We start from the raw sequence: 57027 nt of genomic DNA, 5'->3' as shown, positions 1-57027 counted from the left end.
TGGTCTATTGGCTGTTCTACATCGCCGTACTCGGTTTCTGGGGCGCGCTGGAACCGTGGAGCTGGTGAGCCAAGCTCATTGAAGTTTGATTTTTTCTGATCGATGGTTGGGACCTGGTTCTAAAAAGGTGCGGTCGTGGACGATCAGGCGTTCGACAAACCCAAATTGACGGCGGACGAGCTCAAGGCGCGCAAGGCCGCTCGCCGGGCCAAGAAGGCCGAACGCCGCGCTAAGCAGCGTGAACTCAATCCTCTACGCGCCGAGAAGATGCATAAGGCACGCATCGAAGCCGGCTTGGCGCGCAACGACAATGACAACCTGCCGGCCCTGAATATCGGCTGCTCCGGCTGGTTTTATTGGGACTGGAAGAGCAAGTTCTACCCCAGCCAGATGCCGACCAGCGACTGGTTTGCCTATTATCGCAGCCAGTTCAACACGGTCGAATTGAATGCGCCGTTTTATGCTTGGCCAACCGTCAATACCGTCAAAACTTGGCTGAAGCAGATCGAGGACACGGACTTCGTCTATACCGTCAAGGCGTCCGAACTAATCACCCATGTCCGCCAGTTCGACGACGTCAAAGGCCTGATCGAGGACTTCGGCTATATCGCTGATGCGCTTGGGCCGCATATGGGCTGTTTCCTGTTTCAATTACCGCCGAGCTATCACTACTCGCCCGAGCGCCTGGACAGCATCGTGTCTCAACTCCAACCCGGCCGGCGCAATGTCGTCGAACTGCGCCACGCCAGTTGGTGGAACGACGAGGTCTATGCCGCATTCCGTGCCCACAACATCATCTTTTGTGCCTGTAGCGGACCGGGCCTGCCAGACGACCTTGTCCGGACGGCGGACGAGATCTATGTCCGCTTTCATGGTGTCGATAAATGGTACCTTTACGACTATAGTGACGCAGAATTGCAGGCCTGGGCCGACAAGATCAAGGCCAGCGGCGCGAAGCGTGTTTGGATCTATTTCAACAACGATTACAACATCAACGCCATCAAGAATGCGCGGACTCTGACGTCGATGCTGACCGCTTAAGCGCATAGACCCGGATATGGATTTGCTCGCGGTTGCCGGGGTGGCGTTCGACCAATAGGCGGGCCACCTGGCTATCATCGTGGAAAACAAAGCCCTTGATGGCGTCGAGCAGGGCCTTGGCCAGATTGTCGAGGTCCATCCATGGCGGATCGCCAATATGTTCCATGCGGATTTCGACGGCATAATCGCCCCAGGCCGGGCGGCTGCCCTTCCATTCCTTGCGGAAGAACTCATAGACCAGGGGCTTGTAATAGCGCCCCTGAGTGGTCAGGCCGTCGATATAGATTTCGATACCTTCTGACGTCTCGCGCGCCTTGACCTTGCCGCTCTGGATCCAGTCGGTCACGGCACAATCCGGTAGGGCACGTCGACGTCGCAAACGGAAAAATCGGCGCCCCTGGCGGCGCGCGCCTGATCGATCAAGGCGGCAAACTCAGGTCCTTGCGTGTCCAACACCTCGATATGCGGCGGGTTCGGCATGTCGGCTAAGACCTGGACCTTGACCAGAGCGTCGGGGTGCTCCGGCGGCTCGCCGACCGCCAAGCTGTGCAGCACCTCAGGCCCGGAAATCACGCGCCCGGCCGGAGTATAGTTGCGGTCGAGACCCGGATAGGCGGCGAGCATGAAATAGATCTCGCTATTGGCCGAGTCGCGCGCTTCGTCGCGTCCCATGGCGAAGACGCCAGCGCATTGGGTCGCCCAGGCATAGAGGGTATGATCGTCGCGCGGCGGCCGGGCTGTCTCGCTAACCGAGACATAGGGCATGGCGCCGATAAAGCCTTCCGACAGCCCGGCAGGTCGGGCGGCGATCTTACGTGGCAGATCGATCGGCAGGCGGAAGGTGAATTCGGGGTCGAGATTGGGCAGTTCGGTCTTACCGCCGTCGTGATTGCCGGGATCGCCGGCCTGGGCGACGAAGCCCGCAATCACGCGGTGAAACAGCAGACCGTCATAGGTGCCGCGGCGCGCCAGCAGCTTGATACGCTCAACGGCCTTCGGCGCCATTTCCGGATGCAGTTCGACGAAGATCCGGCCCTTGGAGGTATCGACGACCAGGGTGTTGTCAGGGTCAGCTGGTTTCCAGTCATGGTAGGTTAGCGCGGTGTTCGGCTGTGCCGCGGCTGACGTCGCGGCCAGCACGGCCATCATCAAACTGGAAGCCAGGAAATGCTTCACGAGGTCAGCACATCGAGACGCGCCAAACCGCGCACGCCGGGCACGGCACGCCAGTCGGGTGCGGCATCACTGGCCTTGCGCAGATTAGGGAAGCGCGCGAATAGCCGGCCGATCGCCATCTGGCCTTCGATACGAGCCAACGGCGCACCGATGCAGATATGGGCGCCGGCGCCGAAGGCCAGGTGCGGATTGGGGCGACGGCGGACGTCGAAAAGATGCGGATCGTTGATGCGCTTGTCGTCGCGATTGGCCGCCAGCAGGCTGACCACCAGGGCGTCGCCCTTGTGATACGGACAACCACCCGAGACGCCGTCCTGCTTGGCGAAGCGCGCCGAGAAGGAGATCGGCGGCTCGTAACGCAGGATTTCCTCGACGGCGCCGCCGATCAGGCTCGGGTCCTCCGCGATCGCCTGACGGGCCTCGTCATGGGTCAATAGCAGGTGGATGCCGTTGCCGATCAGATCGGCCGTGGTCAAATGACCGGCAACCAGCAGGGCAAACAGGTTGAAGAGAATTTCGTTGTCGTCGATGGCTGCACCCTTGGCGCGCGCCGCCAGCAGGTCGCTGACCAGGTCGTCCTTCGGCTCGGCCCGGCGTTCGTCCATCAGGGCCTTGAAGTGGCTGAGGATGCCGCGGCGGCCATCCAGGGCCAGCTTTTCCTGCTCCGCCGACTTGGTCGGATCGAAGGCCAATTGGCCCGACTCGGTCCAGGTCTTCAGTAGGTCGAACATCTCGGGTGGCGAGCCGAGGATCCTTCCCAGGACGCGAATCGGGATTTGCGCCGCATAGTCGTTGACGGCATCGAAACTGCCTTTGGCCGCCATGGCCTCCAGCCGTTCGTCAATGATCTGGGAAACCAGGCCTTGCGCGCCGGCAGCACGCTTCAGAAAGGCTTCGGCGACGATGCTGCGCACCCGCGCATGGTCGGGATCGTCAAGCGTCAGCATGGAATCGTGGCGGCCGAATTCAGCGGCCATGGCGGCATTGAGCCGGCGGACATTGGCGATGACCGGGTTTTCAGGCGCTGCGTCGTCGAAATTGCGCGACAGGCTGCGATCCATCAGGGCCTCGCGGCCAACAAAATATCCGGTGAGCAGCATCGCCGGGATCATGCCGTCGTGTTCGACCGGACGCTCCGCCCTCTGAGGATCGAAAATGGCATGCGGATCGGCCCGCAGGGCGGGGTTCAGTTCGGAATATTCGAACAGCAGAAGACGGGGAACATGAACCTTTTCAGCGGTCTGTGTTTGCGTCTCGATCGGCATCAAATGATACTCCTCACGGCGCCGTCCGCGCCTTTATGACGACACTGTTACAAAATCACGTTCGCGGGCGCAACATAAACCTATGCCCGGTCAACGAAGCTGTCGATCACTTTCTTCTCGCCGGAGGTTTCAAAGTCAACGATCAGCTTGTTGCCGTCGACGTTGGTAATCATGCCATAGCCAAACTTGACGTGAAAAACGCGTTCGCCGAGAACGAAATTCTTGCTGGCCGGCTTGGCTGCGATCGGAATGCGATGTGGCGTCGGCCGGGGGGCCAGGCGGCTCATATCTACCCCGCCGACTTCGTCGTCTTTGCGTTTCGTATAGTTGGGTTGATAGCCGGCACGGTCCCAGCGCGATTCCTGGCTTTGCCAGCCGGGCGCATTGTAACCGGTCTGCGACGTCGCCTCGACATTCTCGATCGGCATTTCGTCGACGAAACGCGACGGGATCTGATTGGTCCAGCGGCCATAGACCTGGCGGTTGGCGACGAAACTGACCTTCGCCTCTTCGCGAGCGCGCGTCAGGCCGACATAGGCCAGGCGGCGTTCTTCCTCCAAGGCGCGCAGGCCGTTTTCGTCCATCGAGCGTTGCGACGGGAAGATGCCCTCCTCCCAGCCCGGCAGGTAAACCACGGGAAATTCCAGCCCCTTCGCGGCGTGCAGGGTCATCAGACGCACGCTGTTGGAACCGTTGTCGCGCTCCAGATCCATGACGAGAGAGACGTGTTCCAAGAAGGCTTCGAGATTGTCGAAGGCCGCCATCGAGTCGCCGAGTTCCTTCAGGTTATCGAGGCGCGTCTGGCCGGACGTCTTGTCGGCGCGCTGCATGTCGTAATAGCCGGTATCGGTCAGGACGGTATCAAGCAGGAGCTCGGCGCGAACCTCGGTGGCTAGGTGCGTCCAGCGGTCGAAGTCGCGCAAAAAGGCGATGAGCGGTGTCCGCGTGCGCGCCGGCAATTCGTCGGAATCGACCAAGTCGCGCACGGCGGTCATGACGCTGACCCCGGCGAGGCGCGCCTGCTGCAACAGCTTCTGCACCGAGGCGTCGCCGATGCCGCGCTTGGGGACGTTGATGATTCGCTCGAAGGCCAGGTCGTCGTCGGGCGACTGAATCAACCGCATATAGGCGATGGCGTCGCGGATTTCAGCGCGTTCGAAGAAGCGCGGACCGCCGACAACGATATACGGGATCTGCAGCATGACGAAGCGCTCTTCGAAGGCGCGCATCTGGAAGGAGGCCCGAACGAGGATGGCGATGTCGGCATATTTGCGCCCGGATTTCTTGAAGCGCTCGATATCCTCGGCGACGAACTGGGCTTCGGCGGCGCCGTCCCAGATACCTTGGACCTGAACCTTGTTGCCGCCGACCTGGTCGGTGAACAAAGTCTTGCCCAGACGCGCCGTGTTGGCCTTAATCAGGCCGGACGCCGCACCGAGGATATGCTGGGTCGAGCGGTAATTACGTTCCAGGCGGACGATCTTGGCGCCGGGATAGTCGCGCTCGAATTTGAGGATATTGTCGACCTCAGCGCCGCGCCAACCATAGATCGACTGGTCGTCATCGCCGACGCAGCACAGGTTGCGTGTGGCATTGGTCAGCAGGCGCAGCCATAGATACTGGGCGATATTGGTATCCTGATATTCGTCGACCAGGATATATTTGAAGCGCTGGTGATAGCGCTCGAGGATATCCGCGTGCTTGGTCAATATATCGAGATTGTGCAACAGCAGGTCGCCGAAATCGCAGGCATTGAGGATGCGCAGCCGGTCCTGGTACATCTGATAGAGCTTCTGGCCCTTATTGCCGCCGAACTCCGCCCCCTCACCCTTGACTTTTTCGGGCGTCAGGCCCTTGTTCTTCCACTGATCGATCTGCCAGGCGAAGCTCTTCGGCGTATAGCGCTTCTGGTCGATGTTTTCCTGTTCGAAAATACCCTTGAGCAAACGCACCTGATCGTCGTCGTCGAGAATGGTGAAGCTTGATTTCAACCCGACTAAATCGGCATGGCGGCGCAGTATCTGAGCGGCGATCGAGTGGAAGGTGCCGAGATTCTGCAAACCTTCGGCCGACGGCCCGATCAGCCGCTCGGTGCGTTCGCGCATTTCGCGCGCCGCCTTGTTGGTGAAGGTTACGCAGAGGATTTCCCACGGCCGGGCCAAACCCTGGCTGAGGATATGGGCGATACGGGTGGTCAATACGCGCGTCTTGCCTGTGCCGGCGCCGGCGAGGACCAGGACGGGGCCTTCGGTGGCGCGCACGGCGGCTTCCTGCTCGGCGTTCAGTCCCTCGAAAAAGGACGATTTAGCGCCGGCATTGACGCTGGCTTTTTGCGATGTGGTAAGAACAGGTTCCATGATTGTTCTCACTTAATCATAGTTGCCGGCTTCGCCAAGTTAGAATTATGCGATCGCATGAAAATGCTCAGACGCAGGCATCCTGTTGTCGCGTACCCTGGGCACGGATAAGCCCGCCCTGTCCGTCGAAAGCCACCCAGATGATATAGGTGTAGTTGCAAGGAAATTTGCTGACCACGCGGCTGTAAGGCGTGGCGCCGCGGGTGTCAGCGTGCTGATTGCGCTCCGTTGCAGCTGCGGCCGGAAGATAGCCGTTACGACGCAATTCCGCGTCGGTTTCGCTCGCGCTCATGCCGGCAGGCAAAAGAGCAGGAGACAAGTTTACCACCTCCCCGACTCGTTGGCCGTGGTCGATCTCAAGCGTCAGCTTGTCGAGCCATTGTCCGGTTGCAGGATAATTGGCCGCCGCTTCCGACGACGTAACCAAGGGCTTGCAACCGATCAGGCACAGCTCCAACATCACAGCCGTTAAGGCACACAGGCGACGCACAGACTTCCCTCCCCAGCCCGTTTGGGCTTTGGACAATAGAGCAGGAATTGACGCCGCCGCATCCTTCCATGATCTCCGAATTAAAATAAATCGGCACCATAGGTTGTGAGATCAGGCGCTAATCAATCCTTCTTGCGTTTTGTCCCCGACGCCTTGCCTTGCACATAGGCAAGCGACGACAGACGGCAAAAGGACGCCAGCAGGCTTTCACCACGCTTGGAATCGAGTTCCGCGATCAGGGCCGCGAGACTGATTCGACGGTCCTTGGACATCACTTCCAGGACCGCCCAGAACTCGGGTTCGAGCGCGACGGACGTAGCGTGTCCGGCAAGGTTAACAGATCTTTTTTTCAGGCCAGGCATTTATTTTCCTCCGGTTTCATGAAGGGGAGTCGCCGCAGTGTACGATGGTTTAGATTTTTTCTTATACGCAACCGAGGTAAGTGTACTCATGACAACCACTGGTATTATTTGACCTTAACATCACGGTGCAACTTAATCTGTGGTCTTTTATTGTTTTCCGTCAACTCTTTTTATTGAGGTCTTCGGATTTTAACAGATGACCATCGACTTTTTCGACTTCCCGCATACGCCTCTGCTTTTCGAGCCCGCGCGTCTTGGTTGAGATACCATAAACGACCCGATTTTCCACCGCCTGTAAATTTTTGCGTTGTTTTGTTTTGGCTTTTCGCGCCTTGTTGAGATTGATAATATCGGCCATGGACACGCTTCCCCGAACTTTACGCTACGATATCCTTGTAAACGCTCTCATAGTCGAGCCTGTTTCCAGATAACGGGCGTTACTGATTGCTCAGCACTGTGATCACAAATACAAGTAAAGAGCATTGCATTTACCGCCGGTCGACTATTGTCGGACGATTTCGCAAAAGCAAAAAAACCATGCAATTAGACGACCCGCAGTTACATATAAGTATATGCCTGTTATGCCCCCATGTCCATAGTACCTTACGGGAACGGCTTACCCCGGCGCGATAACGCTTGATCGCCTGAGGGGGATGCCAGGAGTGGCGGCCGTCGCCGCCGCGAAATAAATCAAATTTAACATGAACACGGAGCATCTGACCCTATAATGGCGGGATCGTTCATTGCTTGAAAGCCGTCCTTCATGACTCTTCTGCTCAACATCCTGTGGTTCATCTTCGGCGGTTTCGTTTCGGGCTGCCTGTGGCTTTTCGGGGGTGCGGTCCTGGCCTGCACGATCGTCGGCCTGCCGTGGGCCTTTGCCGCCTGGCGCATCGCCGGTTTCGTCTTCTGGCCGTTCGGCAAACAGATCGTCGACCGCGAGGGATATACAGGTGAAGGCGACATGGGCACGGGCTGCATGGGCTTCATCCTCAATGTCATCTGGTTCCTATTCGCCGGCTGGTATATTGCACTCAGCCACGTCCTGGCGGCCATTTTCGAAGCCGTCACCATTATCGGCATCCCCTTCGCCTACAAGGACATCCAACTGGCGCAACTGGCCCTGGCGCCGATCGGCAAGATGGTTGTCGACAAGCCGTAGTTTTTCGGGGAATAGTTGCATTCCAAACGCCTGCCTTTGGCAAGCGCAATTGCGCACTGCGCACGTTTGCGCGAGCCAAGCGGCGACTGAGCTAAAGGCAACACCCGGAGACACACTATGACGATCGGCAGACGCGACATATTGATTGGGGCCGGCGGCATTATGGCCGGCAGCCTGGCCGGTCATGTCGCTGCCCAGACCCCGCCGCCGGAAGCCATGGTGCCGGCGGACAAGCAACTGAAGATCCAGGGCTGGCCGGCGCCCGCCACGACTATCGACCTGTGGCCCGGCGTGGCGCCCGGCCTACTCAATCCGGACCTTAAGGAAGTGGTCATCGAGACCAGTACCGATCCCCAGGTTCATGTCCGCCACGTCAACGGCATCAGCCGGCCGCGTCTCAGCGTCTTCCCGGCCGCCAATCCCAATGGCTCCGCCATGATCGTCATCCCGGGGGGCGGCTATGTCGACAACTGGTTCGACCACGAAGGCTATGAGATTGCCGGCTTCCTCAATGCTCAGGGCATCAGCGCTTTCGTACTGTTCTATCGCCTGCCGAAGGAGGGTTGGGCGAAGGCCGCCGACGCCCCCGTCAGCGACGCCCAACGCGCCATGCGCCTGGTTCGTTCGCAGGCGGCGAAATACGGCATCGACCCTGAGCGGGTCGGCGTACTGGGCTTCAGCGCCGGCGGGCACCTGACGGCCAGCCTGGCGACCCGGTATGACGCCAAGGTTTATGACGCCGTCGACGACGCCGACAGTTTGAGCGCCCGTCCCTTCCTGGCGGCGCCGATCTATCCGGTCATCTCGACCGACCCGACAATCGCCCATATGGGCTCGCGCGACGCACTGCTGGGCCTCACCCCGACGCCGGAGCAGTTGGCGACCTATTCGCCGGACAAGATGGTGACCAAGGCTACGCCGCCCTGCTTCCTGACCCACGCCGAGGACGACGGGACGGTGCCGGTCGAAAACACCCTCGTGTTCCGCGCCGCCTTAAAAGCCGCTGGCGTGACGGTGGAGACTCACCTGTTTCCGGAAGGCGGCCATGGTTTCGGCCTGCGCCATGTCATTGGTCAACCGGCCCATGCCTGGGGCGACTTATTCCTGGCCTTCGCCAAGGCGCGGGGTTTGTACGCGTAGGTCTCACCGTATACTTATTCAGGGATACGACTCTCCAAATCGTGCAGGCATATATTAAAAAAAAAGCCGGGGCGCTGCCGGCAAACGTACAGCGCCACGGTTACATCTGGTTCATGAACCCCTTTTAATTTGATTTCGCAGCCGCCATGCCGCATTTTGTCGGTAATGAGTAGGAGCTATTATGCGTAATCCCCTTCCCTTAGCCGCCTTGGGCCTCGTCAGTGCGCTCGCCATCACCCTGGCGACAGACGCCTCAGCCCAGATGCGCCTTTTGTCGGACGGCCCCCAAGTCGAGCTGCGTGACATGGTTGCGCGGGTCGTCGTCACCCCCGAAAACCGCAGCGACGTCGATATCCGCGTCCGCTACGGCAAGGCGAAAGTGCCGACCCTGATGGTGTCGCACCGCGGCAATGTCACGATCCTGAACGGCCACCTCAATTCACCGGTCAGTTCGTCGCTGTTTAACTTCCGCATCAATATCAACGACCAGTCCAGCGAATCGCAAAGCGGTACCGTCTTCATCGCCGGCATGGGCAAGGTCAGTATCGCCGACCTACCCCTGGTCTATATCCGGGTACCGAACAATGCCGTGGTCAAGGATAGTTCCGACAGCTACGGCCACATCAATCCCAGCCAGAGCCTCGACCTGATCATGAATGGTGGCGGCGATTGGTCGGTCGATCCGGTCAATGGCCCACTCAATGTCATCAATAGCGGCTCGGGCAATCTCCATGTCACCTCGGCCGGCGACGCCATCGTCGACAATATGGGCTCGGGCGATATCGACTTGAATGCCGTGCGCAGCCTCAAAGTATCGCTGACCGGCTCGGGCAGTTTCGTCTCCAACCAAAGCACCAATACCGAATTGCAAAACCAGGGCTCGGGCGACGTCGTCCTCGGCCATGTCGGCAATATCAAGGTCCAGCTCAACGGCTCCGGCGACCTGTCGATGAACAGCATCAACGGCATGCTGATGCTGTCGAACTACGGTTCCAGCGATGTCCATATCGGTCAGATCGGCGGTCCGGTTACGCTCGACCTGTCCGGCTCCGGCGATGTCGATATCGACCGCGGACAGGCCAATGCCTTTACGCTCTCCGGCTCGGGCTCGGGCGACGTCGATTTCGGCGGGATCGCCGGCACCGTCAAGATCGACAGCAACGGCTCCGGCGATGTCAGCATCCTGAAGGCCACTGGCGCCGTCGTGACCAAGGTCAACGGCTCGGGCGAGATGCATATCGGGCATTAAGCCTACGCTATAGTCTACTTCCACAAATCGCCCGTCCTTGACCAAGGATGGGCGATTTCCGTTTAAGGGCCTTGCCGGCCATCTACGGCAGTTGCGGCGCCGAGCTCCAACATCCGCATCTCTAGGCGTGGGCGTAGCGCAAGGAGGCATCCACAGATCAGCCAGATAAGAACAGATATTCATGCCAAATTTTGGCACCGCAGGCTTTCCTCAGGCGCGTAGCGCCATCTGTACTTATCTGGCTGATCTGTGGATGCCTCCTTGCCTACGGCGTCACAAGTGCCTTTGCCGACCCTTATCCAGACGTCTGAGGCGGCCTTCCTGGCCTTATGCTGATACCAGCGGTCATGCTTTATGACCGTTGGTATGAGTCCTTCTTTGCCTGCGACAGCCTGCCGCATGCACTTCGTCCGAAAAACTGCCGCCTCATTCGTAAAATTTCTCAACAATCAACCATGGACGCACGACTCATATTGCGTCGCAGCAATTTCCATCAACGTTACCGTTTTGTAATTTTAACTCATTGAATCTATTCAATTATTACATCTGATTCATGACACGAGTTTAATTTGAAATCCGTCGATGGGAGGCGCATATGGTGTCTACCGAAACCAAATAAAGGAGATTTACACCATGTCTACCACCGTTGCTTCCGCTTCCGCCCTGGCTGCCTTCACCCTGTTCATGATCGTTGCCCTCGTCAATGTCGGCGCCAACGCGACCCCCGCCTCCGAGCAAGTCGCCGTCGCCGCCCAAACAGCCCAGATCAACGGCTAAGCCCTGATCTGGCGTCCCCTCTATCAGTACCCAGTAATAAGGCGCGGGATGATCCCCGCGCCTATTTCTTTGCCCGCACCGCGGTGTCATGACACCACTAAACATTACCCAATATTTCATTACAATATATTGATTTTGCTCAATTATTAAATCGACTTCATGACATGACCTTAATTTGAAATTCACCATGGAGAAGCGCATAAAGGGTCCATCGACAACCACCCACACGGAGCTTTTCACATGTCCACCCCGATCGTCACCGTTTCCGCCCTCGCCGCCGTCACCCTGTTCATGATCGTGTCCCTGCTCACGGTCAACACGTCCAACAGCACCCCGGAACTGGCGGTTGCCGCGCAAACCACCACCGTTAACAGCTAAGCCCTCAATTCAAGGAGATCCCATCATGAAAGCTCAAATCGCCAGCGCCTCCGGCCTGTTCATCCTCACCCTGTTTATGGCCGTGTCCCTGTGCACAGCTGGTATGGCCCCGGCCGATGCCACGACCTTGCCAACGACCGCCCCCGCCGCTCAGACCGCCAACTGAGGCGGTTCCACCATGAAAAGAGTATGAGGCGCGGGCGCTCCCCGCGCCTGTTTTTTTGCCTGATTTTAAGCCAGACCGCGCCAGGCGAGACCGCCGGGAAGGTCACAGGCGGCATAGTCGACCTGAAGAACACGGCGCCTGCCCTGAATGCGGGAACGCTCCGAAGTATGCAGGATCAGAGTCGCATAGGCCCAGACATCTCCCGCTCGGGCAAGGCAGGTCAGAGCTTCACATCTATTCGCCACCTTTGCCGCTTGATCCGCCGGCACAAGACCCAGCCTGTGCGAGCCGACCGCCACCTTCAAAGGCGCATTACCCTCACCACAATCATCCAGATGCAGGCGCAAGGTCACCATGCGCTCCAGGATCGCCACAGGCGGTTCGACATGCACGATGCCGTCCTTGGTCGACCACGGGCCGAAGCCGTCGGTCTCACGGCGCTCCCGGACGGCAATGGTGCGATCCTGATGCCAGGCGACGGTCCAGTTGATTTCAGACGTCTTGTCGAAGATAACGGCGCGCACGGGCACGGCGGCCTGCCCCAATAGCGAACATGAAAGCCGATTTAGGGGTTCGAGAAACGGTTGGACGCCGGTCGTCAGTCGCTTGCCCGGTCTCCCAGATACAAAGGGCTGCAGATATTCGCACAGGCACGCTCCGTCTTCTGCCGTCATAACCGAGGGGAAATGCGTAGCCCCATTTGCCGCAAATGCTATGCCACTCATGAGCCTTTGATCAGCGGCGTCGTCTGAGCCACCCGATCGATCTCTTCTTCAATCTCGTGAACCGTATGGGGCATACCCACTACTTCGCCAGCATAATCCTCAACACATTTTTTCGCCGTACCCTCTATGACACAAACCTGTTTCCAGATTTGATCCGTCCAATTCGCTTGATATTTGTCGTTCAAGGACCAGAATCTACGGGCTTTCATGAACTCCATGAGGCCGGCGACATCGGCCGGCGCGATCGAGTACTGTTTCGTTCCAAGGGTAGCCGTCTCACCATGACCGTCGAATATGGCGGTACCGTCGCCATGGATTTCAATCCGGTAGCTGGGTGCATGGCCGAAGATATCGCCACCGCGATCAAGCGTAATAACGGCCGTTTCAGCAGGATGTCCGGCGTTGACATCGGGAAGTGGCGCCGGCGTGTGGGCACAGGCGACGAGAGCAAAAAGTCCCGGAGTCAGCGCAAAATTTTTCATCACCCTTGCCTCTCTGCGAATATTATCATCCCGGATGGACCATGTTTTCCGGGCGGACGAACTGGTCGAACTCTTCATTGGTAAGATACCCGCCGCCCACGGCTTCTTCGCGCAGGGTAGTGCCGTTCTTGTGGGCGGTCTTGGCGATCTTGGCACAGATATCGTAGCCCAGGCGGCCGTTCAGCGCCGTCACCAGCATCAGCGAGTTTTCCACGCCGCGCTTGATATTGTCGAGGCGCGGTTCGATACCGACGACGCAATTGTCGGTAAAGGAGACCGCGGCGTCGGCGATCAGGCGCACGCTTTGCAGGAAATTGTAGGCCATGACCGGGTTATAGACGTTAAGCTCGAAATGGCCTTGCGATCCGGCAAAGGTCAGGGCGGCATTGTTTCCGAAGACCTGGATGCAGACCTGGGTCATGGCTTCGCACTGGGTCGGGTTGACCTTTCCCGGCATGATCGACGAACCCGGCTCGTTTTCCGGCAGGGCCAGTTCGCCCAGGCCCGAGCGCGGGCCGGAGCCCAAGAGGCGGATGTCGTTGGCGATCTTGAACAATGAAGCCGCCACCGTATTGATGGCGCCGTGGCTGAAGACCATGGCGTCATGGGCCGCCAGGGCTTCGAACTTGTTCGGCGCCGTGGTGAAGCCCATGCCAGTGATCGAGGCGATCTTGGCGGCCACACCCTCGGCGAAACCGATCGGCGCGTTAAGGCCGGTGCCAACAGCGGTGCCGCCCTGGGCCAATTGCATCAGCTTGGGCAGGGTCTGCTGGATGCGCTCGATGCCGTTGGTCAGTTGCTGGGTGTAACCGCCGAATTCCTGGCCCAAGGTCAGGGGCGTTGCGTCCTGGGTATGGGTGCGTCCGATCTTGATGATGTCTTTCCAGGCTTCGGCCTTGTCGTTCAGGGCGTTGCGCAGGACCTGCAGGGCCGGCAGCAGGCGATGGACGATCTCCTCGGCGCAGGCGACATGCATGGCGGTTGGATAGGTGTCGTTCGACGATTGTGACATGTTGACGTGGTCATTGGGGTGGACGGGCTTCTTACTGCCCATCACGCCGCCCAGCATTTCGATGGCGCGGTTGGAAATGACTTCGTTGGCGTTCATGTTGGATTGGGTGCCGGAACCGGTTTGCCAGACAACCAGCGGGAAGTGCTCGTCAAGCTTGCCTTCCATGACTTCGTTGGCGGCGGCGATGATGGCATTGCCGATGGCGGGATCGAGCTTACCCAGCGCCATATTGGTTTCGGCGGCGGCGCGTTTGACGATACCCAGAGCGCGCACGATCGGCAGGGGCTGCTTTTCCCAGCCGATCTTGAAGTTGCCTAAACTGCGCTGCGCCTGGGCGCCCCAATATTTGGCATTGTCGACTTCGATCGGGCCAAAGGTGTCGGTTTCTGTGCGGAAGGTCGTCATGATCTTGGGCTCCGTAGGGTGCGGCGGCGTCGGTTCGCGGGTATCGGCGGCGGGGCTTGTTGTTTCAGGAAAGGCGGCACCCTGGGAGAAGGTAGCAAGGGGCGACCGCTTCTTTTTCGATCCCGACAGCCAGTCGAACAGGCCCATGTCGCTTTACTCCAGATGACGCTGAGATGCCGCTTTCGATAGGATCACGGGGGCCAAAGCGCAATGGATTTATGCTGAAAAAGCGTATTTTGCGTGTTAGCATCGCCTATACGGAAAGCCGGGCCGGCCAATGAGCCCGGGAATGGGGAAGCACTGGGCACTACTACCAGGCACAAATACTGGGCACAAAAATATCGGGGACGGGCATGATCGATCATTATCTTATTCTTTGGCCTATGCTGGCCATGGCGGCACTGACCTTTGCCGTGCTGTCTCTGGTGCCGATGTTTCGCGTCGGCGATGCCCGCGCTGGCCGCGTGGCGCCCAACGATTTCAAGATGGGCGAGTCCGATAAGGTGCCGGAAGCAACGCGGCTGTATAACCGCAACTACATGAATTTGCTCGAATTGCCGGTGCTGTTCTATGTCGTATGCAGCATCCTCTACATGACCGACAGCCTGCGAACCGAAGAGCTGTGGCTGGCCTGGGGCTTTGTCGTCTTCCGCGCCCTGCACAGCCTGGTGCATCTGACCTCTAACGCGGTATTGCTCAGACTATCGATGTTTTCCCTGGCGGCCTTCAGCCTGATGGCGATGTGGATCCTGACCTTCTGGCATATCGCAGTGAAGACATAAGAAAAGCCCGCCGGACTGGCCAGCGGGCTCTTTAATCGCATCAAAGCGATCGGCTTACTTCGCGCCGAACAGACGCGCCCAGAAGCCGGGCTTCTTCTTGGTGGCTTGCTGCGCCCTTCCGGTGAATTCGTGCGCCTTGTCAGCGACGTCGCTGGAGAAGTCGTCGGCCTTCTTGCCTAGGTCTTCCATGACCGGCTTGGCGGCGGCAACGGCCTCGTCGAGTTTTTCCTTGGCCACTTCCATGGCGGCTTCGGCGCGTTCTCCGGCTTCCTTGAGCGCAGGTTCGGCGGCAGCCTTCATATCGGCGATGGTATCGACGGCCTTGTCCTTGGCGTCGTTGAACGCGACCGAGGCGCTTTCGAGCACGGCCTCGACCTTGGCGGCGGCCTTCTTGACGGCCGGTTTGGCGGCGGCTTTTGCTTTCGTCGGAGCTGCCTTGACGGCGGCAGCGGCCTTGGCAGGCGCCGCTTTCACAGCGACAGCAGCCTTGGCCGGCGCCTTCTTGGCCGCCTTGGCGGTTTCCAGGACAGCCGGCTTGACGTCATTGACCAGGGTCTCGGCCTTTTTGGCAGCGGCCTTTACTGGCGCGGCCACTTTAGCGGCGGCAGCTTTCGGGGCAGCAGCAGCGGCTTTCGGCGCCGACTTAGCGGCAGGCGCCTTGGCTGTGCTCTTGGGCGCCGCCTTGGGCGCTTCGACGCCGGTTTTGGCGGGCGCGGCCTTGCGTGCCAGAGTCTTTTTGACGCCGGCATCGGCCGGGATGTCGCCAGCTCCAGATTTCGTGTCGCCTGAATTTGATTTTGTGGTAGCTCTCGCCATCTTCTGTCCCTAAAGGCCTAAGTCGCCACGACTCGCACCGTGAAAACGTAAAGCTAACCGACTTCGTCGCCTTAATCAATCATACCGCAAAGCAGCATGACCTATAATCCGCAACAAATCATAGCCCGTGGCCCGCGCAAGGTCGCCGAGACCGCCGCCGAAGCGATCGACAACGACGAAATGCTCGAAGGCACGACCTATTCCATCCTGGAAGAGGACGAGGACCACGATGTCTGGCGCATCGACGCCTTCCCGACCATGGAAGATGAAGATCAGCGAATTCAACAGGTTCTGAGCGATTTTCCGGCCTTGAACGTCACGGCTGAACAACTGGCCGACGCCGACTGGCTGGCCATGGCGCTGTCGGGCCTGCCGCCGGTGCGCGCCGGACGATTCTTCGTGTACGGCATTCACGATCGCGGCAAGAAACCTCCGAACGCGGTCAATTTGCGCATCGAAGCCGGCGCGGCCTTCGGCACCGGTCACCACGGAACGACGGTCGGCTGTTTGATCGCCTATAACGACCTGCTGAAAAAGCGCGGCTTCGATCACGTGCTCGATGTCGGCGCCGGCACCGGCGTGCTGGCCATCGCCGCTTCGAAGACCGGTACGGCGGTCGCCGTCGGCACCGATATCGACCCGATCTCGGTGCGCATTTCCAACGAAAACGCTAAGCTCAACAAGTCGAGGGCGCGCTTCATCTATGCCAACGGCCTCAACCATCGTCTGGTGCGCGGCGATGCGCCCTACGACCTGGTTTTCGCCAACATCCTGGCGCGGCCGCTGGTGGGGCTGTCCATGTCGATCCGCGGCGCCTTGAAGCACCAAGGCCTGGTCATCCTGTCGGGCCTGTTGCGCACCCAGGAACGCTTCGTCAAGGCCGCCTATCTCAGTCACGGCTTCCGCGTTGTCCGCCGCATTCATCGCGACGCCTGGTGCACCCTGGTCATGCAGCGCGTGTGATCACGCCTTGTTGAGGACCCTTGAGCCGGCGCGACGATTGTCATAGTCTCGCCCCAGCAATGGAGGGCCGCCCATGGCCAACTGGACCCAACCGCGACGCCTGATCAATGTCGCGGACTATTATGACGAGCTGTTCGGGCACTACGGTGTTTACGAACTCGGTTTTAAGCGCGGCGATTTTTTCATCCCGAAATATGTCGGCCGCGCCCGCGCCGGCTCCAGCTGCCTCTATGGCCGCCTGAGCAGCTATATCAACGAGGGGCGCTGCCACAATATTCACCTGCGCGGCAAGATCGGCATGGAACGGCACAGCGTCTACTTCCATATTTCGCGCGTCGGCAATCCGGCCTTTACCGAAGCCTATCTCCTATACACCCACGAAATCGGCCGGCATGGCGGTCTCTACGAATGGAACCGGCGTTACGAATATGCTGCGCTCCGCGAAGCCGGCTACAGCTTTCATGGTGAGGACGGCCGCTGATACCGTGGCACGGCGCCCACAGGTCCGTTGCAATTGATGACAACATCTTGCAATGGTATGATAATTGCGCATAATTTGCCCAACCATAAAAATGTTGGGAGTTTATCATGCGTCTTTTTCCTGCCTTTACAGCGGCTTGCCTGCTGGCCTTGTCTCCGCTGGCGGCCCTTGCCCAGACGCCGCCGACGCCATTCGTCGTCTATGACGACGGCATGCAGAACGATTGGCAGAACTGGAGCTGGGCCAAGGTCGAACTTCAGGTCGATGCCGGCGGCGTCAAGCCTATCCGCTTCCAAGGCGATCCCTGGCAGGCCCTGGCGTTTCATCACGCCGCGTTTTCGACGGCCGGCTATACTAAACTGACCTTTTATATCAATGGCGGCGTCGACGGCGGACAGTCGCTGGCGATCAAAATCCTGGCCGACGGCAAGCCGATCGACTCCACCTATGTCATCCAGGCCAAGGCCAAAACCTGGGCCGTAGTCCAGGTACCGCTGAAGGACGTCGGCGGCGACAACAAGACGATCGACGGTATCTGGCTCCAGGGCCAGGCGGACGCTTTCAAGCCGGTCTATGTCGACAAGATTCAGTTGGAATAGCCACCGACCGGGGTCTATAAGTTCGGGCACCACCGACCTGTGAGGCCCGCCATGACTGCTGATTCCGCACCCTTCCAGCACTTCGACGTCACCACCCAGCCGTCCCAGGGCGTGACGAATGTGGCGGCTGTGCGGGCCCAGATGAAGGTGCTCGGCCTCGACGGCTTTATCGTACCGCACGAGGACGAGCATCAGAACGAATACCTGCCCGACGCCAATGAACGCCTGGCCTGGGTCTCCGGCTTTACCGGCTCGGCCGGCGCCGCCATCATCTTCATGGACCGTGCCATCCTCTATGCCGACGGACGCTATACCTTGCAATCGCGCGAACAGACCGATCCGTCGGTGTTCGAGGTCAAGGATTTTCACGGCACATCCCTGGCTGACGAAATCCTGGCCGCCGCTCCGGGCCTGGTCATCGGTTACGACGCCCGGCTGATCAGCCCGGACAGCCTGGGCCGCCTCAGCAGCGCCGCGCAATCGGCCGGTATCACACTGCAATCCCTGTCGCCCAATCCGCTCGATGTCGCCTGGGGCCGTGCCCGTCCGGCCCAACCCTGCGCGTCGATCGTGCCCCAGCCTCTGGACTATGCCGGTGTGGCGTCGGGCGACAAGCGCGCCCAGATCGCCCGCAATATGAAGGCCAACGGCCTCTCCGCCGCTCTGATCACCGCACCGTCCTCGCTCGCCTGGCTGTTCAATATCCGCGGCGGTGATGTCATCCGCTCGCCCCTGCCGCTCGGTCAGGCCGTGGTCCGCGACGACGGCTCGGCGGAACTGTTTATCGATCCGGCCAAGGTCAGCGACGGCCTCCTGGAATGGCTCGGTAATACGGTCAGCGTGCGCAAACCCGACGAGGTGCTCGACAGCCTGGCGGGTCTGGCCGGCAAGAGCGTCATGATCGATGCCAGCTCGTCGTCGGCCTACTGGCTGGAGAGCCTGCGGGAGGCCGGCGCCAAACCATTCATGGCAGATGATCCCTGCCTGCTGCCCAAGGCGTGCAAGAACCCGGTGGAAATCGCCGGCACGAAAGCCGCCCATATCCGCGATGGCGCCATCCTGACGCAATTCCTTCATTGGGTCGCCACAGAAGCGCAGAATACCCTGCCGACCGAGATCGAAGTGGCGCAGAAACTCGAATCCCTGCGCGCCGCCAATGCCGGCCTGAAGGATCTGAGCTTCGACACGATTTCCGGCTTCGGACCGCACGGCGCCCTGCCCCATTACAAAGTCAATGTCGCCAGCGACCTGCGTATCGCCAAGGGCAACCTGCTGTTGGTCGACTCAGGTGGGCAATATAAGGACGGTACGACCGATGTGACGCGGACCATGGCGATCGGCAAACCGACCGCCGAACACCGCCGCATGTTCACCCTGGTGCTCAAGGGTCACATCGCCCTGGCGACAGTGAAATTCCCCGCCGGCACCACCGGCACCCACCTCGATATCCTGGCGCGGCAATTCCTGTGGGCCGAGGGCTTCGATTACGACCACGGCACCGGTCACGGCGTCGGCGTCTATCTCGGCGTCCACGAAGGCCCGCAGCGCATCGCCAAGGCGCTCAATCGCTACGCCCTGCAAACGGGCATGATCGTGTCGAACGAGCCAGGCTTTTACAAAGAAAACGACTTCGGCATCCGTATTGAGAACCTGCAATATGTCACGGAGGCGGTCATCCCCGAAGGCGGCGAACGCGCCATGCACGGTTTCGAGAATTTGACCTGGGCGCCGATCGATCGCCAACTGATCGAGGTCGCCATGCTGTCGCCGCAGGAGCGCGCCTATATGGACGCCTATCACGCCAAATGTGTCGAGCTGCTGTCACCGCTGGTACCGGCCGAGGTCAAATCGTGGCTGGTCGAGGTCTGCAAGCCGTTGTGACCTCACCTTGTTTGGGACGTCTCCTGGTCTGAAGCATGCGTTGTCCGCGACGACAATACCAAAATCGTCGCCGGCAGGAACAGCAGCAGCAACGGCACCGCCGCGATCAGACCGAAGATGATGGCCGTCGCTAAGGGCTGCTGAAGACCGGCACCACGACTCAAACCGACGGCCAGGGGACACAGGGTCAGGATAGCGATCAGAGCCGACATCAGGATCGGCCGTAGTCGCTTCTGACCGGCCTCCTGCAAGGTAGCCGCCGTGATCGGAGCGTCAGGCTCGATTTCGGCCAGATAGAAGATGGCCAGTTCCGTTACCATGCCGACCACCATGGTGAGCCCCATCAAGGCCGAGATATCGAGTTCGATCCCCGTCACCCATAGCCCGCATAAGACGGCGACGACCGACGACAGGACCGTCACCAGGGTGGCGATCGTCCAGCTGATGCGCTCGAACAGGACCGTCAACAGCAAGGCGCTGAGTAGCAAGGCGGCGGTGAACACCATGGCAAGATCGGCGAAACTCTTTTGCTGTTCGGCATAGAGTCCGCCATAATCGACGCGCACCGAAGCCGGCAGATGCAACGCTGCCACTGCCGCGCGGACCGCCTGCATGCCGGAGCCGAGATCGCGGCCTTCCAGACGGGCGGTGACGGCGACGAAGGGCGCAAGGTCTTCGCGCGTCAACTGGGTCTGGCCGGCGACGATCGACACGGTGGCAATCTGGCCGACGCGCAAGGCGTGGCCATCGGGCGCCGTCAGCGGCAGGTTAGTCAACATATCGGCGCGCAGGCGCAATTCCTGCGGGCCGCGCACGCGCACGGCGATCAGCTGTTCGCCAAGCCGCATCTGGGTCGCCTGGGTGCCGCCGATCAGGCTTTCCAGTTGCGACGATACAGCCTCCGGATCCAGTCCCTGCTGGGCGGCCAGGCCGGGATCGACCTGGATGCGGATGGTGTCGCCAGCGACGCGCTGGCCGTCGACCACCTCGACGACGCCCTGAATCTTGCCGATAGCGTCGCCGACCTTGACGGCCGAGGCGCTAAGCTCCGCCGGATCATAACCGAACAGCTTGACCTCGATCGGTTGCGGCACAGCGGTCAAATCGCCGATTAGGTCCTCCATCAACTGCGCCGTCTCGATGTCTAGACCCGGCACCTGGGCTGCGACCTTCTGGCGGATCTCGGCCATCACGTCTTCGATATTGCGCCGCGAGCCCGACTTCAGGCGGATGAAATAGTCGCCTTCGTCGGCCTCGGTCAGGCCGCCGCCCAGTTGTGCGCCGGTGCGGCGGGAATAGCTGGCGACCTCGGGCGTGGCGGTGATGATGGTCTCCACCTGGCGCAGCAGGCGATCGGTGTCGCTGAGCGCCGCGCCGGGTTGGGCGGTATAGTCGAGGATGAAACCGCCCTCGTCCATCTTCGGCATAAAGCCCGACGGCACGTGGGTCCAGGCCAGTGCGCCCAGGACGATACAGATGAGAACCAAGCCGGCGCTGAACCAGGCCGGGCGTTTGAACACCGGCCCGACGGCGCGATTATAGACGCGCACCAGTCCGCCCATGAAACCATTAGCCCTTTCCGCGGCATGGGCGTCCTTGTCACGCAGCCAGTTCGCCGCCAGTAACGGGATGACGAAACGGGCATAGAGCAGCGACACGACCAGCGCCGCAACCATGGTGACGGCCAGGGCCTTGAAGAAGCCACCGGTGACGCCGCTGATAAAGGCCAGCGGCAAGAAGACGATGATGGTGGCGGCGGTCGAACCCAGTAACGGCCGGCCCATTTCTGCGGCTGCGGCCAGCAGGCCCTTGCGGTCTTTCCCGGTCCCTTCCTGCATGCGGCGCATCATGTGCTCCAGCATGACCACGGCATCGTCGACCACGAGACCGACGGCAGCTGCCATGCCGCCCAGGGTCATCATATTGAACGACATATGTAGGGCGAACAGGGCCAGGCAGGTGGCGGCCAAGACCGCCGGCAGCATCAGGCCAGTGATGATCATCAATCGCGCCGAGCGCAGGAAGAGGAATAGCACAACCCCTGCCAGCAGCGCCCCCAGCAGGATCGCATCACGCACCGAAGCCGCGGCGCCCGTCACCAGTTCCGACTGATCGTAGAAGGGCGTGACGACGACGCTGGGCGGCAGGCCAGCCTGTTTCAAGCGCTCGTCGACCGCCTTGACGATCTTGACCGTGTCGCCGGTCGGCGACTGGTGGATATTGATCAGGACGGCGTCCATGCCGTTGGAGGTGATGCGGGTATGGTTGGGTTCCGCACCCGGATGGATCGAGGCGACCTGGCCCAGGGTCACGATGCCGGCGGCGTCCATGCCGCTCTTGATCGGCGCGTTGGCGAGATCGGCGGCCGAACCCAGGCGGTTTTCGGCGAGCACCAGATAAAGGCGGTGGCGATCTTCTATGCGCCCGAGCCCCGTCACTTGATTGGCCTTGCCCAAGGCCGCCGTAACATCGGTGATGCCGATCCCCAAGGCTTGCAGCTTGGCCGGGTCGATATCGACCTCGATCTCGCGTGCTGCTCCGCCCAGCACCTCGACCCCGGCGACTTCCGGAACACCGGTCAGGGCGGGCCGCACCTTTAGCTCGGCAATCTGGCGCAGGGCTTCTTGGTCGAGCGTTTTCGAGGTCAGGGCGATACCGAGCACGGGAAAGACCGTCGGGTCGGACCGGTTGACCTCGAAGGTCGTGCCGGCGGGCAGTTCGGACACTAAGGTGGCCAGGGCCGCCTGGGTCGCCAGCTTGGCCGACACCATGTCCTCGCCCCAACCGAAGCTGAGCGCGACTTCGGCTGAGCCGCGGCTGGTGGTCGAACGGATGCGCGTGACATTGGGCACGGCGCGCAAAGCGATCTCGACCGGGCGGGTGATTTCGGCCGCCATCTGGTCGGCATCGCGGTCGCCGGCATCGATGGCGACGGTGACGCGCGGATAGTCGATATGCGGGAACAGTCCGACCGGCAGATTGAGCGCGGCGATGATGCCGCCGATTGCCAACAGGACGACCGCGAACCAGATGGCTGGCGCCAGGCGTTGTAGGCGGGTCTTCATTTCAGGCGCACCTTCATGCCGTCGTCGAGCGCCGTACCGCCCTGGACGACGACCTGATCGCCGGCGCCAAGGCCCTTGGTGATGGCGATGCGGTCGCCACTCTGCGCGCCCGTTTCGACGTCGACGCGATGGGCAATGTCGGCCTTGACGACAAAGACATAGGGTTGCCCGCCGTCATCCAACAGGGCGGCATAGGGCACGGTCAGGGCGTCCGATGTGGAGGCGACGTTCAGATCGCCGCGCAGGGCGACGCCGCTGCCCAAACCGGTGCCGGCCGGCAGAGCGACAATGACTGGCGCCAGTCGCGTGGTCGGATCGACGACCGGGCTGACCGAGATAACGTGGGCGTCGAAGGTCGTTCCATTGGCGGTGACATGGATCAGGGTGGCCGGCTTGATAACACCTGTCAGGCTTGGGTCGACGCCGAAACGGGCGCGCAGATTCCCGGTCGAGGACAGGGTGGCGATACCGGTCCCGCCGGCGACGACATCGCCGGGATTTTGCGTCACGGCGACGATATAGCCGGCCTGCGGCGCCTTCAGGGTCAGGGCGTCGGCGCGCTGTTTTGCGGCGGCAATACCGGCATCGGCGGCGCGGGCCGCGGCGGCGGCGGTTTCGACATCGGCGTCGCTGACCAGATTGTCGCCGCGCAAGCGCTGGGCACGGGCATAGGCGGCATCGGCGGTGGCGGCATCCGTCGACGCCTTGACCGTATCCTGCTTGGTGGCCGAACTGGGCAGCAGACGGACGACCACCTGGCCGGGCGCCACCGCCGTGCCGACGGGCGCCTCAATCGTACCGACCACAGCCTCAGTCGGCGCGGACAGGGTGACCGTTCCGCCGGCGCCGCTGTCGGTCACGCCATAGACCGACACGGTCTGGTCGACGCCGCCATTTTCCGCAGTGGCCACGGTAACAAGGGCAACGGGATCGGCTTCGGCCTCCTCCGCCGGCTTCGAACAGGCGCCAAGCAGGATCAGCGTCGCCAGGGCGCAAATGGGCAGCAATCTCATAGCCAAAGTCCTTGTGGCGTGCCTGTCAGCAACTCCAGGCAGATGGTGAGTTCGGCAATATCCTGCTCGGCCTGGCCGATCTGAGCCTGTTTGTCGCGCAGGGTCTGGGCGGCGGCTTCGGCCGTGGCCGGTGACAGGTCGCCGCGTGCCGCGGCCCTGGCTGTGGCGTCGGCAAAGGCCTGGACCGCCGGCAGGTCGGCCAGCAGGCGGTCGCGTTGTGCACGCACCACCGCGATGTCATCGACGGCCGCGGTGATCTCCGCGCGCGTCTGGAACAGGCGGGCATCATATTCGCTTTTCAGCGCATCGCGCGTGGCGCGTTCGACGGCCATGCCGCCTTGATTACGATTCCACAGCGGCAAGGTAAAATCGATCGCCGGCCCCAGGGTGACATTGTCCGACGTATCGCGATTGCCGTTGATCGTCAGGTTGAGCGCCGGAAACTGATCCATGACCGCCTGACGGTTGGCGGCCTCGGAGGCCACATAACCTTCGCGCAGGGCGGCCAGGTCGCTGCGGCGGGTGAGCGCCAGATCGACCAACTGCGCGGCCGGCGGCGCCACCTCGGGCAAGGCTGTGTCGGCCAGGGTGAGGATTGTTTCCGGCGGCAGGCCCAAAAGCCGGTTGAGTTCCAGCCGCGCCGCCACCAGGTTGCGTTGTGTCGTGTTGTACTTGTCGCTGGCGTCCGACGCCCCGGCGCGCGCCGTCTGGAGCTGATCGCCGGCAATGTCGCCGCGGCCGGCGGCGCGCTGGGTCCGGGCAAGCAGGTCGCCCTGGGCGTCGCGGCTGGCGGCGTCGATCATAAGCTGCTTTTGCAGGGCCGGGATGCGCACGGCCTGCAGGCGCGCCTGGCCAGCTGTCTGCCATTCCGACCAGGCGAGATCCAGCCGCACCTGGCGCGCTTCGGACTGGGCCTTGACGCGGGCGGTGCCGCGGGTGCGCAACGCATAGAGATCAAGCCCCAGACCGGCGGCCAGATTGGCCAGGGTGTCCGGTCCGGACAGCAAGGAATCGCGCTCGATGCTGAAGGTCGGATCGGGCAGCAGGCCGGCGGCAAAGGCCTGGGCATCGGCGACCTTGGCGCGTTGGCGCAACGCTTTCAGATCGGGATTAACGATGACGGCGATGGTGGCGATGGCGTTGCCGTCGAGCGGTTGCGACAGGTCGATGGTGGCTGGCGTCAGCCACGGCCGCGCCGCTCCAGCCTGCAATTCCGCCGGCGTGACCGCAGATGGCGCACTGCCCAGCGGCTGAGGCGCATAGGTCGCGCAGCCGCCGAGGGCCAGCACGACGATCAATACAGGAAAAATGCGCGCCGCCGTACCGTTCATCCTATTTGCCGACCACCAGAACGGCGAAGGTGTCGGGTATGATGGCCGGGCGGTTGGTCGCGGGATCGATCGGTCCCAGATCGGCCGTCGGCAGGTAGATTACGCCCGTGTCGGGATCGAGTGCCGCCGTGCGGGCGCCGGCTTTGGTGGTGATGGTGTCGACGACGTGGGGGGCGCCGTCGAAACTGATCACAGTCAGGGTGCCGTCGCCGCAGGGGATATAGCCCAGCTTGGCCTTGTCGTCATAGAGCGCGCCATCGGAATGATCGCCGGTCGGCAGCAGGGCGACTTCGGCGCCAGTTAGAGCGTCGGTGACACGGGCCTTACCGTCGCAGGCAGACAGGATGAGGTGCTGGTCGTTGATCAGGGCCAGGCCGGATGGTCCCTCGCAATCTGGCATGGCGTAGGTTGCCTTGACGGCCATGGCACGGGTGTCGATGACGACGATGGCGTTCTTGTCTTCCAGATGTGTATAGAGCAGGCCGTTGCCGTCGGCGGCACCGCTTTCGGGCGCGCCGGCCACCGCGATCTTGGCCGCCAGGGTGCGCTTTTGCGGATCCAACACGTCGATCTCGGCCCCTTCATTGTCGAGGACGAAAACCTGGCCGGTGGCCGGATCGAAAATGGCGCCGTCAGGCTTGCTGGCGGTGGAGATGTCGCCCAAGTCCGCGCCGGTCAGGGCGTCGATAAAGCTGGCCGTATTGGTCCTGCCCTGGGTGAGCAGCAAGGTCCGGCCGCCGTCCAATGGCAGGGCGATATGGGCGCCGTTGGCATCGGTCAGATGCTGCGTCACCGTTCCGGTTGTCAGGTCGACGGCGGCGATGCTGGCACCATGCGTGACATAAAGACGATGCAGGACGGGATCGACATTGTCGTAATCCCAACCGCCGGTGCCACCGATCTTGATGGTGTTGACGACCTTCAGCCCGGTCTCACCAGCCATGGCCGGGGCACAGGCCAGCAGGGCAAGAAGGGATGCGGCGGCGAAATATTTCATCGGACGGACTCCTGATTGTCTGGCAGCCGTCATAAAGGGCCAAACTGAAACGAAACTGAAATCGCCCGGGCGCGGCGATTTTTATCCGCTGAAACGCACCGTTACCCCGAGTCCCCGATTATCCTCAGGTGTAAATAGCGTGACCTCGCCGCCCAGAAGCTCGCCCAGAGATCGCACGATGGACAGACCCAGGCCGCTTCCGCTTTCGGTCCGTCCTTTCAGCCGGTAGAAGCGGGCGAAGACCTTGTCGCGCTCGGCCTCAGGGATACCGGGGCCATGGTCGCGTACCGTCAGGGTGACCGCGCCGTCTTTCGCCGGGACCGTGACCTCGACGGCAGTGTCCGGCGGCGAATATTTGATGGCATTGTCGAGGATATTGCCGATCAAAATAGCCAGCAGCGCACGATTGGAGGCAATGACTGCGCTCTCGTCTCCATCCAGAGACAAGTCGATGCCTTTCCCTTGAGCCTTGGGATAGGCGTCGCGGATGGCCTCGCCGGCGGCCTGATAGAGATTGACCGGCGTCAGCTCGACCGCGGTATGGCTGACCCGTGCCAGGGTCAGAAGCTGGTCGAGCAGGCGCGACACGCGTTGCGCTCCCTTGCTCATCTCATCCAGCATGGGATCGCGTTCCCGCGCCGTCTTGGCGTTGCGGATGACCTCGGCCTGCAGGCCCAGCGCCGCCAGGGGCGTACGCAATTCATGGGCGGCATTGTCGGTGAACAGGCGTTCCTGGGCTAATGAGCGCTCGAGCTTGGTGAGCAACTGATCGATGGCTTCGGCGACCGGGGCGATCTCGGCTGGCGTGGCCTCACTACCGACGCGCGACAGATCATAGGGTGAGCGGGCATGCACGGCGGTAGCGAAATGGCGCAGGTCGCGCAATCCCCAGCGGATACCCAGCCAGATGGCCAGCAGAACCAACGGCAAGGCGACGATCAGCGGCAAGATAACGCCCATGACGATACGCCGACTGATGACGCGCCGTGCTGTTAGCCTTTCGCCGACCTCGACGACGATACCGTCCTTGGGCACGATAAAGGTAAAGACCCGCCACGACCGACCCTCGGTGCGCACGGTCTTGAAGCCGGACACGGTGCCGGGCCCCGGCGCCTTCGGGCCGTTGTCGGATTGCATGACCAGATGGCCGTTACGCCAGACCTGAAAACTGCGCCAGCGGCCATAATCTTCCAACGCGTCCTGGTCGGCCGGCGACAAATGACTGTCCTTGCCCGTGATGCTGAGATCCTTCAGATCGTCGTCATTGCGCGTCAGCACCCACAGCTGTTGCGCCGAGGTGATGATCTGCGAGTCATAGACCTCGGATATCTCATCCTGTGAGGTGAAATAGGTGATGACCCCGGCCAGGACGACGACCAGGACGAAGGGAATGCCAATACCGAGCAGGAGTTGACGGGTAAGCGAGGGCCGTCTCATGGAGCGTTCACCACATAGCCGACGCCACGGATGGTCGTGATCAGGTCGCGGCCGATTTTCTTGCGCAGCGTATAGATGGCGGCCTCGATCGTATTACTTTCGACGTCGCCGTCCCAGCTATAGACCTGTTCCTCGATTTCGCTGCGGCTAAAGATTCGGCCGGTACGTTCCATCAGCAAGGCTAGTATCTGGTATTCTCGCGCCGTCAGCTTGATCCACATCCCGGCTTTCTTGACCGAACGCGCGGCCGTATCGAGTTCGATATCGCCATGTGTGACGAGAGCCTGCGAGCGGCCTTGGCTGCGCCGGCAGACGGCGCGCAGCCGAGCCAGCAGCTCGCCAAGCGCGAAGGGCTTGACGATATAGTCGTCGCCGCCGAGGTCGAGCCCTTCGATGCGCGCGTCCAGACCGTCGCGCGCCGTCATGATGATCACCGGCAGATCGGCCTCGGTGCGCAAGGCCTTCAGCACATCGAGACCCGACATGCCCGGCAGGTTGATGTCGAGAATGACGGCGGTATAGCTATTGGCCCTCAGGGCGTCCTGGGCCGTTTCGCCGTCGCGCAGCCAGTCGGGCGTGTAGCCGACCTGGGCCAGCCCGGTCCTCAGGGCCTGGCCCAGCAAGTCATCGTCTTCAACCAGGAGAATTCGCATCAGAGCCGCCACGCCGCGAGGATGACATCGGCCTTTAAAGGTCCAATCTGAAGGCAAACTGAATTGACGGCCGAAAGTCCGTCACAGGTCATCCTTCCACCAGGGCCAGCCATTCGTCCTCGGTCATCACCGTGATGCCAAGTTCGGTCGCCGTCTTCAGCTTGGAGCCGGCGCCCGGGCCGGCAACGACGATGTCGGTCTTTTTCGACACCGAGCCCGACACCTTGGCGCCCAACCGTTCGGCCTGGGCCTTGGCTTCGTCGCGTGTCAGCTTTTCCAGCGCGCCAGTAAAGACGATGGTCTTGCCCGACACGCTCGATTCTGACGCCACGGCCTCGGCATCCAGCACATGCACCTGTTCCAGCAGGCGCTCATAGAGGCCGCGCTGATACGGGTGGGCGAAATAGCTGATGACTGAGGCGGCAATGACCGGACCGACCTGATTGAGGTGCTCGACGCTGTCACGCGCGGTTTCGTCGCCTTCCGCGGCCGCCACCATGGTGTCGTGAAAAGCCCGTTCCGAACCGAAAGCGCGCGCCAGCAGTTTCGCCGTCGTCTCGCCGACATGCTTGATGCCGAGCGCGGCGATAAAGCGCTCCAGCGGTAGCTCCCGCCGGCCTTCGATGGCGTCGAACAGGTTCTTCGCCGACAGATCGCCCATGCCTTCGCGATTGCGCAGCGGCGTCAGGGACTGCTTATCGCGCGCCTGTAGAGTAAAAATATCGGCGGGTTCCTTGATCAACCCTTCTTCGTAGAATTTCTGCAGCTGCTTTTCGCCCAGGCCTTCGATATCGAGCACACGGCGCGACACGACATATTTGAGATATTCGACACGCTGGTGCGGGCAGGCCTGGTCGCCGCTGCATTTGCGCGCCACGCCGTCTTCGCCCTTCATATTGGCTTCACGCACGACCTCGGTCTTGAGCGGGCACGGGCAAATTTGGGGAAATTCGTATTTGACGGCGCCGGCCGGGCGTTCGGCCAGCTCGACACCGACGATCTGGGGAATGACATCGCCGGCGCGCTGGACGCGGACCATATCGCCGATATGGATGTCCTTGCGTTCGATCTCGTCGGCATTATGCAGGGTGACATTGGTGACGACGACGCCGCCGACATTGATCGGCTCCAACCGCGCGACAGGCGTCAGGGTGCCCATGCGGCCGACCTGGATATCGACCGCGGTCAGCCGGGTCAGGGCTTGCTGGGCAGGGAATTTGTGGGCAATGGCCCAGCGCGGCGAACGCGACACGAAGCCCAGGCGGCGCTGCCAGTCGAGACGGTCGACCTTATAGACCACGCCGTCGATATCGTAGCCAAGATGCGAGCGCCCCTTCTGGATGCGATCATAGACTTCGAGCAAACCTTGCGCGCCCTCGACACGGACCGAATTGGGATTGACCGCGAAACCCCATTCGCGGAACTTTTCCAGAGCTTCGGACTGGGTGGTGACGAAGGCGGGATCGCTGACCTCACCCCAGGCATAGGCAAAGAAGTGCAGCGGCCGCGACGCCGTGATGGAGGCGTCGAGTTGGCGCAATGAACCGGACGCCGAGTTGCGCGGATTGGCATAAGTCTTGGTGCCGTCGGCCTCGGCCCTGGCATTCATTTCGGCGAAGGCCTTTAGCGGGATATAGACCTCGCCGCGGACCTCGATGCGGTTGGGCCAGCCAGATCCCGATAATCTGTGCGGGATGTCCTTGATCGTCTTGACGTTTTCGGTGATTTCCTCGCCGGTTCGGCCGTCGCCGCGTGTCGCCGCGCGCGTCAATACACCGTCGACATAGAGGATGCTGCACGACAAACCGTCGATCTTGGGCTCTGCGGCAAAGGCGACCGCCTCATCGGCGGGAATCTTCAGAAAACGGCGAATGCGATCCTCGAAATCGCTGATGTCGTCCGTGGCAAAAGCATTATCGAGCGACAACATGGGGATGCCGTGGACGACCGGTGAGAACTTGGCCGAGGTCGGTGCGCCGACGGTTTCGGTCGGGCTGTCGGCGGTCTTGAGCTCGGGGAAATCGGCTTCAAGCGCGCGCAATTGCTGCTCAAGCGCGTCATAGTCCGCGTCGGTCAGTTCCGGCGTTTCCTCGTTATAATAGAGGTCGCGATGGTGCTGAATCTGGGCGGCGAGTTCGGTGTGCAGGGCGCGCGCGTCGTCGAGTGTCATGAAGGCCTTTTTGTGCGTCTCAGGTCCCGCCGGAATCAGCCGTAATTGTCGGTGCTGTTCCAGTCGTCGGGACCGTCAAGGGATTTACGCGTCATGTGATAGCAAAGCAGGATCAGGCTGAACAGAGACGCAATCACGAGGCCGACCTTTATGAACAGGTGCAGATCGTCATTATATTCCGGCGTCAGGCGATAAGCCCAGCCATGGTGATAGAGGGTCCAGGTGATGCATGCGCCCAACACAACCACGAACGCGCCGGCGAACTGGATGAAGAAGAACAGGATGTGGCGCAGAACGAACCGCATGACACATATTAACACAAAATACGCGTTTTAGACAGCTTCCGCCGCCTTCAGACGAATAGCCGCGGCCCGGGCTTCGGGCGTAACCTCGGCGCCGGACAGCATGCGCGCCAGCTCTTCCAGGGCTTCGGCCGGGTCGAGCACGGCCACGGTCGAACGCACCCCCTCCCCGACCATATTCTTCGACACCTTCAGGTGCTGATCCCCCCGCGCCGCCACCTGCGGGCTATGGGTAACGACGATGACCTGGGAGTTTTGCGCCAACTTCTTGAGGCGCAAGCCGACGGCGTCGGCAACGGCGCCGCCCACGCCCTGATCGACTTCGTCGAAGATCATCACGGGTGACGCCATATTGTCGTTGCCGGTGTTGCGGCCGGCCAGGGCCGCCTTGAGCGCCAGGGCGAAGCGTGCCAGTTCACCGCCTGAGGCGATGACGGCCAACCCACCCCATTCTGCGCCGGGATTGGTCTTGACCTCGAAAGTGACAGCGTCGCCGCCGAGCGCGCCATAACGTTCCGGCTCCAGCTCACGCAAAGCGACACGGAAGCGCGCCTTGTCGAGTTTGAGCGGCGCCAGTTCGGCCATGACCGCGGCGGCCAAGGCGTCACCAGCCTGATGGCGGCGGGCGCGCAGGGTCTCTACCGCCGCATTGAAGGCGGTTTGCGCCGTGGCTATGGCGGCGGCCAGGCGCGCCAGATGGGCGTCGAGGTCTTCGATCTGGTTCAGCGCACGGGCGATGCGCACGCGTTCTTTGGGCAGATCCTCGACCAACACGCCCAGTTTCCGCGCCATGGCGCGAAGCGCAAACAAACGCTCCTCGACCCGATCAAGCTTGCCCGGCTCGACATCGAGACTGTCGGCCGCCTGGTCCATCAAGGCCAGGGCCTCGTCGGCAGCAATCAGTGTGCGGTCGAGTGCATCGGCCGCCGCCGTCAGGCGTTTCAAGGCGTTGTGGTCGCTGGTGGCGCCGGCTTGCATGGCGCGGGTACGGGCGTGATCGAGGGCGCGGAAGGCCTTGGCCAGGCGTTGCGACAGGGCATCGCCACCGACGGCGTCGCGGGCCTCGGTAATGTCTTCCAACGCCCGTTCGGATGCGCCAAGCAAAGCGCGTTCCGACGCCAGTTCGGCCTCTTCGTCGGCACCGGGATTGAGGCGGTCCAGCTCCTGCAAACGCAGGGTCAGGGTTTCCAGTTCCGCCTTGTCGCCCTGGGCGCGCTTCAGCACATCGCGCTGTTCGTCCTTCAGTGCCTTCAGCGTCTTCCAGGCTTCGGTGACACGAGCCAGTTCCGGCGCCGTCGCGCCATAGGTATCCAACATGCCGAGGTGCGAGCGCGCATCCAACAGGCCGACCGTTTCGTGCTGGCCGTGGACTTCGAGCAGGCTGTCACCCAGCGCCTTGAGCACCGCGACGCTGACGGGCTGATCGTTGACATAGGCCTTGGAGCGGCCGTCGCGCGTGACGACGCGGCGCAGCAGCAAGGCTTCGCCGGGCGCGACCGCCAGGCCTTTGTCTTCGAGGAAATCGTAAAGCGGATGGGCCGGCTGGATGTCGAATTCGGCGGTCACCGAGGCCTGACTGGCACCAGCGCGGATCAGACCGGCATCGGCGCGGGCGCCTGTGGCCAGACCTAAACTATCAAGCAGGATGGACTTGCCGGCGCCGGTTTCACCGGTCAGGACGCTGAGGCCCGGCAGGATGTCCAGTTCAAGTCGGTCAACAAGGACGACATCGGCGATGGTGAGGCGGATAAGCACAGGCAATTCCCGTAAACGACTCGGACGTCAGGTCGCCGACATTAAAGCCTGTTTCTTGTAAAACGACAAGAACATTTCGAGAACGTGAAGAAATTCGAGAGCAGCGGGTTTGCCATCGAATTCGTGAACCTGCCTCGCCGAGCGTCAGTAATGGTTCCAAGGCTAGGCGCCCCCGGAGCCCATTGGCCCTGGGCTAGGCCTTAGGCTTCATAAAGCTCAGCCAGCCCTTTTTCTTCTTGGGATCCTGGGCTTCGGGACCCTTGGCGCCATTGGGATCCGGCTTGATGTCGACGACATTACCCTTGTCGGTCAGCATCTTGTAGGCGGCGGCGTACCAGCGGTCGCCCGGATAGTTGTAGCCCAGGACCGCGGCATCGCGTTTGGCTTCGACGTGCAGGCCCATCATCTCGTTGGCTTCAACCAGACGATACAGGGCTTCGGGCGTATGGCTGGTGGTCTGGAAATCGCTGGCGACCGTCTTGAAGCGGCCGATGGCGGCCAGGGGCTGGTTGTCGTTGAGATACCAGCGGCCGATATCCATTTCCTTGCCGGCCAGCTGGTCCTGAACCATGTCGAGCTTGACGCGGGCGTCCTTGGCGTATTCGGTATTGGGGTAGCGCTGGATGACGTCGCGCAGCAGGCCTTGGGCCGAAGCCGTATAGGCCTGGTCGCGGCCGACATCGACGATCTGTTCGAAGGCGCAGATGGCCTTCATGTAATAGGCGTATGGCGTCAGTTCGCTGCCCGGATAGAGGTGGATGAACTGATCCGACGCGGTGGTCGCTTCGACATAGTGGCCCGCCTGATAGTCGGCATAGATCGACATGACGATCGAGCGGCGCGACCATTCCGAATAGGGGTGCTGACGCTCGACTTCTTCGAAATAGGCGACGGCATCGGTCCAGTTCTTCTGATCGAGCTTTTCCATGCCTGTATTGTACAGGAGCTCGACCGGACGTTCTTCGTAGACCAGGTGTTCGGTCTTTGGCTTACCCGCGCAGCCGGTCAAGGCCAGCGTCGACGCCGACGCCAACAGGATCACAATAGCAGATGTCTTAAGAAGCCCCACGACGCGCACGAATAACCCTTTTGATGGCACCTTGACGATGCATTGATCGGTTCTGGGATACATCTACACGAGGTCAAACGCCACGCCAACCGGAATCCGCGGAGCGGTTCGTAGGTTAGCCGACTTCCGCGAGATCGGTGCCGCGCGTGACGATGCGGTAGGCATCCGGTCGCGACAATAGTTCACGAACAAGGGCATTATTAAGGCCGTGTCCGGCGCGGATTCCTTCAAAGCGGCCAAGAATGGGCATGCCCAGGACGTAGAGATCGCCGATGGCGTCCAGTGCCTTGTGACGGGCAAACTCATTGACGAAGCGCAGGCCGCCTTCGTTCATGATGTGATCGCCGTCGATGACGATGGCGTTGTCGAGCGAGCCACCGCGGGCCAGGCCCGCCGCGCGCAAGGCTTCGACGCCATCCAGGAAGCCGAAGGTGCGGGCCGCCGCCAATTCGTCGCGAAAGGATTGTTCGGTGATGACCAGGTCCACCGACTGATGGCCGATCGGCGTGCCGGGGAAGTCGATATCGAAGCGGACCTCGAAGCGGTCCGACGGGGTCAGAGAGGCGCGCTTGTCGCCTTCGACAACTTCGACCGCCTTGAGGATCTCGATGACCTGCTGCGGCATGACCTGACGGCGGAACCCGGCTTGATCGAGCAGTTGCACGAACGGCAGAGAGGACCCGTCCATGATCGGCACTTCGGGGCCGTCGAGCTCGACATAGACGTTGTCGACGCTTAGCGCGGCAAAGGCGGCCATGACGTGTTCGATGGTCGAAACGGAGACGCCGGCTTCGTTGGTGATGACGGTACCCAGGCGGGTCTGGGTGACGTAATGGGCCAGGGCCGGCACGCGGTTGTCACGATCGGTGATGTCGGAACGCACGAAGACAACGCCGGTGCCGGACGGAGCGGGACGCACGACCATACGCACGGTTACGCCCGTGTGCAGACCCATGCCGGCCATGATGGCCACGCGGGACAAAGTCTGTTCGTTTTGATCCATTACCATAACGCTAACCTACGCTTGACGCCGATTAAAAAACGCTGCCTGACTTAGTGCCAAGCATAAAAAACGCGGGCGCATTTCTGGCCCGCATTCACTTATAAGTTTTTCGGGGTTTGATAACAAACGAACTTGTATTTCCGTTTGTAACGCCTTGCTTAAAAGGGGTTTAAGGGTGCACTGCACCCGAAATCCGCAACCGAATTTACGGCGCTTTCAAGGCGCTTTTAACAAAAATCCGGACAAGGCGTGCCCCGTCCGGATTTAGGTCTCTTAGAATTTGCTCTCGGCGCCCTAAGGCTAACGCGTTACGACATCAGTTAGCGAGGCGCCTTAAGAAAGAAGGGATCTCCAGATCGTCTTCCGCCTCCATCGAGGGCTGTTCGACCGCGCGCGTTTGCGGGTTGAGATTCGACTTCGGAGCGGCCGGGACATAGCGATCGGGCTCGTCGGCGACGGTGGGCTCCGGCGCCTGAGCGATCGGGGTCATCGGCGAGGCCTGACGTTGCGGAAACAAACCGCGCCAGAAGGATTCACGCCCCTCTTCCTCGGTATTGAGACGCGGAGCGGCCGGCTGCGACGGCGAAGGCGCACGCTGGACCGGCGGCTGCATAGGCGAAGCATAGGGGTTCGGACGCGAAATCGTCGGTGCCGGGCGAGCAACCGGGGCTTCCGGGGCCGGCGTAGCGGCAGCCGGGGCGATGAAGTTATCATCCTCGACCATGGGATCGACGATCTTGCTGACAATACGGGGCTCTTCGGCAACCGGTGCCGGTGCCGGTGCGACAGGTGCCCGTTCCTCGAACAACGACGAACGGGCCGGCGCTTGGGGCGCGGTCATCGTCGGCGTTACAGGCGCCGGTGCGGCAGGACGAGCGGGCTCGGGCTGCGGGGCGACCGATTGCACAGTCGGGTGCTGGACCGGGGCCGGCGCGGCAGGCGTTTCAGCCACGATCGGGCGGGGCGCCGGAGCCGGTTCGGGACGGTTGTAACCCAGGCCGAAGGTCGGCGCAGGCGCGGTCGGTGTCTTGACCGTATTGACGGTGTTGAGCGGGATCTGCAGAGCGACGCCGTCCATGCCGGTGGCGACGACCGAGACTCGCAGCTTGCCTTCCAGGTTCGGATCGAAGGCGGCGCCGAAGATGATATTGGCTTCGGGATCGACTTCGGACGAGATGGCGTTGGCGGCTTCGTCGACTTCATGCAGGGTCATGTCGAGTCCGCCCGTGACGTTAACCAGGACGGCCTTGGCGCCCTTCAGCGAGGTTTCGTCGAGCAGCGGGTTCTGGATGGCGTTTTGCGCGGCCAGCAGGGCGCGGTCTTCGCCCGATGCCTCACCGGTACCCATCATCGCCTTGCCCATATCGGCCATGACCGAACGGACGTCGGCAAAGTCGAGATTGATCAGGCCCGGCAGAACCATCAGGTCGGTGATGGAACGGACGCCGGCGTGCAGCACCTGGTCGGCCATGCCGAAGGCTTCGGCGAAGGTGGTGCGCTCATTGGCGATGCGGAACAGGTTCTGGTTCGGGATGACGATCAGCGTATCGACATAGCGTTGCAGCTCGGAGATGCCCGCATCGGCAAGACGCATGCGATGACGGCCTTCGAAGGTGAAGGGCTTGGTCACGACGCCGACCGTGAGGATGCCGCGTTCACGGGCGCACTTGGCGATGATCGGCGCCGCACCTGTACCGGTGCCGCCGCCCATGCCGGCCGTAATGAAGACCATGTGAGCGCCTTCGAGGTGCTCCGAAATCTCCGGGAAGGATTCTTCGGCGGCGTTCATGCCGACTTCGGGATGCGCGCCGGCGCCAAGGCCTTGCGTCACCCCGGCGCCCAGCTGGACGCGGGCTTCGGTACGCGAAAACTGCAATTGCTGCGCGTCCGTATTGGCAACAACGAACTCGACGCCCTCAAGACCGGCTTCGATCATGTTGTTAACGGCATTGCCCCCGGCGCCACCGACGCCGAAGACGACAATACGGGGTTTCAGTTCTGTTGCGCGTGGCGCAGAAAGATGAATAGCCATGGGATCAAGCCAACCTTTCATGATCTCTCCTGAGGAGCTCAGCGAACGCCCAGACCCCCGAATGCAGAGAACCATGGAACGACGAATATGCTTAACGATTGGTTACCGGATAACTTGAGTCGGGTGAAATTGAAGTGCTTTTGGTAAGATTTTTTAACAGAGATTACCAAACTGTGACTTTCTAACCGGCGAGTGAGTCAAGAATGAGTCACGGCGGTTGCGTTTTTCCCGTAACGGGGGAAACAATATTAACCTTGGTTAAAACAAGATTGCCGGCGGACGGCCTTGCCAACGCGCGATATTGTATGATAATTAAAATCCGAACCAGGCAACTAAGACCTGAGCCCACCCGGAGGAAACCATGGCCAAATCATTGATCCCGCTCGCCCTTGCCGGCTTGCTCACCTTCGCCTGCGGGTATGCTTCCGCTCAAACGCCGGCGAGCGATTATGCCTATGGCGCCGACGTCGGCTGGGTGACGCAGGAAGAAGCCGAGGGCATCGTCTTTCGCGATCAGGACGGCAAGGCCGCCGATCCCTTCGTACTACTGAAAAACACTGGCATCAACGCCATCCGCTTGCGCGTCTGGGTCGACCCCAAGGGCGGCTGGAACGGCAAGGCCGACCTACTGGCCAAGGCGAAACGCGCCGCCGCCCAGGGCCAGAAGCTGATGCTCGACTTCCATTACAGCGACGACTGGGCCGATCCCAACAAGCAAATCAAGCCCAAGGCCTGGGTGAAGCACGACGTAGCGCAATTGACGAACGATGTCGCCGCCCATACGGCCGACGTCCTGACCTATCTCAAGGACAACGGCGTCGACGTCGCCTGGGTCCAGGTCGGCAATGAGATTCGTAACGGCCTGCTGTGGCCGGACGGCGACGCCCGCCACTTCGCCAATATGGCGGCCTTTACCAATGCCGGCTACGACGCGGTGAAATCGGTCTATCCCGACGCCAAGGTGATCATCCATATCGACAATGGCTGGAACGACGCCGGTTGCCGTTATTTCTTCGACAACTTCATCGCCGATGGCGGCAAGATGGATATTATCGGCCTGTCCTACTATCCCTATTGGAGCGACGCCAAGGATTGGCACGTCACCAATCCGATGATCGGTGAGACCATGACCGACATGGTGGCGCGCTATAATAAACCGGTCATGATCGTCGAGACGGGTTATCAGTACGACGATCCGGTCAATGCCAAGGCCATGCTGAGCGATGTCATCGCACGCAACCAGGCTTTAGGCGCGAACGGTCAGGGCGTGTTTTACTGGGAACCCGATGGCGCCCAGGGCTGGAGCCATTATCCGCTGAGCGCGTTGGGCAAGGACGGCAAGTTCACGGCCGCGATGGATGCTTTCAAGCACTGATTAGGCAAGCGCCGATTACAGATTGCTCTTCAGCCAGTCGACGATACGCGTGACGATATTGCCATGATGACCGGAGGGCGCGTGGTTGGGCCCGATCTTGGCCGTCATGATCTTCTTCACCGGCACGACATCGCGCGGACCATAGAGCGTGCGCAGGATAACGCCTGCCGTCGAGGCAAAGGACGGTCCGGCGGCGGCGTCGCCCAGATGCGGCACGCGCATGGGCTTGCCCAGGCGGACCGGACGGTCGAAGACGCGGATAGCCAACTCACGGACGCCGGCCAGTTGCGAGGCGCCGCCGGTCAGGACAATACCCGCGCCGGGTTCGATATGGACGCCCGAAGCCTTGATCTTTTCGCGCAGCAGTTCGAAGGTTTCCTCGACGCGCGGCGCAATGATACCTTTGAGAATCGAGCGCGGCACGGTGATGGGCGCCCCGCCCCGGTCGTCGCCGCGTGGTGGCGCTTCGACGGTTTCGCGGTCTTCGTTGGCCGAGGCGATGGCCGAACCATGCAGGGTCTTGATACGTTCGGCGCCGGCCAGGGTGGTCGACAAGCCGCGGGCGATATCGGCCGTGACATGCCCACCGCCGACATTCAGGCAATCGACGTGGACCAGGGTGCCGTTGGCGAAGATGGCCGCCGTCGTGCTCGACGCGCCCATGTCGATACAGATACAGCCCAGCTCTTTTTCGTCTTCTTCGAGCGCGGCCACGGCCGAAGCCAGGGGGGCACAAACGATAGCCTGGACCTCGAGGTGGGCCTGGCTGACGCACTGGATGATATTGTTGAAGACGCTTTCGTCGATCGTCACGACCAGGAGTTCGAGGCCGAGACTACGGCCATTGAGACCGCGCGGGTCGCGTACGCCGTGCTGATCGTCGACGCTCCACGACACCGGCAGCAGGTGGATGGCGCGGCGGTTGGGGAAGCGGACCTGGGCCAGGGCCGAGGCGATGGTGCGGTTGAGATCGGCGTCGGAGATCGGCTTGAGGCCCAGCGACACCTGGGCCGAGACGCGGTGCGAAGCCGTCTGAGCGCCCGGCACGGTGACGCGCACGCCCTGGATCGAGACATTGGCCATGGCCTCGGCGCGTTCGACGGCCTGGGCGATGGCTTGCGAGGCGGCTTCCATATCGATGATCGAGCCGGCGCGGACGCCCTTGGACTGAACATAGCCAACGCCAGCGACGCGGATCGATTGATCGGCATGGCGCGCGCCTTCCGGGCGCATGATGAAACAGCCGATTTTGGATGCGCCGAGATCAAGCGAAGCGATCAGCCCCGACGTGACGACGGCCCGGCCCGGCTCGGCCGGCGCCTGCATCGGACGCGCGCTTTTGGCCACGGAACGATCCTGGGGCGGAATCGCGTTGAGCTTGGCGTTTTGACGGTCTTCAAATCTGGACATGAGTTTCTACTTTGTCAGACTCAGGTGGAGGGCGTAGCGGCGGCGCCGTGCGCTTCAAGCGGCACGACGACGAGGGAATTGGGATCGAGCAGGTCGATTTCGGCGAGCCCCTGGTCCAGCACCCGTTGCTGGGCGATCAGAGCGTCGAGCTTCAGCATGGCCTGGTCCTGGTTCAGCGCCGGCAGTTTGATGACCGCGCCGTTCTTTAACAGGATGTTCCAGCGTCGCGTGTCGACACGTTGCAGGGCATAGGTTTTTTGCATCAGGGCTGGGCGCGCCTGCATCAATTCGATGATGTCGGGAGCGACCTCATTGGCGCCTTCGCCGACGATATAGGGCAGTTCGGGGAACTTGCTGGCGGCGGCTTCGGGGATGACGTGGCCCTGATCGTCGATGACGCTGTTCTTGCCCTGATATTGCCAAACGGCCAGACGCGGACGCTCGACGACCGTAACGATCAGCAACCCCGGGAATTGACGGCGAACACTGGCTTCCTTGACCCACCCGACACTTTCGATATCGGCCTGAACCTGCTTCAGATCCATTAGGGCCAGCGGCTGACCGCGGGTGAACTTCATCGCCTTCTTGATGTCGGGCGCCGCGATATCGCTGACACCGACGAGACGGACATTCTGCAGCTTCAGCCCGACCGAGGCGATGCGGTTATCGGCGAAATTGGTGAAGACCTGGCCCAGGGCCTGGGCGCGATGGCCGGTAAACAGAACGACGGCCAGGAGGCCGGCGATCACGAAGACAGCGAACCAGGCCGTCAATTCGTTGGGCATATGGATCGAGCCGATAACCGCGGACTTGCCGGGCGCGCCCGTCTTGCGCACACCGCCACGGCCTTTCGGCGCGGCGCTGCGCTTGGCCGGCGCGGCCTTCCCGTTCGCGGGGGCGGCATCCGGACCCTTTGCAGTTGTTTGGCGGCGGCCACCACGAACAACGGCGGGCATAGGCATCTCCAGAACTCAGAGAGCACAGGGGGAAACGCGACCGCAGCACACGTGTCGCCGGAAGACGCGTGCAGTTGGCGGAGACCCTGGCTGGTTAAGCGCCTATAAAAGCCAGAACGTCCTTAACAGAGTGATAACGAATCGGTTTTTTGTAAGCTTTCAGCAACCATAAAAACCTTCGGCAAGTGGGAGACCGACGCAAATTATGCAACCTCCGCTTGGTTCGCCCTGACGATCTTGGCAGCGAAACAGCCGTATTTGGCATAGTGGGCGTGCAAATAGGCGACGTCGTCATGGTCCAGAAGATCGCTGAAAACCCCGGCGGCATCGGCGCCCGGCGTCAGTTCGGCGGTGTGGATCATTCCATCCCAGGTGAAAGCGCGAACCGACAGCATGGGCGATACGGCGAGCGCTTCGGGGATTTCATTGACTTGGGGTTCGGCCGTCTCAGCCCCTTCGCGGACATAGATGGCGTGGCTGGCACGAAACGGTGAATTGGCCGGCTGGTGCTCGTAGTTCAGTAGCAGGACGCGCTCACCGACCTCGGCATTTTGCAACGACACCCGGCAGGGATATCCGGGCTTGTTGGCGGCAACGTCACGAACGATATTGCGGACTTTCAGTTCGTCTTCGGACAAGGCGAACAACGGGGCGAAATCCTGGGCTTTCAGGGCGATAACTTGAAACATGGGACACTCCTTTGCGTTGATCCCTTGTCCCATATCTGTCGTAACCGCGCGCTCCGGTTCTTGCGATCAAATGCCGGCATCCTCGCTCATCAGTTTCGGGTCCAGGGTCCTTGGACCCTGGCCGCCGGAGGCCCTTAAAAGTAAAAGGGCGGATGGAGCCTTTTCCATCCGCCCTTTTGCTTTTTAAACACCCCTGCAGTTACTCCGCAGCGACCTCGGTCTCGGGAACCGCCAGGTTGGACGACAGTTCCTTGGCGACGCCCGTTTCTTCGTCGCGGACGATGGTTTCGCCGTTGAGAATCTTGGCGATTTCGTCACCGGTCAGGGTTTCGAGATCGAGAAGTGTCTTGGCCAGGCGATGCAGGCCGTCGAGGTTTTCGGTCAGGATGCGCTTGGCGTCGTCATAGCCTTGCTTGACCAGGCGTTTGACTTCGGCGTCGATGGTTTGTTGGGTCGCTTCGGAGGTGTCGCGGCCCAGGGCGCCATATTCGTCTTCACCTTGCTTATAGTCGACAAAACCCAGTTCGTCGGAATAGCCCCAGCGTGTGACCATGGCCTTGGCCAGCTTGGTCGCTTGCTGGATATCCGACGAAGCGCCGGAGGTGACCTTTTCCTTGCCAAAGATCAGTTCTTCGGCGACACGGCCGGCCATCAGGATGGCGAGACGCGAGGTCATTTGGACGAAGTTCTGCGAATAGCGATCGCCTTCCGGAAGTTGCATGACCATGCCCAATGCACGGCCGCGCGGGATGATGGTGGCCTTGTGAACCGGATCGGCTTCGGGGGTCTTCAGCGCGACGATGGCGTGGCCGCCTTCGTGGTAGGCGGTGTTCTTCTTTTCGTCTTCGGACATAGCCATCGACTTGCGCTCGGCGCCCATCATGACCTTGTCCTTGGCGTCTTCGAAGTCGCGCATGGTGACCAGCTTGCGGTCCTTACGGGCGGCCATCAGGGCGGCTTCGTTGACCAGGTTGGCCAGATCGGCGCCGGAGAAGCCCGGCGTGCCGCGCGCGATGACCTTGACGTCGACATCGACGGCCAGGGGAACTGGCTTCATGTGCACGCGCAGAATGGCTTCGCGGCCGACCAGGTCGGGGTTCGGCACGACGACCTGGCGGTCGAAACGGCCGGGACGCAGCAGGGCGGTGTCGAGGACGTCGGGACGGTTGGTGGCGGCGATCATGATGATGCCTTCATTGGCTTCGAAGCCGTCCATCTCGACCAGCAATTGGTTGAGCGTCTGTTCGCGTTCGTCGTTACCGCCGCCATGGCCGGCGCCGCGGTGGCGGCCGACGGCGTCGATTTCATCGATGAAGATGATGCACGGCGCGTTCTTCTTGGCTTGATCGAACATGTCGCGGACGCGCGAGGCGCCGACACCGACGAACATTTCAACGAAGTCCGAGCCCGAAATCGAGAAGAAAGGCACCCCGGCTTCACCCGCGACAGCGCGCGCCAGAAGAGTCTTACCGGTACCCGGAGGGCCAACCAGCAGAGCGCCCTTGGGGATCTTGCCGCCCAACTTCTGGAATTTCGACGGATCCTTGAGGAAGTCGACGACTTCCTGCAGGTCTTCCTTGGCTTCCTCGACGCCTGCGACGTCGTTGAAGGTGACGCGGTTCTTGTGTTCAGTCAGGAGGCGCGCTTTCGACTTGCCGAAGCCCATGGCGCCACCGCGGCCGCCGCCCTGCATCTGGCGCATGAAGAATATCCAGATACCGATGATCAGCACGACCGGCAACAGGGTCGAGATGATGCTCATCAGAAGCGAGGTTCGGCTCGACTGATAGGTCGTCTTGATGTTCTTGGCCAGCAGCGCGCTGTCCAGATCCTTGTGCTCATAGCTCGGGATGGTGGCGTGGAACTTGGTCTTGCCGTCGGACAGCTTGCCGGTGGCGTCGTCGTTGTGGATGACAATTTCGCTGACCTTGCCGCCGTTGACCGCGGTCAGCAGGTCGGAATAGATCATTTCTTTCGGCGCACCTTCGCTGAGCGAACCGCCCGGCTTGATTTGCTGCATATAGATGTAGATGCCGAGCAATACCGTCAGGACAACGCCGATAATCGCCATGGAACGCAGGTTCATGCGTATCAATCCTCAATAGGGCCTTTGGGGGGCCAACCCCTCCGCGGGGTCATCAAATGACTTCGTTCACCCATATAGGGAGGGTTTCACCGTTCCGCCACCGGACTTTGCAGCCGGTGTTCACAATGCAGCGATCACTGGCGGCAATCATTGCAAAAACCGAGCCAGTTCAGCCTCATCGGCGAAATGGCCGAGCGCGGCGCGAAAGCGGTACGGAACCCAACAGGTGACGCTGACACCGTTATACGTAGCGCAGGTTAATGTAGGGTGCCGGGCGAGCAATTTCTTTTCTGAATTCATGTGCATAACGGGCACAACAGGGCGCAATCCGACGGGCAAATGGGCGAGTACGGCCTGGTCGTCCGCGGTCAGTTGCCGCCGCAAACCGGCGGCCGGGGTGATGGTCGCGGCGCTGGTGGCTGCGATGGCGAACCGTCCGTCCCACATGACCGCCTCACCGGGCTCGACAGCGAGTGTGCCATGGCCGCTGCGGCGGATATCGCCGGGTTCGCGGATGATGTGGATGGTGTCGCCCATCTGCCAGATGCGCGAGCCGCACAGGGTGTGGACCTTGCCATCCGGCAGCCGGGCCATTAGGGTTTCGAGTTCCGCCATGCGCGGCAGCTTGTTGCCGCCGCCGGCGCAAACCACGGCGGCGGAAAGAGCTTTGAGCGCAACGTCTCCGGACAGGCCGATCATACCCAGGGGATGCAGATCGGCATCGACCGCAGTCGTCGCGGCATCCTGCGCCGGCGGCATAGCGCTATCCCGAACAGCAACGCGGGCGCGGGCACGATGGCTGAGCGGGTTGGCATTGGCAGGGTCGTCGATCCAGGCGATACCCTGGTCACGGAGGAAATCCCGCAAGGCCTCGCGACGAATATCGAGCAGTGGGCGAAAAAGAAAGACACCCCTGCCCTGCGGCCAAGCCGGCGAAGGTCCCCACACGACGGGTGCGCCGACATTGGAACCTTCGGTGCGCATGTGAGCGGCTTCCAGGATATCGTCGGCGGTGTGGGCCAAACAAAGGATCTTAATACCGTTGGCGCGGGCGGCGTCGGCCAACAAGGCGTGACGTGCCTCGCGCGCCGCGGCGGATAAACCGGTCGCCGGCTTGTCGCCGTGCCAATGCAACGCAGTGAATTGCGCGCCTACCCTCTTCGCATGCTCTTCAACGGTCTGAGTCCAAGTTTGGCTTTGCGGGTTGAGGCCGTGATCGACACAGAAGACATGTAGCGGTCGCCGGTCCCAAGCCGCCAGAGCGTGAAGCAGCGCCACCGAGTCACCCCCGCCTGAAACGGCGACGCCAATGGGACCCGTGCCATTCAGGTAGGTGTCGAGCTTGGGGGAGATATTTTGCAGGCTGAGCATATCTGGCAAATAGCGTTTAAGAAGATTCGGAGTAGTTTCAGCCCTATTTACAGAAAATCGGCACTCCGAATGGGAGCGCGGCCGGCAGAAGGAGGTATTATAATGCCGTCAAAACGGGCAGCAGGACGTATGGCCGCCGAAAGATGCGTCTAGCCGCTTGCAATCCCAAATCAACCGCTAAGGCACGCTCATACGGCTTTTCAAGCAGGTCATGTCGAAGCGTGATCGCCCACAGTCACCTTAAGCCGGGCACTTGTCCTTGGCTTTCAGGTTCTTGGCCAGAGTCTTGTTATCGCTGGTCGCGGTCTTGGCATAGAGCTTGTCGAACTGGGCCAGGGCCGAACAGGCATCAGTCGGCCGGTTGGTACCATCCAGAGCCGAGGCCAGTTTGACCGTCGCTTCCGGCGCCCAGGATGTCTTGGGCCAGCCCTTCAGCGAGGTCGCATAGGCGGCGACGGCGCCGGACATGTCGCCCTTGATGGTACGTATCTGCCCCAGGCGGAACCAAGCTTCGGGCAGTTGCGATGCTTCCGGCCATGAAGTCGTGAACGCCTCGAAGGCGCGCTCCGAATCGTCGGTCTGGCCCGAAGTCATCAGGTTGAACGCCTGTTCGAAATCGCCCTCCGCATCACCGGTCGAGGCCGGCGGCGGCGGCGGCGGCGCCAACAGGGCATCGACGTCCTTGAGGTGGGCGTCGGCCATGTCGGCGCGCTTGGTCAGGGTTTCCATGCGCGTGTTCATGGCGTTCATCTGTTGTTGCAACACCTGGTTCTGGTGCTGGGAATCTTCCAACTGACCGGTCAGGGTGATAATGGTCGCCGCCATTTCGTCCTGCTTGCGCGACATGGTGTCAACGGTTGCCTGCAGGGCGACGACTTCCGGATCCGGCTCGATCAGGATCGGCGGGTTCGGTTGTTTCTCGGTGCGTTGGATGGCGCGTTCCAGTTTGCGGACATTGCGGTCGAGCTTTTGCAGACGCTTGGCGTCCCACACGGTCGAGTCCGTCGGCTTTTGATTGGGGTCGTCCTGGTCGTCGTCGTCACCGAAGATCTGGGCATGCGCCGAAAGCGGCGTCACGGTCACGGCGGCGGCCGGCAACAGCGACACCGTCAGGGCCAGGATCGACAGGCCGGCGAACGCCTTGCCTTTCAGGGAATAGCCGAAACGGCGAGCTGTTAAGTTGTTGTGCGTCATGAAGAATCCGACCCCGCCCTATTAAGCCTGTTACACGTTCAGCATTGCCACGCCCCTGCGGCAACACCCCTATGGCTAACAACATAGTCGGGCTGAAATAAGACGTAAATGGCAAACTTCGCTGTCGCAAAAAACGGCGCGGACTGTAACATCCGCGCCGTTATCAAGACTAAGTCTACCTTATTGCGAAGCCGCCAGATTATCGTTCTTCACCCAGCCGACATTGTCGTTGTCGTCGGCGACTTCCCAATACATGCCGTCCTTGTTGCCGGTCGGATAGACGACCATGCCGACAGGCAGAGCGCGGATAACCTTGCCGGTCGGCGATGCCGTGGCGCGCAAGGTGCTTGTGGTCTGGACGGTATAGCTGCGCGACGGCGCCGCAGCCGCGCCACCGGCGTCGACGCCACCGAGATTGTTGACGAGGTCGCTATAGGCGACGATGAAGGCCTGGGTGACGATCTTGCCGACATCGGTATCTTCGTAACCGCCGCCGACGGCGCCGGCAAAGCCCCAGCCACCGCCGGCGCCCCAGGTCAGGTCGTTCTTGGCCGCGTGGCCTTCGAAGGAATTGGATTCCGATGTCCGGACGTCGGTCAGCGACAGGATGGTGTCGGCTTCCAGCTTCTTGGTGCGGAAGCCACCGATGACGGCGCCGGCGCGACCGCCAACAATACCGCCGAGCAGCCCGGCGGCGCCACCGCCACCGGTATTGGAATCAGCACTGCCGATTTCGGCGACTAGGACGTAATCGGCGGCCTTGATTTGCCCCTGACCAACATTGGAACCGTGTTGCAGGCCGAGGTTTTGATTGAGGGCACGCTCATTGGCCGCGGCATTGAGGCCGGCGCCGCGATCGACAAGGCCGAAGCAGCCCGACTTCTGCACGATGACCTTAAGCAGCTTTTGCGGCGACGACAGGTTGTTCTGTGTCCAGCCATTGGAATCATCGCCGTCGACAATGGAGATGGTGCCGAGTCTTTGCGAGCAGTGCGGAATTTCCGCGACCATTTTATCTTGTTGCTGCTGGGCCTTGCTGGCCTTGGCCAATTGGGCGGAGGCCGGTGCGCCGGTCACAGCCAGGGCGGCGGACAGCATCAGGGCGCCAGAAAGGCCAAGGGCGCGATTAAGGTTTGTCATGGGGAATCTCCACAAGAAAATGAGGTACAAAAAATGATCGGAGGCGAGCAAAATAAGCACCCGAAGAATGAGACCATTCCCCCTTGCCGGGCCCTTCGATCCGAATACGCGCTACATATGAAATCAGGCCCCTCACCATATGGCGAGGGGCCTGAAACGTCTAGCGAAAATTGGACGCTGTTATCCGCGTTTCAAACGCTTATTGAGCGCCGGAAGTGATCGCGGTGTGGCCGTTACGGTTGTGAGCCCAGGCGTCTTCACCGGTGCCAGTGTCGATCGGCTGTTCCTTGCCGTAAGAGATGGTCGAGATGCGCGACGGCGCCACGCCCTTGGAGACGAGGAAGTCCGACACGGATTGAGCGCGGCGGGCACCCAGGGCGAAATTGTATTCGCGGGTGCCGCGTTCGTCGGCATTGCCTTCGATGCGGATATTGACGCCGGGATAACGCGAAAGCCAGGCGGCTTGCGACGCCAGGATGGATTGGGCGTCAGAACGAATCGACGATTGATCGGTGTCGAAATAGACGCGGTCGCCGACATTGACGACGAAGTCTTGTTGCGAACCCGGCGCGATCCCCGGCGTGGTCGCAGTCTGCACCGGCTGGGTTACCGGCGGCTGATAAGGCGGCGGCGTGGACGTGTCTTCCGTCTGACCGGGGGCGGTAGCCACGGGCTTGGGCTTCTCGGCGCACGCTGCAACGGAGGCCAGGACAAAGGCCACCAAGGCTACTTTAACAACCGACTTCGTGGTTACTTTCATATCAAATTCCCTTCACCAATTTATGAACCTCAGATGGGTCTATTCCACAGATCTGTGACAATAATGTGCACAAAGACCCTTAACGTTGACGATGATGGACCTTTTGCAATTTGTCAAACCAAAGGGTGCCGAATTTACGCGTAATTTACACTTTCGTTACGCTTTCCATTGCGAAGCGAATTTTACCATGCGGTGCTATAACGCCACCGCGTTGCAATTTTCCACTTTCAAGCGTCGTCAACTATCCTACTTCAGTCGCGGCGACCAGGCGGGATCGGAAGCTCCCCCTTGATAGGGCACGGGACGCTCGATGCGGCCGGTCACCTCGACCGTCCACAAGGACGGCAGGCCGCCCGGAGGTTCACGGAAGAACATGATATAACGGCCGTTCGGCGCCCAGGTCGGGCCTTCCTCGAGATAGGACGAGGTCAGCAGCTTTTCACCGCTGCCATCCGGATGCATGACGCCGATGCTGAAACGCCCACCCGACTGCTTGGTAAAGGCCAGCAGGTCGCCCTTGGGTGAAAACACCGGGGTCGAATAGAGGCCGCCGCCGAAGGTCACGCGGTGAATGCCCGAACCGTCGGCATTCATCAGGTAGATCTGCGGACTGCCGCCGCGGTCGGAGGTAAAGGCGATCTGCGAACCGTCCGGCGAGAAGGACGGCGAGGTATCGATGGCCGAACCGCTGGTCAGCCGTGTCAGTCCGCGCGTGCGCAGGTTCATGACATAGAGACTGGTGCTGCCGCCGGTCGAGACCGAGAAGGCCAGTTTCGAACCGTCGGGCGAGAAGCGCGGCGAGAACACCATGCCCTTGATCTCCCCGACCGATTCCTGACGGCCGGTTTCCAGGTTGAAGACGTAAATGCGGGCGGAGTCGGCCGAAAGCGCCATATAGGCGACTTCCTGGCTGTCGGCCGAAAAGCGCGGCGTCATGACTTTGGTCGAACCATCGGTCAGATACTGCGGGTTGGCGCCATCCTGATCCATAATGGCCAGGCGCTTGATACGATGACCGCGACCGCCGCTTTCGGCGACAAAGACGATACGGGTATCGAAATAGCCTTCTTCGCCCGTCAATTTCTCATAAATGGCGTCGGCGATCTTGTGGGCGATGCGGCGCCAGTTTTCCGGTGTCGCGGTCATCGATTGACCCAGCAGCTGCTTCTGGCCGAAAATATCCCACAGGCGGAAATCGACCTGCAAACGGCCATCGGCGTCGACGAAGGCGCGGCCGTTGGCCAGGGCCTGGGCATTGATCGCCGTCCAGTTGGGATAGTCCGGCTGAACATTGACGTCGAGCGAGGTCTGGATGAAGGCATTGGGATCGATGGGGGCGAAGAAGCCGGACCGCTCGAGATCGGCCATGATAACCTTGGAAATCTGACCGCCGAGATTGCCGCCGGATGCATCCGTGCCGGTGATTTCGATAGCGATCGGCATGGGCTGGATGACACCCTGGTCGACCGTGGCATGCAGGCCGTCCTGGGCGAAGGCCGCTACGGGCGCAATCAGCAGGACCAGGGTCGCGGCAATCGCGGCGCAAAGGGTGTTAAGGTTGAGCGTCTTCATCGTGATCCGCGTCTCTCTGAATTAGTGGCGACAGGCCGATTGGGCGTCGAAGTCATTATGGCAAGCTATAGGGCAGAATTCGGGCGGCATATAGGCGGCAGGCATCATTGGTTACGGCACGCCACCTTGGCATCGAAAGTAATGGTAATCGGTTGATTGTAGAAGCCGTCGGGCAGATCGTCATACAGTTCGCCACGCTTGACGGCGGCCATGGCGCGGTTGGCGCCGGCGGTCCAGACATTGTCGCTGCGTTGGTTCACCCAGCGCGGCCCTTCGATGACCCGGCCATTGGGTGAGATGGTGAACTTGATATCGACCTGCACCTGATTGCCGCCGGGGACGTCGCAATTCGGCGACCACAGCTTCTGCAGCTTGGCGACCAGGGCGCGCATTTCAGGCGCGGTTTCCGCCGGCGCCGCACCATTATTCGAGGCTCCGTTGGTAGCATGGGTGTTGGCCTGGGCCTGGCGGCGCGTCGGCGCCTTGGATGGCGAGGCCGGCAATTGCGACAGGGCATTGAGATCGAGCGAAGGCTTGGCCGGTTTTGCCGGCGCTGGCTTCTTCTGCCCGTTCTTGTCCGGCGGGGTCGGGGTGACCTTGGTCGGCGCTGGCGGCTTGGGTGTCGGTTTCGGGGTCGGCGGCGCTACGGCCTTTTGCGGCACGGGTACCGGCAATTTGGGGGCGGGCACGGGTTCGGGCGGCGTCGGCACCGGTGTTTCCTCGGGGGCCGGTTCCGGAACAGGCGTCTTGACGGCCAGTTCGTCGACCGGCGCCTCGGCCATCTGATGGCTGGGGACGTTCGATACGATGTCGACCGGCACGGACGATACCGGCAAGGGCTTGGACGCCGTCGACCATGAGATATAGGCAAGCAGGAGCACGCCGACGTGCAGCAGGAAAGAGACCAGGAAGGGGACCGGGCCGTTACGATCCATCTATTGCGCCACCGCCGATGAGGTGTCGACGGCCTGGGTCTTACCTTCCGTATCGGTTACCAGGCTGATCTTGGCGAAACCCGAGGTCGACAGCTTGGCCATCACCTTCGCGACGGTGTCGTAGGGCACGCTGCCGGCGGCGCGGACGAAGATGGTCTTGGAGGTGTCGTTGTCGGTCATGGCCAAAAGGCGCGGCGTCATCTGGGCATAGGAGGCCGGCTTGTCGTCGACATAGATATTGCCGTCCTTGTCAATCGACACCGTAATCGGATCGCCCTCGTCCTTCAGCGCGGCGGCTTCGGTCTTGGGCAGCTGGATCTTGATGCCGGAATTGAGCAACGGCGCCGACACCATGAAGATGATCAGCAGGACCAGCATGACGTCGACCATCGGTGTGACGTTGATTTCCGACAGGGCGGCGCGGCGGCGCGTGCGGCGATTGCTGCGTCGTCCGCCACTGGAACCGGAGGAAGAACCCATAGCCATATGCGGAACTCCTTACGAGCCGAGCTTGTCGCCGAGGCGGCGGGTGAGCGACACCATCAACTCGTCGGCAAAACCTTCCATGCGGCCCGAGAAACGCGCCACCTTGGCGTTGAACAGGTTGAAGGCGACATAGGCCGGAATGGCGGTACCGAGGCCGAGCGCCGTGGCGACCAGGGCTTCGGAAATGGCCGGCGCCACGGTGGCGAGGTTGGTGTCACCCTGGCTGCCGATAGCGGAAAAGGCGTTCATGATGCCCCAGACCGTGCCGAACAGCCCGACAAAGGGCGCCGCCGTGGCGATGACAGCGAGGATCGACAGGCCGTCTTCGATACCGTCGGCTTCGGCGGTGATGGCGTGGTTGAGTTCGCGGTCGACCTGGCTAACCAGCAGTTCGCCCTGAACCGGGCTCAGGGACTTGCCCTTATAGTCCCGCCACGCCGAGGTCACGATGACCAGCAGCTTCTGGAAGACTTCGCGCGGATTGGTGCCCAGCGAGGCGGCGATATCGTCGAGCGCGCGCCCGGAACTGAGCGCGGCCTCGAAGGTATCGGCTTCCTTATTGATCCGGCCCAGGCTGAAGGCTTTCTGGACGATAATCGCCCACGACCACAAGGATGCCAGGACCAGGACGCCCATGACGACCTTGACCACCCAATCGGCGTGCATGAACAGATCGATGAAACTCAAGGCACCGGCGGCGCTGGAAGTGGCGGGATTGGCGGCCATGTCGTACCCCCTCTGACGTTAACTGTGAATCTTGGTTATCGCCTAACTAACACGAGTTTTCACGACAATTCTATGGCGCACCGCATGACAAATGCTGTTCAGGCGTCATTTTCCGGCACAACGTGGGTTTTCAGCACGTCCATCAGGTGCTTGGCCAGGCGTTTCGGCCGTCCCTGACCGTCGATACAGACGACATGGACACGGCCCTCCGCCAGCAACTGGCCATCACGAAGCACGCTTTGATCGATGACAAAGGAGGCGCCGCGGGCGCTGAGCAGCCGGCTCCTGACCGTGATCAGTTCGTCGATGCGGGCGGGCAGCTTGTACTTGATGGTGATCTCGGCGACGGCAAAAGCCAGGGGATCGTCGAGTTCGGCCAGCTGATGATGGTGAACACCCAGGAGGCGCATATATTCAGAGCGGCCGCGTTCGAAATATTTGAGATAGTTGGCGTGATAGACGACGCCGGAAAAGTCGGTGTCCTCATAATAGATCCGGATCGGCAGGTGGTGAGCGAAATCGACGATGTGGCCGGAGAGGTTCTGGGTCATGTCCGGGTTCTAGAGCGCAATCCGATAAAGTGGAAGCCACTTTTCGGTTAAATTGCGCGAAAAAACAAGAGCCTAGAGCTGCGTTTTGATCCCTTCAAAACGCCGCTCTCGGACAGGCCGGCCATCAGTTCAAGCTCACGGTCGGTTCAGCAACGCGCAGACGTCTCCGCGCAGGTTGCGACCGGTGACGGCGCCTTTCTTGGTGAACTCGATATAGGTCTGTTTGTCACCATAGGCTGGCCAGCGGGTCAGCGTCCGGCCTACGGCATCAGGGCCATTCGGGTTGCCGGTCTTGGCGAAATTGACCCAATAATCCTGCAGGGGCGGCCAGTCGCCGTCGTGCTTGCCGAAGGGCCGCAAGTTCATGACATAGCTGAGCTCGGAACCGTGGTGAACCGGCCCCTCGCCTTCCGTCACGTCGAGTTGGTAGAGCCAAGCGCGCGCACCGGCTGCGGTATGATGCCACGCCACCCAGTCGGATGGGCAGCGCATCATGGTGTCAGTCGACAATTGCATGGCCGTGCCGCCCAGCAGCTTGTCCTTCTTCGGCTTGTGGCGGACATCCATGCCGTAAAAGCGCATGGCCCGGAACCGAGCGGGGCCGAACGTGGAGTAAATCTTGTTATAGATCGCGTCGTCACCGCCGTGCAGCCCGATCTCCTGGGCGGAGACACCGATGATCAGCGGCACCTTGGCTTCCTTGCCGGCGCGGAACACGTCCTCCGGCGCGCGCGGCAGGACATAGCCGTCGACCACCGCCTGGTCCCAGATGAAGCTGTCGTCATCGATGGGCGCGTCCAGCGCGTCGGCCGCGGCCTGAAGTTCGGCAGCCGGCGCGCGGCGCAGATCGGCCAGCGCCGCCTTGCCGTCGGGCTTGTCACCGCTGAACCGCGCCGCCAGCTCCGTGCCCAGGGCCTCGTTTTCAGCCAGGGTCCGGGGCGGGAAACCGAACTGCGGCGGACCGCTTTCGGCGATCGCCTTGTTGAACAGGCCGCGCGCCAGGGGCGACGACAACAACATGCCGACGTCGCCGCCGCCGGCGCTGTGACCGAAGATGGTGACATTATTCGGATCGCCGCCGAACTGGGCGATATTGCTCTTGACCCAATAAAGCGCCTGCATCAGGTCGAGCAGCGCGTAATTGCCGGACGCCTGATGCCCGCTTTCCCGGGTCAGGGCCGGATGCGACATGAAGCCGAAGACGCCCAGGCGATATTGCAGCGAGACAATGACGACGTCCTTGCTGGCAAATCCGGAATAGATGGTGCCGGTGCCACCGCCGGCGCGATTGGCGCCACCATGGATAAAGACCATAACCGCCTTTTTGGCCTGCGGATCGATGTCGGGCGTGCGCACCTCGAGATAGAGGCAGTCTTCGGAGCTGGTCTTGGCGAGATCGGCATTCCAACCATAGGAGACCTGAAGACAGGCCGGCGCGCTGGTCTTGCTCCAGCGCACGCCTTTCCATGGCTCCGGGTCTTGCGGCGGCGTCCAGCGCAGGTCACCGACCGGCGGCCGGGCAAACGGAATGGCCTTGAAGGTCCATGTGCCGTCGCCCAGCGAATCGCCGCCGATCTTGCCGAAGGTCGTGGCGACGACCGCGTCGGGTTGCGGCGGTGGCGGTGTTTCGACGGGAGGCGGCGGCGGAACGTAAGGCTTGAGGTCGGGCGGCGGTGGCGCAGGCGGTGTTTCCGCCTTGGGCGCCGGCGGCTGTTTCGGCACGACGACGCCCGGCAGAAGGACATGATAGCGGCCGTTGGGTCCGCGCATGGGGACAGTCTGGGCTGCCGCCGCGGTGGCCAAAGCCAGGATCAACAGGGTCGCTGCAAGGACTCTCATGGACGCTACCTTATTGACCTTCCGGCGCCAAATTCAAGCGTCCTTACGCGGTTTATCGACTCAAGTCCTAAAAACCCTGGGCCCACAGATAAGCGGCGCCGCGAACGCCGGAACTGTCGCCCCACTTGGCCGGCGCCAGACGGGCCTGCCACGTATCGCTGAAGACATAGGGTTTGATCTTGGCCGGCAGGCGCTCATAGATTTCGTCGACATTGGACAGTCCGCCGCCGAAGACGAAGACTTCCGGATCGAGTGTATTGACGATCAGGGCGATGGCACGGCCCAGCCGGTCCATCAGGCGATCGAAAGCGGCTTCGGCGTCGGCATCGCCGGCGCGCATGGCGGCGATGATCTCTTCGCCCTTCATCGCACGGCCGGTCACATCGTGAAAATCGCGGGCAAAACCGGTGCCGGAAACCCAGGTTTCCAGGCAACCTTCCAGGCCGCACCAGCATTTCGGACCGGGGAATTCATTGGGCTTCAACCACGGCAACGGGACATGGCCCCATTCGCCGGTAACGCCGTTGGCGCCTTCGACCAGGTGGCCGTTGACGACGACACCGCCGCCGCAACCGGTGCCGACAATGATGGCGAAGACGGACTTGGCGCCCTTGGCGGCGCCGTCAACGGCTTCGCTCAAGGCCAGGCAGTTGGCGTCATTGGCCAACCGCACCGGGCGGTGCAGAGCGTCCTCGAGGTCTTCGCGGAAAGTCTTGCCATTGAGCCAGGTCGAGTTGGCGTTGCGCATGACGCCGGTACGCGGCGACACGCTGCCGGGCGCGCCGACGCCGATCGTGGCGACGCGATGGCTGAGACTCGGATTCTTGGCCTTGGCTTCGTTTTCGACTTTTTCGATCAGGTCGCAGACGACACCCAGCGCCGCCGCGTAATTGCCGGGATTTGGCTGGCGCTGAACCGCCAGCAGCGCGCCGTCTTGCGACAGGGCTGCGGCTTCGATCTTCGTGCCACCAAAATCAACACCGACATAGAGCATGGGATTCCCCGGATAAGTATAGAGACAGTTCGGCCCCCGGGGATTAAACCGAGGGCCGTTGTAAGCTTAGGTTTAGTGACCGCCGCTGACGCCTTCTTCAATGGCGTGAACCGGTGCGTTCTTGGCGGCGAAAGCGAACCACAGAACATAGAGGTAGCAGACCAGCGGCACGATGAACGCCAGCGAGCGGGCGCCGATCGGGAAGTGGGCCAGGAACTGGTCGACGGCGAAACCGTACAGGATCGAGATAAAGCCACCGCCGCAGATCGCCATACACATCAGGCCCGAGGTTGCCGACGCCGGGGCGCTGGAACGTTCAAGCGTAATGGTGAAGATCGTCGGGAACATGATCGAGTTGAACAGGCCGATCAGGATGGCCGCGAAGCCGGGGATAAAGCCGGTGGTCAGCGGCGCAATGAACGAGCCATCGTCGCTGGGCAGGGCAATCGAACCGCCGAGCGGGGTCGCCGCCATGTGGTAGGTCGCGATCACGACAACGCACAGCAAGGTGGCGCAGGTCGCAACGAAGCCGAGCATGGTGGTCGCCTTGACGAAACGCAGCAAGACCGAACCACCGAAGCGGCCGAACATGGCGAACAGCATGAAGACCGGGCCGACGAAGCCGGCGACTTGCGACGGCACGTTCAGGATCTGCGGTTGTTCAAGGAAGAAGATCATGCCCGAGATAACGCAGACTTCGGCACCGACATAGAGGAAGATACCGAGCGAACCGAGGTTGGCCCACTTCGATTGCAGCGCCTTGAAGGGCGATTCAACATTTACGGCCATTTTCGGCGCGTGCGTAGTGATCGTGTTACGCACCAGGAAGACGGCGAGCGTGAAGACGGCCAGGACGACGGCCAGCAACAGATAGACATTGGTGACGAAGTGCAGGCCGGTGTCCTTCATGACGTCGGTGATGACGGCGTCCTTGACGAAGAGGTCGCCCTTCAGCAGGAACTTGGCGCCGAAGATGCCGCCCAGGAAGGCGCCCATCGAGTTGAAGGCTTGCGACAGGTTGAGGCGGAAGTGCGAGCCCTTGGGATCACCCATCGAGGCGATCAGTGGGTTGGCGGCCACCTGAAGCAGGGTAATGCCGGACGCGGCCACAAACAAACCGAGCAGGACGGTGATAAAGTTGTGCGAGTAGGTGGTCGAATAGGCGATCAAACAGCCGACGACGATACCGACCAGGCCAAGGACGATCGACTTGGCGTAGCCGTTCTTGGCCAGATAGGCGGCCGACGGGATCGACATGATTCCGTAGGCGATGAAAAAGGCGAACTGATTGAGCTGGGTTTCGAAGTCGGTCAGCGTGTAGATGACCTTCATGGACTTGACGAGCGGGTCGATGAGATTGGTCACGAACGCCCAGATGAAGAAGAGGCACGTGACGTAAACGACGGCCAGAAGGAGGCCACCGCCCCCCGACTTGGTCCCGTTCTGGGGAGTTGCTACTGCGGAATCGGACATGTACCCTACCTGTGTTATGCGCGGGCCGCGGTTGATCCGCCCCTCGCCGATTAAATAAATCGAATTGCAAAAAACGCGTTTTTGCGGTCTTGGCAAATGAAAAAACTCCGCCGGGTGCAGAATTCCATCGATTGGCCTGCGTTAGGGGTAAACTGAATTCAATTGTCTGACAAGACGCCGCTCGTCACAGGTGAAGCGTAAAATGCTCAGCACCTCTTATTGCCGTTTATAAACGCGGAACGAGTGCGGCGGAACGACAACCTCGAACTCGGTGCGCGGATCGTCCTGCAGGCGGGCGGCGAAATCATCGTTTGGGTCGACAACCACCACCTTTGCCGCAACGGCGTCATGGGCCTGAACATCGGCCAGGCGTGCCCCCTTGCCCGACACGGAGATCGTCATCGTAACCGCCGTGTCGTTGAACGATTCGACGACGAAGGCGCCGTTGTCATAGGTGAACAGGCTGACGCCCGCCGGCGAATCGATGCGGACCGGCGCGCCCTTTTGCAAGTAGGTCTTGACCTGGTTCATCACCCCGTGCGGCATGGCGTAAAGATCGCTGATATTGGCCGGCACCGTCAGGACATAAAGCAGCCCCTTCGAGTAGCGGTTCATCAACAGGATTGGAAAGCCGCGCGCATTGGACGTGCCGCGGATGATCGGCCAGGCGTCGTTGGTGTAATAGTGCACTTCCGGGAACAGGATGTCTTTCGGCGCCACACCGGCATCGTCGCGCAGGGAGCGGCCGTTGCCGGCGCCGTAACCGCTGTAATAGTCGTTGAGCCCGACCTCATTGCCGGTGGTGTAGGCCTCCAGCAGATCCTTGAAGCCCTTATTTTGTGTGGCGGTGACGAAGCCCGAAGTGACAAAGACCGTTTTGCCGGCCTGGAGCTGGCCCTGGATCTCCTTGATGATGTCGGGATCGGCGGCCGCC

Annotated in this window: 54 protein-coding genes (2 of these 54 cut by a window edge); 14 read left to right on the top strand and 40 right to left on the bottom strand. The window is 61.3% G+C overall.

Annotated elements, in window-relative coordinates:
• Positions 1-68, top strand: partial view of a serine hydrolase domain-containing protein gene (locus tag AC1DX3_RS11485; protein ID WP_476989416.1) — the 3' portion only. It extends 2266 nt beyond the left edge of the window; only the last 68 of its 2334 coding nucleotides appear in the window; its start codon lies beyond the left edge, outside the window; the stop codon is at positions 66-68.
• A 67-nt stretch (positions 69-135) separates the two neighbouring features.
• The gene (locus AC1DX3_RS11480) at positions 136-1041 is read left to right on the top strand and encodes a DUF72 domain-containing protein (RefSeq protein ID WP_476989415.1); all 906 of its coding nucleotides are present in this window, start codon (positions 136-138) and stop codon (positions 1039-1041) included.
• Here the strand turns inward: AC1DX3_RS11480 and AC1DX3_RS11475 are convergent.
• From AC1DX3_RS11475 to AC1DX3_RS11445, 7 genes are all read right to left on the bottom strand, one after another.
• Positions 1001-1387 carry a RusA family crossover junction endodeoxyribonuclease gene (locus AC1DX3_RS11475; protein WP_476989414.1) on the bottom strand — a complete coding sequence of 129 codons (387 nt, stop codon included), beginning with the start codon at positions 1385-1387 and terminating at the stop codon, positions 1001-1003. The two genes, AC1DX3_RS11480 and AC1DX3_RS11475, sit on opposite strands and share 41 nt — an antisense overlap.
• Positions 1384-2217 carry a peptidylprolyl isomerase gene (locus tag AC1DX3_RS11470; RefSeq protein WP_476989413.1) on the bottom strand — a complete coding sequence of 278 codons (834 nt, stop codon included), beginning with the start codon at positions 2215-2217 and terminating at the stop codon, positions 1384-1386. Before AC1DX3_RS11470 ends, AC1DX3_RS11475 begins: the two co-directional genes overlap by 4 nt.
• Positions 2214-3482 (bottom strand): cytochrome P450, encoded by a 1269-nt coding sequence (locus AC1DX3_RS11465; RefSeq protein WP_476989412.1) that lies wholly within the window; start codon positions 3480-3482, stop codon positions 2214-2216. The genes AC1DX3_RS11470 and AC1DX3_RS11465 overlap by 4 nt, the downstream gene beginning before the upstream one ends.
• A gap of 80 nt (positions 3483-3562) precedes the next feature.
• Positions 3563-5839 (bottom strand): ATP-dependent helicase, encoded by a 2277-nt coding sequence (locus AC1DX3_RS11460; protein ID WP_476989411.1) that lies wholly within the window; start codon positions 5837-5839, stop codon positions 3563-3565.
• 67 nt (positions 5840-5906) lie between these two features.
• Positions 5907-6329: a hypothetical protein gene (locus tag AC1DX3_RS11455; RefSeq protein WP_476989410.1), complete on the bottom strand. Its 423-nt coding sequence runs from the start codon at positions 6327-6329 to the stop codon at positions 5907-5909.
• A 122-nt stretch (positions 6330-6451) separates the two neighbouring features.
• Positions 6452-6691 carry a ribbon-helix-helix domain-containing protein gene (locus tag AC1DX3_RS11450; protein WP_476989409.1) on the bottom strand — a complete coding sequence of 80 codons (240 nt, stop codon included), beginning with the start codon at positions 6689-6691 and terminating at the stop codon, positions 6452-6454.
• A gap of 160 nt (positions 6692-6851) precedes the next feature.
• Positions 6852-7049, bottom strand: coding sequence for a DUF4169 family protein (locus AC1DX3_RS11445; protein WP_476989408.1), 198 nt, complete (start codon positions 7047-7049; stop codon positions 6852-6854).
• Positions 7050-7454: 405 nt separating this feature from the next.
• Here AC1DX3_RS11445 and AC1DX3_RS11440 point away from each other — a divergent pair, with 405 nt between their 5' ends.
• The 6 genes from AC1DX3_RS11440 (at position 7455) to AC1DX3_RS11415 (ending at position 11563) form a co-directional block, all read left to right on the top strand.
• A complete protein-coding gene (locus AC1DX3_RS11440) occupies positions 7455-7853 on the top strand; it encodes a YccF domain-containing protein (RefSeq protein WP_476989407.1) in 399 nt (132 codons plus the stop codon).
• A gap of 117 nt (positions 7854-7970) precedes the next feature.
• Entirely contained in the window at positions 7971-8993 is a 1023-nt protein-coding gene (locus tag AC1DX3_RS11435; RefSeq protein WP_476989406.1) for an alpha/beta hydrolase, read from the top strand.
• 181 nt (positions 8994-9174) lie between these two features.
• On the top strand, positions 9175-10242 hold the full coding sequence (locus AC1DX3_RS11430) for a GIN domain-containing protein (RefSeq protein ID WP_476989405.1): 1068 nt from the start codon (positions 9175-9177) through the stop codon (positions 10240-10242).
• A gap of 633 nt (positions 10243-10875) precedes the next feature.
• Positions 10876-11019 carry a hypothetical protein gene (locus tag AC1DX3_RS11425; RefSeq protein ID WP_476989404.1) on the top strand — a complete coding sequence of 48 codons (144 nt, stop codon included), beginning with the start codon at positions 10876-10878 and terminating at the stop codon, positions 11017-11019.
• A gap of 240 nt (positions 11020-11259) precedes the next feature.
• Positions 11260-11397, top strand: coding sequence for a hypothetical protein (locus tag AC1DX3_RS11420; protein WP_476989403.1), 138 nt, complete (start codon positions 11260-11262; stop codon positions 11395-11397).
• Between the two features lie 25 nt (positions 11398-11422).
• Positions 11423-11563 carry a hypothetical protein gene (locus AC1DX3_RS11415; protein WP_476989402.1) on the top strand — a complete coding sequence of 47 codons (141 nt, stop codon included), beginning with the start codon at positions 11423-11425 and terminating at the stop codon, positions 11561-11563.
• A gap of 65 nt (positions 11564-11628) precedes the next feature.
• Here the strand turns inward: AC1DX3_RS11415 and AC1DX3_RS11410 are convergent, their stop codons facing one another.
• From AC1DX3_RS11410 to fumC, 3 genes are read right to left on the bottom strand one after another with little or no spacing between them, the layout of a single operon-like run.
• Positions 11629-12237 carry a phytanoyl-CoA dioxygenase family protein gene (locus AC1DX3_RS11410; protein ID WP_476989401.1) on the bottom strand — a complete coding sequence of 203 codons (609 nt, stop codon included), beginning with the start codon at positions 12235-12237 and terminating at the stop codon, positions 11629-11631.
• Between the two features lie 47 nt (positions 12238-12284).
• On the bottom strand, positions 12285-12770 hold the full coding sequence (locus AC1DX3_RS11405) for a DUF6438 domain-containing protein (protein WP_476989400.1): 486 nt from the start codon (positions 12768-12770) through the stop codon (positions 12285-12287).
• Positions 12771-12795: 25 nt separating this feature from the next.
• Complete coding sequence (gene fumC / locus AC1DX3_RS11400) at positions 12796-14187, bottom strand: class II fumarate hydratase (RefSeq protein ID WP_476989508.1); 1392 nt, start codon at positions 14185-14187, stop codon at positions 12796-12798.
• A 353-nt stretch (positions 14188-14540) separates the two neighbouring features.
• Here fumC and AC1DX3_RS11395 point away from each other — a divergent pair, with 353 nt between their 5' ends.
• Complete coding sequence (locus AC1DX3_RS11395; protein WP_476989399.1) at positions 14541-14969, top strand: MAPEG family protein; 429 nt, start codon at positions 14541-14543, stop codon at positions 14967-14969.
• 54 nt (positions 14970-15023) lie between these two features.
• On the opposite strand, the gene AC1DX3_RS11390 is transcribed toward AC1DX3_RS11395, so the two are convergent.
• Positions 15024-15785 (bottom strand): hypothetical protein, encoded by a 762-nt coding sequence (locus AC1DX3_RS11390; protein ID WP_476989398.1) that lies wholly within the window; start codon positions 15783-15785, stop codon positions 15024-15026.
• Between the two features lie 96 nt (positions 15786-15881).
• Between AC1DX3_RS11390 and AC1DX3_RS11385 the strand changes: the two genes are divergently transcribed.
• From AC1DX3_RS11385 to AC1DX3_RS11370, 4 genes are all read left to right on the top strand, one after another.
• Entirely contained in the window at positions 15882-16748 is an 867-nt protein-coding gene (locus AC1DX3_RS11385; protein ID WP_476989397.1) for a 50S ribosomal protein L11 methyltransferase, read from the top strand.
• 73 nt (positions 16749-16821) lie between these two features.
• Positions 16822-17229, top strand: a complete 408-nt coding sequence (locus AC1DX3_RS11380) for a hypothetical protein (protein ID WP_476989396.1) — start codon at positions 16822-16824, stop codon at positions 17227-17229.
• A 107-nt stretch (positions 17230-17336) separates the two neighbouring features.
• A complete protein-coding gene (locus AC1DX3_RS11375) occupies positions 17337-17828 on the top strand; it encodes a hypothetical protein (RefSeq protein ID WP_476989395.1) in 492 nt (163 codons plus the stop codon).
• A 51-nt stretch (positions 17829-17879) separates the two neighbouring features.
• Positions 17880-19709, top strand: a complete 1830-nt coding sequence (locus tag AC1DX3_RS11370; protein WP_476989394.1) for an aminopeptidase P family protein — start codon at positions 17880-17882, stop codon at positions 19707-19709.
• A 2-nt stretch (positions 19710-19711) separates the two neighbouring features.
• Here AC1DX3_RS11370 and AC1DX3_RS11365 read toward each other — a convergent pair whose 3' ends face one another.
• From AC1DX3_RS11365 to ftsZ, 12 genes are all read right to left on the bottom strand, one after another.
• Complete coding sequence (locus AC1DX3_RS11365; RefSeq protein WP_476989393.1) at positions 19712-22774, bottom strand: efflux RND transporter permease subunit; 3063 nt, start codon at positions 22772-22774, stop codon at positions 19712-19714.
• On the bottom strand, positions 22771-23787 hold the full coding sequence (locus AC1DX3_RS11360; protein WP_476989392.1) for an efflux RND transporter periplasmic adaptor subunit: 1017 nt from the start codon (positions 23785-23787) through the stop codon (positions 22771-22773). Before AC1DX3_RS11360 ends, AC1DX3_RS11365 begins: the two co-directional genes overlap by 4 nt.
• Entirely contained in the window at positions 23784-25118 is a 1335-nt protein-coding gene (locus AC1DX3_RS11355; RefSeq protein ID WP_476989391.1) for a TolC family protein, read from the bottom strand. The genes AC1DX3_RS11360 and AC1DX3_RS11355 overlap by 4 nt, the downstream gene beginning before the upstream one ends.
• 1 nt (position 25119) lies before the next feature.
• Complete coding sequence (locus AC1DX3_RS11350; RefSeq protein ID WP_476989390.1) at positions 25120-26115, bottom strand: YncE family protein; 996 nt, start codon at positions 26113-26115, stop codon at positions 25120-25122.
• An 81-nt stretch (positions 26116-26196) separates the two neighbouring features.
• The gene (locus tag AC1DX3_RS11345; RefSeq protein WP_476989389.1) at positions 26197-27552 is read right to left on the bottom strand and encodes an ATP-binding protein; all 1356 of its coding nucleotides are present in this window, start codon (positions 27550-27552) and stop codon (positions 26197-26199) included.
• Entirely contained in the window at positions 27549-28205 is a 657-nt protein-coding gene (locus tag AC1DX3_RS11340) for a response regulator transcription factor (protein WP_476989388.1), read from the bottom strand. Before AC1DX3_RS11340 ends, AC1DX3_RS11345 begins: the two co-directional genes overlap by 4 nt.
• A gap of 88 nt (positions 28206-28293) precedes the next feature.
• Positions 28294-30375 (bottom strand): NAD-dependent DNA ligase LigA, encoded by a 2082-nt coding sequence (gene ligA / locus AC1DX3_RS11335; RefSeq protein ID WP_476989387.1) that lies wholly within the window; start codon positions 30373-30375, stop codon positions 28294-28296.
• 35 nt (positions 30376-30410) lie between these two features.
• Positions 30411-30680, bottom strand: coding sequence for a hypothetical protein (locus AC1DX3_RS11330; protein ID WP_476989386.1), 270 nt, complete (start codon positions 30678-30680; stop codon positions 30411-30413).
• A gap of 27 nt (positions 30681-30707) precedes the next feature.
• The gene (locus tag AC1DX3_RS11325) at positions 30708-32432 is read right to left on the bottom strand and encodes a DNA repair protein RecN (RefSeq protein ID WP_476989385.1); all 1725 of its coding nucleotides are present in this window, start codon (positions 32430-32432) and stop codon (positions 30708-30710) included.
• A gap of 193 nt (positions 32433-32625) precedes the next feature.
• Positions 32626-33474: an outer membrane protein assembly factor BamD gene (locus AC1DX3_RS11320; RefSeq protein ID WP_476989384.1), complete on the bottom strand. Its 849-nt coding sequence runs from the start codon at positions 33472-33474 to the stop codon at positions 32626-32628.
• Between the two features lie 142 nt (positions 33475-33616).
• On the bottom strand, positions 33617-34510 hold the full coding sequence (lpxC, locus tag AC1DX3_RS11315; RefSeq protein ID WP_476989383.1) for a UDP-3-O-acyl-N-acetylglucosamine deacetylase: 894 nt from the start codon (positions 34508-34510) through the stop codon (positions 33617-33619).
• A gap of 310 nt (positions 34511-34820) precedes the next feature.
• On the bottom strand, positions 34821-36536 hold the full coding sequence (ftsZ, locus tag AC1DX3_RS11310; protein ID WP_476989507.1) for a cell division protein FtsZ: 1716 nt from the start codon (positions 36534-36536) through the stop codon (positions 34821-34823).
• A gap of 361 nt (positions 36537-36897) precedes the next feature.
• On the opposite strand from ftsZ, the gene AC1DX3_RS11305 reads away from it, so the two are divergent.
• Positions 36898-37911: a glycoside hydrolase family 53 protein gene (locus AC1DX3_RS11305; protein WP_476989382.1), complete on the top strand. Its 1014-nt coding sequence runs from the start codon at positions 36898-36900 to the stop codon at positions 37909-37911.
• Between the two features lie 15 nt (positions 37912-37926).
• Here AC1DX3_RS11305 and ftsA read toward each other — a convergent pair whose 3' ends face one another.
• From ftsA to AC1DX3_RS11220, 17 genes are all read right to left on the bottom strand, one after another.
• On the bottom strand, positions 37927-39321 hold the full coding sequence (ftsA, locus tag AC1DX3_RS11300; protein WP_476989381.1) for a cell division protein FtsA: 1395 nt from the start codon (positions 39319-39321) through the stop codon (positions 37927-37929).
• Positions 39322-39341: 20 nt separating this feature from the next.
• Complete coding sequence (locus AC1DX3_RS11295) at positions 39342-40277, bottom strand: cell division protein FtsQ/DivIB (RefSeq protein ID WP_476989380.1); 936 nt, start codon at positions 40275-40277, stop codon at positions 39342-39344.
• A gap of 203 nt (positions 40278-40480) precedes the next feature.
• Positions 40481-40966 (bottom strand): DUF1203 domain-containing protein, encoded by a 486-nt coding sequence (locus tag AC1DX3_RS11290; protein WP_476989379.1) that lies wholly within the window; start codon positions 40964-40966, stop codon positions 40481-40483.
• 199 nt (positions 40967-41165) lie between these two features.
• A complete protein-coding gene (gene ftsH, locus AC1DX3_RS11285; RefSeq protein WP_476989378.1) occupies positions 41166-43052 on the bottom strand; it encodes an ATP-dependent zinc metalloprotease FtsH in 1887 nt (628 codons plus the stop codon).
• 147 nt (positions 43053-43199) lie between these two features.
• Positions 43200-44423, bottom strand: a complete 1224-nt coding sequence (gene tilS / locus AC1DX3_RS11280; RefSeq protein WP_476989377.1) for a tRNA lysidine(34) synthetase TilS — start codon at positions 44421-44423, stop codon at positions 43200-43202.
• Positions 44424-44663: 240 nt separating this feature from the next.
• Complete coding sequence (locus tag AC1DX3_RS11275) at positions 44664-45617, bottom strand: tol-pal system YbgF family protein (RefSeq protein WP_476989376.1); 954 nt, start codon at positions 45615-45617, stop codon at positions 44664-44666.
• Positions 45618-45797: 180 nt separating this feature from the next.
• Complete coding sequence (locus AC1DX3_RS11270) at positions 45798-46757, bottom strand: CsgG/HfaB family protein (protein ID WP_476989375.1); 960 nt, start codon at positions 46755-46757, stop codon at positions 45798-45800.
• 199 nt (positions 46758-46956) lie between these two features.
• Positions 46957-47517 (bottom strand): peptidoglycan-associated lipoprotein Pal, encoded by a 561-nt coding sequence (pal, locus tag AC1DX3_RS11265; RefSeq protein WP_476989374.1) that lies wholly within the window; start codon positions 47515-47517, stop codon positions 46957-46959.
• A 246-nt stretch (positions 47518-47763) separates the two neighbouring features.
• Positions 47764-49089 (bottom strand): Tol-Pal system beta propeller repeat protein TolB, encoded by a 1326-nt coding sequence (gene tolB / locus AC1DX3_RS11260; RefSeq protein ID WP_476989373.1) that lies wholly within the window; start codon positions 49087-49089, stop codon positions 47764-47766.
• A 104-nt stretch (positions 49090-49193) separates the two neighbouring features.
• On the bottom strand, positions 49194-50024 hold the full coding sequence (locus AC1DX3_RS11255) for a hypothetical protein (protein ID WP_476989372.1): 831 nt from the start codon (positions 50022-50024) through the stop codon (positions 49194-49196).
• Positions 50025-50510, bottom strand: a complete 486-nt coding sequence (locus tag AC1DX3_RS11250) for an ExbD/TolR family protein (RefSeq protein ID WP_476989371.1) — start codon at positions 50508-50510, stop codon at positions 50025-50027.
• Between the two features lie 12 nt (positions 50511-50522).
• Positions 50523-51236 (bottom strand): protein TolQ, encoded by a 714-nt coding sequence (gene tolQ / locus AC1DX3_RS11245; RefSeq protein ID WP_476989370.1) that lies wholly within the window; start codon positions 51234-51236, stop codon positions 50523-50525.
• A gap of 98 nt (positions 51237-51334) precedes the next feature.
• Entirely contained in the window at positions 51335-51787 is a 453-nt protein-coding gene (gene ybgC / locus AC1DX3_RS11240) for a tol-pal system-associated acyl-CoA thioesterase (protein WP_476989369.1), read from the bottom strand.
• Between the two features lie 135 nt (positions 51788-51922).
• Positions 51923-53626 (bottom strand): carboxylesterase/lipase family protein, encoded by a 1704-nt coding sequence (locus AC1DX3_RS11235; RefSeq protein WP_476989368.1) that lies wholly within the window; start codon positions 53624-53626, stop codon positions 51923-51925.
• 67 nt (positions 53627-53693) lie between these two features.
• Positions 53694-54620 (bottom strand): ROK family protein, encoded by a 927-nt coding sequence (locus AC1DX3_RS11230; protein WP_476989367.1) that lies wholly within the window; start codon positions 54618-54620, stop codon positions 53694-53696.
• A 72-nt stretch (positions 54621-54692) separates the two neighbouring features.
• Positions 54693-56093, bottom strand: coding sequence for an MFS transporter (locus AC1DX3_RS11225; RefSeq protein WP_476989366.1), 1401 nt, complete (start codon positions 56091-56093; stop codon positions 54693-54695).
• A gap of 216 nt (positions 56094-56309) precedes the next feature.
• A protein-coding gene (locus tag AC1DX3_RS11220) for a hypothetical protein (protein ID WP_476989365.1) crosses the window boundary here: on the bottom strand, positions 56310-57027 show its 3' end. Its footprint extends 1247 nt past the window's final position; only the last 718 of its 1965 coding nucleotides appear in the window; its start codon lies beyond the right edge, outside the window; its stop codon occupies positions 56310-56312.

It is taken from the genome of Asticcacaulis sp. P2_B1 (assembly GCF_056404915.1).
This window is presented reverse-complemented; position numbering and strand designations above follow the sequence as displayed.

Coding starts and splice junctions, on each gene's coding strand:
- AC1DX3_RS11375 (WP_476989395.1), top strand. CDS start 17,337: ATGCGTCTTTTTCCTGCCTTTACAGCGGCTTGCCTGCTGGCCTTGTCT.
- ligA (WP_476989387.1), bottom strand. CDS start 30,375: ATGACACTCGACGACGCGCGCGCCCTGCACACCGAACTCGCCGCCCAG.
- ftsA (WP_476989381.1), bottom strand. CDS start 39,321: ATGTCCAGATTTGAAGACCGTCAAAACGCCAAGCTCAACGCGATTCCG.
- pal (WP_476989374.1), bottom strand. CDS start 47,517: ATGAAAGTAACCACGAAGTCGGTTGTTAAAGTAGCCTTGGTGGCCTTT.
- AC1DX3_RS11440 (WP_476989407.1), top strand. CDS start 7,455: ATGACTCTTCTGCTCAACATCCTGTGGTTCATCTTCGGCGGTTTCGTT.
- AC1DX3_RS11340 (WP_476989388.1), bottom strand. CDS start 28,205: ATGCGAATTCTCCTGGTTGAAGACGATGACTTGCTGGGCCAGGCCCTG.
- AC1DX3_RS11430 (WP_476989405.1), top strand. CDS start 9,175: ATGCGTAATCCCCTTCCCTTAGCCGCCTTGGGCCTCGTCAGTGCGCTC.
- AC1DX3_RS11465 (WP_476989412.1), bottom strand. CDS start 3,482: ATGCCGATCGAGACGCAAACACAGACCGCTGAAAAGGTTCATGTTCCC.
- AC1DX3_RS11385 (WP_476989397.1), top strand. CDS start 15,882: ATGACCTATAATCCGCAACAAATCATAGCCCGTGGCCCGCGCAAGGTC.
- AC1DX3_RS11235 (WP_476989368.1), bottom strand. CDS start 53,626: ATGAGAGTCCTTGCAGCGACCCTGTTGATCCTGGCTTTGGCCACCGCG.
- AC1DX3_RS11290 (WP_476989379.1), bottom strand. CDS start 40,966: ATGTTTCAAGTTATCGCCCTGAAAGCCCAGGATTTCGCCCCGTTGTTC.
- ftsH (WP_476989378.1), bottom strand. CDS start 43,052: ATGAACCTGCGTTCCATGGCGATTATCGGCGTTGTCCTGACGGTATTG.
- AC1DX3_RS11435 (WP_476989406.1), top strand. CDS start 7,971: ATGACGATCGGCAGACGCGACATATTGATTGGGGCCGGCGGCATTATG.
- AC1DX3_RS11225 (WP_476989366.1), bottom strand. CDS start 56,093: ATGTCCGATTCCGCAGTAGCAACTCCCCAGAACGGGACCAAGTCGGGG.
- AC1DX3_RS11295 (WP_476989380.1), bottom strand. CDS start 40,277: ATGCCCGCCGTTGTTCGTGGTGGCCGCCGCCAAACAACTGCAAAGGGT.
- AC1DX3_RS11420 (WP_476989403.1), top strand. CDS start 11,260: ATGTCCACCCCGATCGTCACCGTTTCCGCCCTCGCCGCCGTCACCCTG.
- tolB (WP_476989373.1), bottom strand. CDS start 49,089: ATGAAGACGCTCAACCTTAACACCCTTTGCGCCGCGATTGCCGCGACC.
- AC1DX3_RS11410 (WP_476989401.1), bottom strand. CDS start 12,237: ATGACGGCAGAAGACGGAGCGTGCCTGTGCGAATATCTGCAGCCCTTT.
- ybgC (WP_476989369.1), bottom strand. CDS start 51,787: ATGACCCAGAACCTCTCCGGCCACATCGTCGATTTCGCTCACCACCTG.
- AC1DX3_RS11405 (WP_476989400.1), bottom strand. CDS start 12,770: ATGAAAAATTTTGCGCTGACTCCGGGACTTTTTGCTCTCGTCGCCTGT.
- AC1DX3_RS11380 (WP_476989396.1), top strand. CDS start 16,822: ATGGCCAACTGGACCCAACCGCGACGCCTGATCAATGTCGCGGACTAT.
- AC1DX3_RS11230 (WP_476989367.1), bottom strand. CDS start 54,620: ATGCTCTATGTCGGTGTTGATTTTGGTGGCACGAAGATCGAAGCCGCA.
- AC1DX3_RS11270 (WP_476989375.1), bottom strand. CDS start 46,757: ATGACAAACCTTAATCGCGCCCTTGGCCTTTCTGGCGCCCTGATGCTG.
- AC1DX3_RS11275 (WP_476989376.1), bottom strand. CDS start 45,617: ATGACGCACAACAACTTAACAGCTCGCCGTTTCGGCTATTCCCTGAAA.
- AC1DX3_RS11355 (WP_476989391.1), bottom strand. CDS start 25,118: ATGAACGGTACGGCGGCGCGCATTTTTCCTGTATTGATCGTCGTGCTG.
- lpxC (WP_476989383.1), bottom strand. CDS start 34,510: ATGGTAATGGATCAAAACGAACAGACTTTGTCCCGCGTGGCCATCATG.
- fumC (WP_476989508.1), bottom strand. CDS start 14,187: ATGACGACCTTCCGCACAGAAACCGACACCTTTGGCCCGATCGAAGTC.
- AC1DX3_RS11330 (WP_476989386.1), bottom strand. CDS start 30,680: ATGCGGTTCGTTCTGCGCCACATCCTGTTCTTCTTCATCCAGTTCGCC.
- AC1DX3_RS11365 (WP_476989393.1), bottom strand. CDS start 22,774: ATGAAGACCCGCCTACAACGCCTGGCGCCAGCCATCTGGTTCGCGGTC.
- AC1DX3_RS11350 (WP_476989390.1), bottom strand. CDS start 26,115: ATGAAATATTTCGCCGCCGCATCCCTTCTTGCCCTGCTGGCCTGTGCC.
- AC1DX3_RS11425 (WP_476989404.1), top strand. CDS start 10,876: ATGTCTACCACCGTTGCTTCCGCTTCCGCCCTGGCTGCCTTCACCCTG.
- AC1DX3_RS11305 (WP_476989382.1), top strand. CDS start 36,898: ATGGCCAAATCATTGATCCCGCTCGCCCTTGCCGGCTTGCTCACCTTC.
- AC1DX3_RS11255 (WP_476989372.1), bottom strand. CDS start 50,024: ATGGATCGTAACGGCCCGGTCCCCTTCCTGGTCTCTTTCCTGCTGCAC.
- AC1DX3_RS11345 (WP_476989389.1), bottom strand. CDS start 27,552: ATGAGACGGCCCTCGCTTACCCGTCAACTCCTGCTCGGTATTGGCATT.
- tilS (WP_476989377.1), bottom strand. CDS start 44,423: ATGCTCAGCCTGCAAAATATCTCCCCCAAGCTCGACACCTACCTGAAT.
- AC1DX3_RS11415 (WP_476989402.1), top strand. CDS start 11,423: ATGAAAGCTCAAATCGCCAGCGCCTCCGGCCTGTTCATCCTCACCCTG.
- AC1DX3_RS11445 (WP_476989408.1), bottom strand. CDS start 7,049: ATGGCCGATATTATCAATCTCAACAAGGCGCGAAAAGCCAAAACAAAA.
- AC1DX3_RS11370 (WP_476989394.1), top strand. CDS start 17,880: ATGACTGCTGATTCCGCACCCTTCCAGCACTTCGACGTCACCACCCAG.
- AC1DX3_RS11360 (WP_476989392.1), bottom strand. CDS start 23,787: ATGAGATTGCTGCCCATTTGCGCCCTGGCGACGCTGATCCTGCTTGGC.
- AC1DX3_RS11250 (WP_476989371.1), bottom strand. CDS start 50,510: ATGGCTATGGGTTCTTCCTCCGGTTCCAGTGGCGGACGACGCAGCAAT.
- AC1DX3_RS11390 (WP_476989398.1), bottom strand. CDS start 15,785: ATGGCGAGAGCTACCACAAAATCAAATTCAGGCGACACGAAATCTGGA.
- AC1DX3_RS11395 (WP_476989399.1), top strand. CDS start 14,541: ATGATCGATCATTATCTTATTCTTTGGCCTATGCTGGCCATGGCGGCA.
- ftsZ (WP_476989507.1), bottom strand. CDS start 36,536: ATGGCTATTCATCTTTCTGCGCCACGCGCAACAGAACTGAAACCCCGT.
- tolQ (WP_476989370.1), bottom strand. CDS start 51,236: ATGGCCGCCAATCCCGCCACTTCCAGCGCCGCCGGTGCCTTGAGTTTC.
- AC1DX3_RS11450 (WP_476989409.1), bottom strand. CDS start 6,691: ATGCCTGGCCTGAAAAAAAGATCTGTTAACCTTGCCGGACACGCTACG.
- AC1DX3_RS11460 (WP_476989411.1), bottom strand. CDS start 5,839: ATGGAACCTGTTCTTACCACATCGCAAAAAGCCAGCGTCAATGCCGGC.